The 56163-nt window shown below is 64.0% G+C and carries 49 protein-coding genes and 3 pseudogenes (2 of these 52 running past the window's edge); 18 read left to right on the top strand and 34 right to left on the bottom strand.

Annotated elements, in window-relative coordinates; all coding sequences use genetic code 11:
• The 9 genes in view from icmH to tssB are tightly spaced (at most 52 nt apart) and all read right to left on the bottom strand, a layout consistent with a single transcriptional unit that may run on beyond the window.
• Positions 1–741, bottom strand: the 5' portion of a protein-coding gene (gene icmH / locus ACLEJP_RS01490; RefSeq protein WP_440803924.1) for a type IVB secretion system protein IcmH/DotU. Its footprint begins 129 nt before the window's first position; only the first 741 of its 870 coding nucleotides appear in the window; the start codon lies at positions 739–741; the stop codon falls past the left edge of the window.
• Position 742: 1 nt separating this feature from the next.
• Positions 743–2080 carry a type VI secretion system baseplate subunit TssK gene (gene tssK / locus ACLEJP_RS01495; protein WP_440803927.1) on the bottom strand — a complete coding sequence of 446 codons (1338 nt, stop codon included), beginning with the start codon at positions 2078–2080 and terminating at the stop codon, positions 743–745.
• Between the two features lie 52 nt (positions 2081–2132).
• Positions 2133–2927 (bottom strand): type VI secretion system lipoprotein TssJ, encoded by a 795-nt coding sequence (gene tssJ, locus ACLEJP_RS01500; RefSeq protein WP_289132234.1) that lies wholly within the window; start codon positions 2925–2927, stop codon positions 2133–2135.
• The gene (locus ACLEJP_RS01505) at positions 2924–3484 is read right to left on the bottom strand and encodes an FHA domain-containing protein (RefSeq protein WP_440803930.1); all 561 of its coding nucleotides are present in this window, start codon (positions 3482–3484) and stop codon (positions 2924–2926) included. The genes tssJ and ACLEJP_RS01505 overlap by 4 nt, the downstream gene beginning before the upstream one ends.
• The gene (gene tssG, locus ACLEJP_RS01510; RefSeq protein WP_289132237.1) at positions 3481–4497 is read right to left on the bottom strand and encodes a type VI secretion system baseplate subunit TssG; all 1017 of its coding nucleotides are present in this window, start codon (positions 4495–4497) and stop codon (positions 3481–3483) included. The genes ACLEJP_RS01505 and tssG overlap by 4 nt, the downstream gene beginning before the upstream one ends.
• Entirely contained in the window at positions 4461–6227 is a 1767-nt protein-coding gene (tssF, locus tag ACLEJP_RS01515) for a type VI secretion system baseplate subunit TssF (RefSeq protein ID WP_440803932.1), read from the bottom strand. The genes tssG and tssF overlap by 37 nt, the downstream gene beginning before the upstream one ends.
• A gap of 3 nt (positions 6228–6230) precedes the next feature.
• Complete coding sequence (tssE, locus tag ACLEJP_RS01520; protein ID WP_289132241.1) at positions 6231–6641, bottom strand: type VI secretion system baseplate subunit TssE; 411 nt, start codon at positions 6639–6641, stop codon at positions 6231–6233.
• On the bottom strand, positions 6638–8128 hold the full coding sequence (gene tssC / locus ACLEJP_RS01525) for a type VI secretion system contractile sheath large subunit (protein WP_440803934.1): 1491 nt from the start codon (positions 8126–8128) through the stop codon (positions 6638–6640). Before tssC ends, tssE begins: the two co-directional genes overlap by 4 nt.
• Before the next feature lie 16 nt (positions 8129–8144).
• Complete coding sequence (tssB, locus tag ACLEJP_RS01530; protein WP_440803936.1) at positions 8145–8648, bottom strand: type VI secretion system contractile sheath small subunit; 504 nt, start codon at positions 8646–8648, stop codon at positions 8145–8147.
• Positions 8649–9029: 381 nt separating this feature from the next.
• Between tssB and vasI the strand changes: the two genes are divergently transcribed.
• From vasI to tssM, 3 genes are read left to right on the top strand one after another with little or no spacing between them, the layout of a single operon-like run.
• Entirely contained in the window at positions 9030–9632 is a 603-nt protein-coding gene (gene vasI, locus ACLEJP_RS01535; protein ID WP_440803937.1) for a type VI secretion system-associated protein VasI, read from the top strand.
• Positions 9620–11086, top strand: a complete 1467-nt coding sequence (gene tssA, locus ACLEJP_RS01540; protein ID WP_440803939.1) for a type VI secretion system protein TssA — start codon at positions 9620–9622, stop codon at positions 11084–11086. Before vasI ends, tssA begins: the two co-directional genes overlap by 13 nt.
• Positions 11083–14682, top strand: a complete 3600-nt coding sequence (gene tssM, locus ACLEJP_RS01545; protein WP_440803941.1) for a type VI secretion system membrane subunit TssM — start codon at positions 11083–11085, stop codon at positions 14680–14682. Before tssA ends, tssM begins: the two co-directional genes overlap by 4 nt.
• Here tssM and ACLEJP_RS01550 read toward each other — a convergent pair.
• A pseudogene (locus ACLEJP_RS01550) lies at positions 14677–14862 on the bottom strand (FAD-binding protein); the annotation flags it as partial. The gene tssM and the pseudogene ACLEJP_RS01550 sit on opposite strands and share 6 nt — an antisense overlap.
• 4 nt (positions 14863–14866) lie before the next feature.
• On the opposite strand from ACLEJP_RS01550, the pseudogene ACLEJP_RS01555 reads away from it, so the two are divergent.
• Positions 14867–15058, top strand: a pseudogene (locus ACLEJP_RS01555) (IclR family transcriptional regulator); the annotation flags it as partial.
• Between the two features lie 69 nt (positions 15059–15127).
• On the opposite strand, the gene ACLEJP_RS01560 reads toward ACLEJP_RS01555, so the two are convergent.
• Genes ACLEJP_RS01560 through ACLEJP_RS01590 form a run of 7 tightly spaced genes read right to left on the bottom strand, consistent with a single transcriptional unit; the run spans position 15128 to position 21645 of the window.
• Positions 15128–16171, bottom strand: a complete 1044-nt coding sequence (locus ACLEJP_RS01560) for an ABC transporter substrate-binding protein (RefSeq protein ID WP_440803943.1) — start codon at positions 16169–16171, stop codon at positions 15128–15130.
• Entirely contained in the window at positions 16168–17304 is a 1137-nt protein-coding gene (locus tag ACLEJP_RS01565; protein WP_440803945.1) for an NAD(P)/FAD-dependent oxidoreductase, read from the bottom strand. The genes ACLEJP_RS01560 and ACLEJP_RS01565 overlap by 4 nt, the downstream gene beginning before the upstream one ends.
• Positions 17301–18659, bottom strand: a complete 1359-nt coding sequence (locus ACLEJP_RS01570; RefSeq protein WP_440803947.1) for an FAD-dependent oxidoreductase — start codon at positions 18657–18659, stop codon at positions 17301–17303. The genes ACLEJP_RS01565 and ACLEJP_RS01570 overlap by 4 nt, the downstream gene beginning before the upstream one ends.
• Positions 18656–18946, bottom strand: a complete 291-nt coding sequence (locus ACLEJP_RS01575) for a (2Fe-2S)-binding protein (protein WP_440803950.1) — start codon at positions 18944–18946, stop codon at positions 18656–18658. The genes ACLEJP_RS01570 and ACLEJP_RS01575 overlap by 4 nt, the downstream gene beginning before the upstream one ends.
• Positions 18947–18960: 14 nt before the next feature.
• Entirely contained in the window at positions 18961–19755 is a 795-nt protein-coding gene (locus ACLEJP_RS01580) for an ABC transporter permease (RefSeq protein WP_289132260.1), read from the bottom strand.
• A 4-nt stretch (positions 19756–19759) separates the two neighbouring features.
• Positions 19760–20629, bottom strand: coding sequence for an ABC transporter permease (locus ACLEJP_RS01585; protein ID WP_440803952.1), 870 nt, complete (start codon positions 20627–20629; stop codon positions 19760–19762).
• Positions 20626–21645, bottom strand: a complete 1020-nt coding sequence (locus ACLEJP_RS01590; protein WP_440803954.1) for an ABC transporter ATP-binding protein — start codon at positions 21643–21645, stop codon at positions 20626–20628. Before ACLEJP_RS01590 ends, ACLEJP_RS01585 begins: the two co-directional genes overlap by 4 nt.
• A gap of 250 nt (positions 21646–21895) precedes the next feature.
• Between ACLEJP_RS01590 and ACLEJP_RS01595 the strand changes: the two are divergent.
• A pseudogene (locus tag ACLEJP_RS01595) lies at positions 21896–22724 on the top strand (IclR family transcriptional regulator).
• A 50-nt stretch (positions 22725–22774) separates the two neighbouring features.
• Here ACLEJP_RS01595 and ACLEJP_RS01600 read toward each other — a convergent pair.
• Complete coding sequence (locus ACLEJP_RS01600; RefSeq protein WP_440803956.1) at positions 22775–24628, bottom strand: ABC transporter ATP-binding protein; 1854 nt, start codon at positions 24626–24628, stop codon at positions 22775–22777.
• A 377-nt stretch (positions 24629–25005) separates the two neighbouring features.
• Here ACLEJP_RS01600 and katG point away from each other — a divergent pair, with 377 nt between their 5' ends.
• From katG to ACLEJP_RS01620, 4 genes are all read left to right on the top strand, one after another.
• Entirely contained in the window at positions 25006–27264 is a 2259-nt protein-coding gene (katG, locus tag ACLEJP_RS01605) for a catalase/peroxidase HPI (RefSeq protein WP_440803958.1), read from the top strand.
• A 112-nt stretch (positions 27265–27376) separates the two neighbouring features.
• Positions 27377–28705 carry a CDP-diacylglycerol--serine O-phosphatidyltransferase gene (pssA, locus tag ACLEJP_RS01610; protein ID WP_440803960.1) on the top strand — a complete coding sequence of 443 codons (1329 nt, stop codon included), beginning with the start codon at positions 27377–27379 and terminating at the stop codon, positions 28703–28705.
• A 118-nt stretch (positions 28706–28823) separates the two neighbouring features.
• A complete protein-coding gene (locus tag ACLEJP_RS01615; protein WP_440803962.1) occupies positions 28824–31391 on the top strand; it encodes a bifunctional diguanylate cyclase/phosphodiesterase in 2568 nt (855 codons plus the stop codon).
• An 86-nt stretch (positions 31392–31477) separates the two neighbouring features.
• Positions 31478–32641 (top strand): GGDEF domain-containing protein, encoded by a 1164-nt coding sequence (locus ACLEJP_RS01620; protein ID WP_440803964.1) that lies wholly within the window; start codon positions 31478–31480, stop codon positions 32639–32641.
• 56 nt (positions 32642–32697) lie between these two features.
• Here ACLEJP_RS01620 and ppnN read toward each other — a convergent pair whose 3' ends face one another.
• Together ppnN and ACLEJP_RS01630 are read right to left on the bottom strand one after the other, a co-directional pair.
• Complete coding sequence (gene ppnN, locus ACLEJP_RS01625; protein ID WP_225777432.1) at positions 32698–34071, bottom strand: nucleotide 5'-monophosphate nucleosidase PpnN; 1374 nt, start codon at positions 34069–34071, stop codon at positions 32698–32700.
• A gap of 132 nt (positions 34072–34203) precedes the next feature.
• Positions 34204–35265: a YeiH family protein gene (locus ACLEJP_RS01630; RefSeq protein WP_440803966.1), complete on the bottom strand. Its 1062-nt coding sequence runs from the start codon at positions 35263–35265 to the stop codon at positions 34204–34206.
• Positions 35266–35376: 111 nt separating this feature from the next.
• Between ACLEJP_RS01630 and ACLEJP_RS01635 the strand changes: the two genes are divergently transcribed.
• On the top strand, positions 35377–36288 hold the full coding sequence (locus tag ACLEJP_RS01635) for a LysR family transcriptional regulator (RefSeq protein WP_440803968.1): 912 nt from the start codon (positions 35377–35379) through the stop codon (positions 36286–36288).
• Here ACLEJP_RS01635 and pncB read toward each other — a convergent pair.
• Complete coding sequence (gene pncB, locus ACLEJP_RS01640) at positions 36276–37475, bottom strand: nicotinate phosphoribosyltransferase (protein ID WP_440803971.1); 1200 nt, start codon at positions 37473–37475, stop codon at positions 36276–36278. The genes ACLEJP_RS01635 and pncB overlap by 13 nt on opposite strands.
• A complete protein-coding gene (locus ACLEJP_RS01645; protein WP_225777436.1) occupies positions 37472–38122 on the bottom strand; it encodes an isochorismatase family protein in 651 nt (216 codons plus the stop codon). The genes pncB and ACLEJP_RS01645 overlap by 4 nt, the downstream gene beginning before the upstream one ends.
• A gap of 139 nt (positions 38123–38261) precedes the next feature.
• Here ACLEJP_RS01645 and ACLEJP_RS01650 point away from each other — a divergent pair, with 139 nt between their 5' ends.
• Positions 38262–38966, top strand: coding sequence for an NrtR DNA-binding winged helix domain-containing protein (locus ACLEJP_RS01650; protein WP_440803973.1), 705 nt, complete (start codon positions 38262–38264; stop codon positions 38964–38966).
• Positions 38967–39011: 45 nt separating this feature from the next.
• Here the strand turns inward: ACLEJP_RS01650 and ACLEJP_RS01655 are convergent, their stop codons facing one another.
• Both ACLEJP_RS01655 and ACLEJP_RS01660 read right to left on the bottom strand, forming a co-directional pair.
• The gene (locus ACLEJP_RS01655) at positions 39012–40424 is read right to left on the bottom strand and encodes a purine-cytosine permease family protein (RefSeq protein WP_440803975.1); all 1413 of its coding nucleotides are present in this window, start codon (positions 40422–40424) and stop codon (positions 39012–39014) included.
• A 325-nt stretch (positions 40425–40749) separates the two neighbouring features.
• Positions 40750–41202 carry an Lrp/AsnC family transcriptional regulator gene (locus ACLEJP_RS01660; RefSeq protein ID WP_440803978.1) on the bottom strand — a complete coding sequence of 151 codons (453 nt, stop codon included), beginning with the start codon at positions 41200–41202 and terminating at the stop codon, positions 40750–40752.
• Positions 41203–41314: 112 nt separating this feature from the next.
• Here ACLEJP_RS01660 and ACLEJP_RS01665 point away from each other — a divergent pair, with 112 nt between their 5' ends.
• Entirely contained in the window at positions 41315–41929 is a 615-nt protein-coding gene (locus ACLEJP_RS01665) for a LysE family translocator (protein WP_440803980.1), read from the top strand.
• Positions 41930–41999: 70 nt separating this feature from the next.
• Positions 42000–42632, top strand: a complete 633-nt coding sequence (locus tag ACLEJP_RS01670) for a LysE family translocator (protein ID WP_440803983.1) — start codon at positions 42000–42002, stop codon at positions 42630–42632.
• A 42-nt stretch (positions 42633–42674) separates the two neighbouring features.
• Here the strand turns inward: ACLEJP_RS01670 and ACLEJP_RS01675 are convergent, their stop codons facing one another.
• From ACLEJP_RS01675 to ACLEJP_RS01715, 9 genes are all read right to left on the bottom strand, one after another.
• Positions 42675–43238 (bottom strand): NUDIX hydrolase, encoded by a 564-nt coding sequence (locus tag ACLEJP_RS01675; protein ID WP_225777441.1) that lies wholly within the window; start codon positions 43236–43238, stop codon positions 42675–42677.
• A gap of 2 nt (positions 43239–43240) precedes the next feature.
• Entirely contained in the window at positions 43241–43993 is a 753-nt protein-coding gene (locus ACLEJP_RS01680; protein ID WP_225777442.1) for a GntR family transcriptional regulator, read from the bottom strand.
• 90 nt (positions 43994–44083) lie between these two features.
• Positions 44084–44473 (bottom strand): carboxymuconolactone decarboxylase family protein, encoded by a 390-nt coding sequence (locus ACLEJP_RS01685; protein WP_170030291.1) that lies wholly within the window; start codon positions 44471–44473, stop codon positions 44084–44086.
• Positions 44474–44613: 140 nt separating this feature from the next.
• Positions 44614–45099: a flavin reductase family protein gene (locus ACLEJP_RS01690; RefSeq protein ID WP_440803987.1), complete on the bottom strand. Its 486-nt coding sequence runs from the start codon at positions 45097–45099 to the stop codon at positions 44614–44616.
• A 13-nt stretch (positions 45100–45112) separates the two neighbouring features.
• Positions 45113–46594 (bottom strand): aldehyde dehydrogenase, encoded by a 1482-nt coding sequence (locus ACLEJP_RS01695; RefSeq protein WP_440803990.1) that lies wholly within the window; start codon positions 46592–46594, stop codon positions 45113–45115.
• On the bottom strand, positions 46591–47424 hold the full coding sequence (locus ACLEJP_RS01700) for an alpha/beta fold hydrolase (RefSeq protein WP_440803992.1): 834 nt from the start codon (positions 47422–47424) through the stop codon (positions 46591–46593). The genes ACLEJP_RS01695 and ACLEJP_RS01700 overlap by 4 nt, the downstream gene beginning before the upstream one ends.
• Before the next feature lie 63 nt (positions 47425–47487).
• Complete coding sequence (locus ACLEJP_RS01705; RefSeq protein WP_003258678.1) at positions 47488–48084, bottom strand: amino acid synthesis family protein; 597 nt, start codon at positions 48082–48084, stop codon at positions 47488–47490.
• A gap of 259 nt (positions 48085–48343) precedes the next feature.
• Positions 48344–49384 (bottom strand): LLM class flavin-dependent oxidoreductase, encoded by a 1041-nt coding sequence (locus tag ACLEJP_RS01710; protein ID WP_440803994.1) that lies wholly within the window; start codon positions 49382–49384, stop codon positions 48344–48346.
• A gap of 83 nt (positions 49385–49467) precedes the next feature.
• Positions 49468–49953, bottom strand: coding sequence for a flavin reductase family protein (locus ACLEJP_RS01715; protein ID WP_440803996.1), 486 nt, complete (start codon positions 49951–49953; stop codon positions 49468–49470).
• A gap of 317 nt (positions 49954–50270) precedes the next feature.
• Between ACLEJP_RS01715 and ACLEJP_RS01720 the strand changes: the two genes are divergently transcribed.
• Positions 50271–51677, top strand: coding sequence for a purine-cytosine permease family protein (locus tag ACLEJP_RS01720; protein ID WP_440803998.1), 1407 nt, complete (start codon positions 50271–50273; stop codon positions 51675–51677).
• A 74-nt stretch (positions 51678–51751) separates the two neighbouring features.
• Here ACLEJP_RS01720 and ACLEJP_RS01725 read toward each other — a convergent pair whose 3' ends face one another.
• Positions 51752–52663 carry an AraC family transcriptional regulator gene (locus tag ACLEJP_RS01725; RefSeq protein ID WP_440804000.1) on the bottom strand — a complete coding sequence of 304 codons (912 nt, stop codon included), beginning with the start codon at positions 52661–52663 and terminating at the stop codon, positions 51752–51754.
• Between the two features lie 102 nt (positions 52664–52765).
• Here ACLEJP_RS01725 and ACLEJP_RS01730 point away from each other — a divergent pair, with 102 nt between their 5' ends.
• The 4 genes in view from ACLEJP_RS01730 to ACLEJP_RS01745 are tightly spaced (at most 49 nt apart) and all read left to right on the top strand, a layout consistent with a single transcriptional unit that may run on beyond the window.
• On the top strand, positions 52766–53326 hold the full coding sequence (locus ACLEJP_RS01730; RefSeq protein WP_440804002.1) for a carboxymuconolactone decarboxylase family protein: 561 nt from the start codon (positions 52766–52768) through the stop codon (positions 53324–53326).
• Positions 53327–53375: 49 nt separating this feature from the next.
• Positions 53376–54440 (top strand): acyl-CoA dehydrogenase family protein, encoded by a 1065-nt coding sequence (locus ACLEJP_RS01735; RefSeq protein WP_440804004.1) that lies wholly within the window; start codon positions 53376–53378, stop codon positions 54438–54440.
• Positions 54437–55258 (top strand): ABC transporter ATP-binding protein, encoded by an 822-nt coding sequence (locus ACLEJP_RS01740; protein WP_440804006.1) that lies wholly within the window; start codon positions 54437–54439, stop codon positions 55256–55258. The genes ACLEJP_RS01735 and ACLEJP_RS01740 overlap by 4 nt, the downstream gene beginning before the upstream one ends.
• Positions 55245–56163, top strand: partial view of an ABC transporter substrate-binding protein gene (locus tag ACLEJP_RS01745; protein ID WP_440804009.1) — the 5' portion only. 287 nt of this gene lie beyond the right edge of the window; 919 of the gene's 1206 nt are visible here — the first part of the coding sequence; its start codon is at positions 55245–55247; its stop codon lies off the right edge, out of view. Before ACLEJP_RS01740 ends, ACLEJP_RS01745 begins: the two co-directional genes overlap by 14 nt.

Raw genomic sequence — 56163 nt, forward strand, 5'->3', positions numbered from 1 at the left:
TTGCCGGTTCATGCGGAAATTTCGCGGCGCGACATGGGTGTAGGGGTCGCATACCGCTTCGGGTGCAGGGCCGCGTAGTTCACGAAGCATCCCGTGAAGCTGGTGGATCAGCGCGTTCAGCGTTTCTTCGCCTTTTGGCGCGATGGCGTACTTGCCTTTCAGCCCCAGGCACAAGGCGAAATACATGAATTCCAGTACGTCCTGATAACGTGCGGGTTCCTGCATCAGACGGGACAACACCGTGAAGAATTTTTCCCCACCCCAGGTTTCGTCGTGGAAGATGCTCAGCAGGGGTTCCTGGCTCCAGCAACTGTTCTTGCCCCATGGCCTTTCCATGACCGCTTCATCGATGTACAGGCACAGGGCGTAGGAATAGGCGAGCGCCTGGGCGGGCTCATAGCCGTGCTGGCGGATCTCCTCCTGGATATTCTCGATCTGGTTGCGCACTTGCTGGTGCACCTTCTGGATATTGGGCAACTCATCCAGTGTGCGCAGGCGTATGACCAGGCCGAACAGCGGTGCCGCAGCATCCAGCATGAGGTTGTCGTAGCCGCCACGCAGTTGGAATTCCGGATCCGCCGGGTAGCCTTCCTCAACCTGTTCCGGCGGCGGCGTCTGCGCTGAGGCTTCCGGCTCGGCCGAAACAGCTGGCTCAGGCGGCAACGGCTTGCCGAGCGCTGCCTGCAGTGGCGCGCTTTCAACACGTGTGGTGCCGGTGGGGGTAGTGTTGTTGCCTTTCATCTCATTCACTCCTGATCGCCCAGAACTGCAGTTCAAGCCCAGGGAAGTCCCCTGCGATATGGATGCCGAAGCCGTTTGCCGTCTTCATGCATGCCCAGGCTGGATCACGCCGGTCCAGTTCGAAGTAGCTGAAGCCTGCATGGAAGGGCAGGTCGCGAGGCGCCACTGGCAAGGGATTCAACGGGATGCCGGGGAGCTGCAACGGCACCAGTTCCTCCAGCGATTCCAGCGACGTGATCTTGGCTTTCTGCACGAACATCTGGCGTAACACCTGCGGTTGCAGATGGGCGCCTACGGCGATGATGAAGTCGGCCTCATCGATCAACCGGCGGTCGTCCAGCGTGGCCTTCATCACGCCGTAGTCCAGCGTTTCCAATGGCAATGACACGGCACGTGGTTGCAGTACCGTACTCAGCGCCCGGCGTAGCGTGTCCTGCAGTGGCTGGAACGAGGTGCGCAGCGCGGTGTGGTGATAGGCGGGGTATTCCTGCGGCAACCGATCGGGGTCGGTGAACGTCACGAATTCACCGCAGGCCTGGCTCATGCACAGATAGAGCTGCTCGGGGTGCGTCTGGGCTTGCCTGGCCAGGTGCTGGAAGCAGGGCCACCAGCGGTTCATGGCTTGCAGCAGGTTGAAGTCGCGAATGTCGGCGATACCCGACTGGCGCCCCCCGCCGAGGCGTGTGGCAAGGTTGCGCCCACGTTCGCGCAAGGTATTGGTGATTTCCTCCAGGAAGCGTTGCAGCGCCGGTATCGCCCGCACCGTCACACAGGTGGGGTAGAACGCTTCGTCCAGCTGCAGGCTGCCGTCGGGGCGACGCTCCAGGATACGTGCCAGGGCCAGGCGGGTATAGGCGCTGCTGTCTTCGGTCTGGCGTTTGAGCTGCAGGTTGGGAACGGCCAGGTCGACCGAAACCAGGTCACCGTCAGCGCTGTGGGTGTCCTTGATTTCATGGGCCTGAGCGATGTAGCGCAGGTTGGCAGCGTGGTCGGGCCAACTCACTTCACGCCCGCCATTGGTGCGCAAGGGCAGGCACAGATACACCTCGCTGTCCCTCGCGCCATCATCTTCGATTTCCAGCGGTGGGGGCGGCGGCAGATCGGCGGGAATATCGAACACCGTGCCATCCGGCATGATGCCCCGGGCCCGGGTGATGGCGATTTTGCCAAGGGTCAGATACTCGTCGTTCAGCTGTAGTTCGCTGAAGCCATAAAAGGCTGCATTGAGGCTACCCAGGCGTTGCTGCAAGGCTGCTTCGCTGGCGCGGGCTGCCTGTTGAAAATGCTGCGGCTTGACGAACAGGCCTTCAGGCCAAAGAACAGGATTACGGGTACTCATGGGCACTCCATGTCAGCGCGAGTAAGCGAAACGGGAAGGGTTGTCGGCCTCATCAATCCTCTTCCTTGAGCAGGATCTGCGTGTCGTTTACCAACACCGACAGAATGATCTGGTGACCGCGTGGCGGAATGCGCAGCACTTGCTGCCAGGTGGCGTTTTCCTGGTTTCGGTAGTCGCCGATGACGGCGACGAAGCGGGTGTCAGGCTCAATCGGGGCGAAGGGGATGAACTTGAACTGGCCGGGCCGCAGCAGGTAGTCGTCATCGCGGATGTAGGTGCTGCGCAGGGCTTTGGCAGGGTCCTGCTCCAGCAATTCATAGACGCTGTTGCGTAGCAGTGAGTCGTCACGCAGTTGCAGGATCTTGATGGCGATGGGGGTCGCCACGGCCTCGCTGGCCACGCTCGTGGCGCGCGGCATGGTCAGGACTACCGTCGAGTCGTCGTAGCTGCCGGGTGTACTTTCCTCCAGCGGCGAGCGAACCGGAGCGGCGCCGTCTTCCTCGGCCAAAACCACGGCCGGGGTTGCAGGGAATTGCTCCTGGAGGTATTCGAACAGGGTCCCGACTTTCTCAGCCAGCACGTAAGGGTCGCTTGCGCTCAGGCTCACGGCGTAGGGGCTGGGATCCAGGGCTGTCGCCGGTTCGACGGTGGGATCAAGGCTGTTCGGGTTGCTATTGAGGGTCGGGCTGGCGTTGATGCTGAATGCAACCGCGGTCGGCTGATCCTTGGGCGGCCCGATGGGCAGCGAAGGGTCCAGGACCACCTGGCTCACCCTGCTCATGGCGGTACAGCCGGCAAGCGCGATCAGCGCGGTGCAAAGGGCGGCGGTGAACAGATGTCGGGTCATGCGCCTTCTCCTGCAATCAGGCGCTGCAGCGGGTTCTCCGACGATGGCCTGGTCACTGCAACGGCATCCAGTGCCGCCAGCGGGTCTTTCCCGGTGTCGCAGCTGAAGACCGAGCAGATTTCGCTGGCCGCCTGGGGCGCTGCAGGGCTGGGCTGCCAGGCCTGGGGCGAAGTCTCGGCGAGCAACTGGTCCAGCACGCTGTGGTCAGGGGTGAACAGCGCGTCCAGGCGTGCATCGGCGTGTGCGCACTGAACCAGCAGCCGATAGTTGCCGACACGAAGCTGGTCGCCCTCGACAAGCCGTCGCGCAGGGCGCTTGCCGAGGCTGACGCTGCTGTCGTTCAGGTAGGTGCGGTTACAGTGGTCAATCACACAGAAGCTGCCCTCCAGCCAGCGGATTTCGCAGTGAATGGGCGCCACGCTCTGCTCGCGGTCAGTGAGCAGCCAGGTAGCCGCTTCGCTGCCGATGGTGCCGCCCGTGCGCTCGAACCGGTGCCGCGCTGTCACGCTGTGCTGCAATTGGTCGAGATTGATGACGCTCAAGGTCAGGCTGCTCATGCGCGCCCCCGAAAGCGGACAACAGGGCAGACCCGGCCGTGGCGGTCATCGACAAAGCTGGTCCAGCCCAGGTAGGCCCCCTGGCTGCGATGCAGGCAGAATGGGGATAGCGCATTGCGCTTCAGGCGCAGCTCCAGGTCATAGGCCAGGCCATCGCGCAGCAACAGATCGATCAGTGCGCGCAAGCGGTCGAAGTTGACGCCGCCCGGAAGCAGATCGTGCAGCTGCTTCTGGTCGAGTTCGCCAATCACGATGGTGAACTTGCTGCTGCGGGTACGCGTGCGACTGCCCAGCATGAACGTGCGGCCCAGTTCGCCATTACGCCGACCAAGGCAGGCCAATTGCTTCAGCGTGGTGGATACGGAACGCGTTTCGAACTCGCGAATATGGACCTGCTCGAGGTCGAAACAGTGGGCAATGATGCCGGCGACGGTTCCTGGCGCACGGCTGCGGCTGGCAATGACACCCGCGAAGCTGAGCAGCCGGCTCCACGGCAGCGCGGTGTTTCCGCGCAACTGCCTGTCGTTCAGGCCGAGCAGCGCAAAAATGTACTGAGAGAAGCCATCGGTGGCTCCCGGCTGGAAGCGGATGTAGTAGCGGTATTTACGCCAGATGCGATGCAGCAGGCTGAGCAGGTAGTGGTTGAAGAAATCGAAGAATGCCGGGCGCACACCGATACCCTGTGCATGTTCGTAGGCCACCTGTTCCAGGTAATAGGTCGGCAACGGCGAGTCGGTGCCGTGCAAGCCCATGAAGGTCGTGCACACCCGATAGCGCTGTTCCTGGCCGGGCATACGTTCGGCTTTGTATACGTCCGAAACCGGGAAGGTCAGCCGCGGGTCGCTGGCAAGCCGTACCCGCAACCGGGTGGCCTCGCTTGGCCAGCGTGGTTCAAGGTCATCGCCGTGCAGTCCGTACAAGCGTTCCAGCAACTGGAAGAAGTTGTACTGGTGCGCGTCGGCGAGCAGTCTGTCGGCTAGATCAGTGGTTGTTTGCCGGTCTGCAGTGGCCATGTGTAGTGCTCGTTGTTGGTGATGTTGATCACTTCCAGTTGGTGGAAGGAATTGATGCTGGCGTACAGCGCGAAGAAGTGGGCCAGTGCGCAACTGAACAGGTAGAGGTCGCCTTCGCAGAGGAAGGCAGCCTGGTCCAGCTTCAGGCGGGTACGCAGCCCGCGAATGGGCTGCCCTTTTATCAACCAGTCCAGGGGCTCTGTATGGATCTCGCGGATGCCGTCGAGGTGCTTGCGCGTGGTCCGAGCGTGCTGGATGTCGTGCAGAGCGGCGAAGTCGTACGCGCGTATCACTGCTTTCAGGGGATCGACCGATAGCAGTGACAGGTAGTTGAGTGACATGTTGGAAATCAACGCCCACTGCAACTGGCCGTCCAGCACCGGGCGATAGGGGCGTGACGGCGCGCAGATGTTGGTGTAGGTGGCGAGGGGAGGCGTAGCCTCGGTGAGCACGTTGATGTCATCGATGCCCAAAGCCAGCGGCAGGTCGCGGTTGGTGCAGGTCAGGTCGATGGACGCGGTTTCCAGCTCGCCGATATAGGCGTTGGCATCCGCGCGGACAAAGGCGATGCGGTGAGTGACGCCTTGGTCGCGCAAGGATTCTTCGAGCGTGTAGCGGTAATACAACGCCGTGCGGCCTTGCACGTGCTCGATTTCGTGGGCGAACGACTCGAATGGCCGGAAGGTTCTGAGGTGTTCGCCGATGCTCCCATCCGCGGTGGTGCGGGTGCTGATGACCGCATCGACGCTGAAAATTTCGTGAGCGTACTGCTCCGAGCCTTTGGGCTTGAGCTCGAACTGGGCTTTGCTGCTGGACAGATCGATGGGTTCGGCGCTGTGTTCGAACAGGTTGACCGCCGGGGTGCAGAACAGCTTGAAATCGGCTTTGCCGATACGCAGCGAATCGGGTAACAGGCGGCAGAAGTGGAATTCGATGTCGACCTGCTTGCTTTGCTCCGCAGGCCAAAGCCTGTCCAGCCCGGTGAGGGTGAAAAAATGGAAGCGCTGCGCGAACATGAAGTATTCCTGCAGGATCCGGTAGCCATCAAAGACATTTTTCGGGTAGGGCAGCAGGGCTTCATCAGCGCTGAAACCGGGAAAGGCGAGGCTGCTCGCCGGCAACCGGCGGACCTGGCCATTGACGGTTACGCAGACATGCTCGAGGTACTGCGACATCCACAGGTACAACGTACGGGCGGTACGCTGGTCGCCGCTGAGGTGAAAGTCGAGGCTGGTACAGCCCAAGGTGTTCAATGGCCGTTCGACCAGCGTTCGCAGGCGGATGCGGACCACTGCGCTGTCGAGGGTCTGGGTCGCGCCAACCGCGTCGATCTCGAACGGATGAATATTCACCGGGGTGCAGGTGCGAAACTCGCAGGCGACACCGTCCACCGGCTTTGAGAACAGCCTCGAGCCTTTGGCAATCTGTTGGGCCTGGCTGAGCGCCTGCATGCGTGGCGTGAACTGGATGATCGTCACGCTGGGCAGGGGCCGTAGGTAGTTTGGCCACAGCAACTGCAGCATGGGGTGGGTCAATTCCGGCAGGTCGTCTTCCAGCTTCAGCCTCAGCCTGGCTGTGAGAAAGGCGAACGCTTCCATCAGGCGCTCGACATCCGGGTCGCTTCCCCCGGTGCCAAGCAACCGGGCCAGTTGCGGGTTGTCCTTGACGAAGTCGTTTCCCAATTCGCGCAGGTAGCGCAGTTCTTCGCTGAATCTGTCCTTCAGTGACATGGTTCATCTCACTCGGGTGAAGCGGTTGTGCCCGTTGACCAGCAGTTCCAGTTGCAACTGCTCTGCCTGGTCATTGACCTGTACCTGGCAGTCCAGCCGGAAATGCAATTCCAGTGGGGTGTGATCATCGGGCACGGCTTTAAGCGCACAGACTTGTATGCGTGGTTCAAAGCGTCGGATGGTGCGGCGGATATCAAGGCTCACTTGTTCCAGCAGGTCGCCGCTGCTCGCATCGTGTCCATTGAAATCCCGCAGGCCCAGTTCAGGGCTGCTCTGTGAGCAACCTTGCCGGGCGTTGAGCAGTGTTTCGAGATGGCGCTTGATGGCGGTGATCTTGTGAAAGGCGTTCTCCTGCCGGGAGTGCCCGCTGCTAGCGGATTGAGCAGCCGTCAAACGATCAAAAAAGCCAGTCATTGGGTGTCGAGCCGCCCGACCAGGGAGATCTCGAAGTTCGCGCCCATGTACTTGAAGTGAGGGCGCACGGCGAGCGAGACCTGGTACCAGCCCGGATCACCGGCAACGTCCGAGACTTCTACCCGGGCAGCACGCAGTGGACGGCGGCTGCGTACATCCGCTGAAGGGTTCTCCTGGTCGGCGACGTACTGTTTGATCCACTTGTTGAGTTCGGCCTCGAGATCGCGTCGCTCCTTCCAGCTGCCGATCTGCTCGCGCTGCAGCACCTTGATGTAGTGGGCCAGGCGGTTGACGATGAACAGGTAGGGCAGCTGCGTACCGAGCTTGTAGTTGGTCTGGGCTTGCAGCCCTTCGGGCGTCTTTGGGAAGTTCTTGGGTTTTTGCGCCGAGTTGGCCGAGAAGAACGCGGCATTGTCACTGTCCTTGCGCATGGTCAGGGCGATGAAGCCCTCTTCGGCGAGTTCGAATTCCTTTCGATCGGAAATCAGCACTTCGGTAGGAATTTTCGCCTGCAACTGGCCCATGGCCTCGTACAGGTGCACCGGCAGGTCCTCGACAGCACCGCCCGATTGCGGACCGATGATGTTCGGGCACCAGCGATAGCGGGCGAAACTGTCGTTGATGCAGCTGGCCAGCAGGAAGGCGGAGTTGCCCCACAGGTAGTTGTCGTGGCGCCCGGCAATGTCTTCTTCGTAGTTGAAACTTTCAATCGCCTGTTCCGTAGGGTGGTAGGCGGAGCGCAGCATGAAGCGCGGGCCGGTCAGCGCGACGTGGCGGGAGTCTTCGCTTTCGCGGAAGGCACGCCATTTGGCATGCCGCGGGCCGGCGAAGATGTCCTTGATCTCCTTGAGGTTGGGCAGATCCTCAAAACTGCCGAGGTTGAAGAACTCTGGAGACGGCGCCGTCAGGAAGGGCGCGTGTGACATGGCGCAGACAGAGGCCATGTAGCTCAGCAGCTTGATGTCGGGAGAGGAGGGCCCGAAGCTATAGTTGCCGACCATGGCCGCCACGGGCTCGCCACCAAACTGGCCATAACCTGCGGTGTAAACGTGCTTATACAGGCCGCTGCAGGTGATGTCGGCAGCATTCTCGAAATCCTCGAGCAGGTCATGCTTGCTCACATGCAAGACTTCGAGCTTTATATTTTCGCGGAAGTCCGTGCGGTCGACCAGAAGTTTGAGGCTGCGCCAGGACGACTCCAGTTGCTGGAACGCGGGCTGATGCAGAATGGCGTCCATCTGCTTGCTGAGCACCCGATCAAGTTCGGCAATCATCTGATCAACACGATGTTTATTGACCAGTTGGTCCGGCTCATTGCTTTTCAGGATTTCAGCAATAAAGGCAGAAACACCCTGGCGGGCAACCTGATAGCCTTCTTGCGCGGGTACCAACTTGGTCTCGGCCATGATCTGGTCGAGCAGGGTTGCGTTGCTCAACGTTTCGCTCGTTGTTTCAACTGCTTGGGTAGTGTCGCTTGGTTTTGGCATCGGACGCTCCGTTGTCTCAATCTTCTTGTGGCGCCGCGAGCGCCTGTTCGAGTTCTTCGGCGAGTTGTTTGCGCGCTTGCTCGTTAGTCAACAGCTGCTGCAGGTGCTTGCGGAAAGTCGGCACGTTGCCGAGCGGCCCCTTCAAGGCGACCAGTGCTTCACGCAACTGCAACAGTTTGTTGAGCTCTGGTACCTGCCGGACAATCTGGTCTGGGCTGAAGTCCTTGATGGACCTGAACTGCAGGTTGACCGCCAGCTCGCTGTCGGCTGCGGTGCTGAGCAGGGAGGGGACGGACAAGGCCAGGCTGACGTCGGCGTCGTGCAACACGTTGTTGAACGTGTGTTTGTCAATGCGCATCACCGAACGGTCTTCAAGCGCACGGCTGTCATCCAGACCGAAGTCGCCCAGGACAAGCATCTTGTGTGGCAACTCTACTTCGGCCTGTTCATCACGGGTGGCTGAAACGTACTTGATGTTGATACGTTCTTTGGGTGCAACGGATCCCGAGTTTTTAGACATCGGCACATGGCTCTCTAGTGAAGTTGTAGGATATTTCCGTATGGCGTGTTTAATTGTGTGTTCTGTTTGTAGGAAGTTTCCTGCAAAGTGTTTTTGGGTCTCGCTTACTTGCCCAGTCGTCATAAAAACCATGCATGGAAAAGCCCCCCTTGGTCGAGGCTTAAGATGTAAATAAATATTTGTTTGTATGCACGGTGTGCGATGTACTAGGCTCGTACCGGTTTCGTTTGGAGTAGTTGTGCGCGGGAGGGCGTAAGTGGGTATTCAGTTGTCAGAAAAACAATGCGCAGGGCCGTGCAAGGCTTATGTGCTCATTGCGTGGGTGAACTTGGGATGATATTCCGCCGTGCATGTTACGCAGGCGTTTCGTTGCTGTTTTGTATGCAGCCGGTGCTGGCTGAGCTTGATCGCGACTGCCCCCGGATCGTCTCCGACATCGAGCGCCTGGCTTGTTTTGACCGGGCTGCCGGTACGCCGGCACATGTGGCATCCAGGTCGTGGTCAGCGCAGGAGCAGGAAGCGCCCACGGTGATGCGGGTCATGGCAAATGAGGCATCGCGCGCAGCGGATGACCTGACCTTTCGCATCGGTGGTGGCGGTGAAGTCGGCTCAGCAACGGCGGAGCTGATGATCTCGGCGCCTGCCATCGCCTCAACCCACGAGCGCCCCTATCTCGCCATCAGCTGCATACAGAAAATATCGCGGCTGCAGCTGATTACCACACGGCCCATCGACGCAAGCTGGGTTGCCGTGAGGCTGACAAGCGAGGGTGGCGCCACGCGCAACACGCCGTGGCGCGTGATGGAAAACGGCCAGGTACTCGATGCCGGGCGTGGCCTGCCGGCGATCGAGCAGATCAGGCAGCTGATCGGGGCTCACCGGATAGTGGTGGCGAGCGATCGCAGCGAGGTCGACGGGTTGGTGTTCGATGCCCAGGGCCTGGGGCCGTTGATCGAACAGGCGCGGAGTGCTTGCCGGTGGTAATGCAGACATCAGCGGATGAGATCAGTCGGCTGCTCGCCCCGATCGATCCAGCGATCCCGGCTGGTTTGTTCGATATCGAGGATGAAACCTACCAGGCGATAGACCAGGAGATGGTCAAGCTGGGCGGGCTGCAGGCGGCCTCGATCGACTGGGCCTACATCGAAGAGGCGTCCTGCCAGTACCTGTGCCGGCAGTGCAAGCACATGCGGATCGTTGCCCACCTGAGTACTGCGTGGCTGCGCAGCGCGTGCTGGGAACGATGGGGAAACACCCTGGCGTTGCTGGCCGGCATGGTCGAATGCTATTGGGAAAGCGCTCATCCAAAGCCGGGTCCCACAGGTTTCCTCGGCAAGCGGAAGCTGGTCGGCCTTGTACTCAGCCGCTTGATCGATGCGCTACCGCGCCTTGACCGGTTCACCTACAGCCCTACCCACGCAGTGGCGGCGCAGGCGGCCCTGACGCGGCTGAAACAACAGCAGGACGGCGCCCAACTCGATGCGGCTGGGTTGGGCGAACTGGAACGCTTGTTACATCGGCAAACGGAGCTGGCCAACGGTGTTGGCGAGGCTGTTGCGCCGGCCCCGACCGCTGCAAGCGAGCAGCCCATGCCACTGGCAGACGTGATCGCCATGCCAGCGCCCCGGGTTTCCATCGGCAGCGAGCGGGAAACCCGGCGTGCCGTACTGACCATGGCCGAGCTCATCAATCAACAGGATCCGTACGATCCGACCGGTTACCAGCTTCGTCGTTTCGCCCTGTGGTCGCATATCCAGGCGGCGCCTGCCGTCAGGCAGCGGCACTGCACGGGCCTGATGGCAGTGCCGCCAGAGGTGATTGCGGGCTACGAAAATCTCGTGGCAGGTACTTCAGTGGACATCGCGCTACTGCATCGGATCGAGAAGAGCCTCACGGCAGCCCCTTACTGGTTTCGCGGCAGCTTCCTGGCAGCGAGCGTAGCATCGCAGCTGGCGTTGAACGAGGTCAGCGAGGCCATTCGCAGTACCACCGCGCGTTTCGTCCAGCGCCTGCCTTCGTTGCAGCAATTGTGCTTCAGCGATGGCACGCCGTTCCTGGACGATCAAGCCCTGGCATGGCTGAACGGCTGCCAGGGTGCGTCAGCCCAAGGCGCTGCTTCCCAGGAGTTCGGCAGCCTGCGCGAGGAACTCGTTGCCCAGCTTGACGGCATGGGGGTAGAGCCCGTGCTCCTGAGGTTGCAGGGGATGCAGGCGGATCTGAACTCGCCGCGTGAGCGCTCGCACACCACGCTCATCGCCGCTGACTTGCTGGCGGCACGCGGCGTGTCCTGGCTGGCCCGGGACCTATGCATCGGTGTTGCGCGGACGATGCAGCAAACCACTGCCGATGCGTGGGAGCCCGAGGTATTCCAGCGGCTCCAGCACTACACGGCATCCACCGCATTGGCAGTTCAGATCAAGGATCCGGAGCCCATATGAACCCACCATGGAAACAACTGAAACGCTGGGGCTTGCGCCTTTCCAGCCGTATTGGCCTGGCCATGCCGCTGCTCCTTGGGCTGGGCGCCGTGCTGATGCTGGTCGCCATCTGGTGGCTTGGCCCGCATTGGACATGGCGCGAACAACAACCGCTGGCCAACGTCGCCCATCGTATCGTTGCGAGCCTGGTGTTGGTGGTGGTGCCGTTACTGGGCTGGCTCATGGTGTTGCGCAGACGTGTCCGCCGCCTGCAAGCGGACCGCAAGCAGGCCGTGGCGGCCGCGCTGGACCCCACGCTGCCGCTGGTTCAGGCACAAGAGCACGCGTTGAACCAGCGGCTGGCCAGCTATCTGGACAATGCCGGCGGACGAAGCGCCTTGTACCGGGTGCCATGGTATCTGGTTCTGGGTGACGTACAGGCTGGCAAGAGCAGCTTCATTGATCGCAGCGACCAGCGTTTCTCCCTGACCCGTATCGGCAGGGCCCAGGCGCTGGCTTACCCGGTAGGCTGGTGGGTCAGCAATGATGCCGTGATGATCGATCCTCCGGGTGCCTTCATCAGCCAGGCTGCAGCGGCGGTTCCGGTGCCTGGCTCTGAGCAGCCTGAAGTTTCCCCGCCGCCTGAAGCCCCGGCCAGGTTGTGGGAGCACCTGCTGGGATGGCTGCTGAGCAACCGCAGTCGGAGGGCGTTGAATGGGGTGGTGCTGGTCATTGACCTGCCTGCGTTGTTGCATGGGACGTCCGACCAACGCCGGGCGTTGGCCCATATGCTGCGCGCGCGCCTGTTCGAAATCAGTAGCCGGCTGGGTGCGCGCCTGCCGTTGTATGTGGTGCTGTCCAAGTTCGACTTGCTCGATGGCTTCGATCAGCTCTATGGCAGGCTCCCGGCTTCCAGGCGGGAGGAGCTGCTGGGCTTCACGTTCAAACTGGCTGCGACCGGTTCGACCGATGCCTGGCTGGACGAATACCGCAGCCAATACCATCGGTTGATCAGGCTGCTGTTCGAGCAGGTCTTCGATCAGCTTGATGGACTTGGCGGGGCGCCGGCACGTGCGCGCCTGTTCTCCCTGCATGCGCAGCTGGTTGGGCTGCAACCGATATTGCTGTCGTTTTTGCGTGAAACGCTGGGCAGTGACCGCTTCACCACGCCCGCCCTGGTACGTGGGCTCTATTGGTCGTCGGTGGTGCAGCAGGGCGATATGCTCAACGCGTTCGTCCGTGAGGCGGCGCAGCCCTACAAGACAAAACTGCCCTTGCGTGAAGGCAAGGCGCAGGGCAAGGCGTTGGCATACTTCATCCAGCAGGCCTTCAGGCGCGTCATCTACCGCGAAGCCGGTCTCGCCGGCGACAACGCCAGGGTGGCACGCAGCAAGCGTCAGTTGTTCCGGGTGGGTTCCGCAGTAGGCCTGCTGGCGTTCTGTATCGTTGTCGCCAGCTGGCAGCGCTACTTCGATAGCAATGCTGCCAAGGCTGCCAGCGTGCTGGTCAAGAGCAAGGAGTACAGCCACCGGCAACTGGACCAGCAGCTTGACCCGACCGGGCGCAACCTGCTGGAGCCGCTGGACCAGATCCGCGATGCAGTGGCGCTGTTCGGCGACTATCGCACTGCATGGCTCGGTGTTGCCGATGCGGGCCTCTATCAGGGCCGCGCCATCGGTCCTCGGGTCGACGAGGCCTATCTGCGCTTGCTTGGCAGACACTTCCTGCCGGCATTGGCCAGTGGTGTAGTCGAAGCGATGAGCGCCGCGCCCCCTGGCAGCGAACAGCAGATGGCCGCGCTGAGGGTTTACCGAATGCTTGAGGACCGCCAGAACCGCCGCCCCGAATGGGTCGAGAAGTGGATGGCTCATCGCTGGCAGCAAGCCTTCCCGGGCCAGGGGCAACTGCAACGCGACCTCATGCGACACCTGCAATACGCCTTGGCTTATGCCGACGCCGACCTGCCCCAGTACCAGCAACGTGTTGCCGAGGTACAGCAGACCCTGCGCAAGTTGCCCCTGCCGGAGCGGGTCTATGCGGGCCTCAAGCAGCGCGCTCAGGAACAGCTGCACCAGGGCCTGGACCTGCGTTACCAGGTCGGGCCAGCCTTCGATGTGGTATATCGGCCGACTTCCGGTTCCATGCACGGTGATGCTGACGTCGTGATTGCGCCGATGCTCACCGCCAAAGGTTTCCAGGCGTACGTTGCAGCGCTCGGCCAGCGGTTTGTCGAAATCGCGATGATCGATCAGTGGGCGCTGGGCGAGCGCGGCCAACTCGATTATTCCGATGCCGAGCGGGACGCGCTTGCTGCTCGTCTGCACAGCCTGTACAGCAGCGATTACATTGATAGCTGGCGGCGGGCACTGGCCGCGTTTTCGCTGGTGGACTTCCGTGATCTGGAGCATGCAGTCGCAGTGCTCGAGCAACTGACCGGGCCTGCGGCACCGCTGCAACGCCTGTTGGCTACAGTGAAGGACAACACCACGCGCTGGGCGCCAGCAGACGTGGAGGTGCCAGGCGAGACAGCTGTTCTGCTGGCAGCTGGCCGCCCCGCTGAACAGCAGCAGACCTTGGCCATCCAGCGCGCATTCGCCGGGCTCAGCGGCATGTTGCAGGCGACAGGTGACAAGCCGAGCAGCTATGAAGAAACGCTTGCCGCGCTGACGGCGGTTCACGCTTATGCCAAGGCGGTGCAGGACAGTCCCGACCGGGGCAAGGCGGCTCTGCAGGCTGTGCGTCAGCGCTTTTCGATGACCGGGCACGACCCGATCGGCACCTTGCAGCGGCTGGCGACAGGCTTGCCGGAGCCACTCAACCATCAGCTCGGAAAGGTCGCGGAACAGACTGCGCAGGTGCTGAACATTCAAGCATTGCTTGAGCTGGAGCGCCGCTGGGATGCTGACGTCTACAGTTTCTTCCAGCAGCGATTGGCAGGGCGATACCCCTTCGTGGTGAGGGCACCTGACGCTTCCCTGGAGGATTTCGAAGCGTTCTTCGGGCCAAAGGGGCGGCTGCAGCAATTCCACGACCAGTACCTGAAGCTGTTCCTCGATGACAACCTCGAAGCCCTGCGAGCCGGACAGCAGCAGTCGCTGATCCGCAGCGATGTGCTCGAACAGTTGGCGCTGGCGAATCGCATCCGCGAGACGTTCTTCGATCAACGCGGAAACCTGAGCGTGCAGTTCAGCATCGAACCGTTGGGGCTGAGCGCCAACCAGCGTACCAGCCTGCTGGACCTGGACGGTCAGTTGATCGCCTACACCCATGGTCCGAGTCAGATTACCGGTGTCGTCTGGCCCAATACGCTAGGGCAGCAGGTGCGCAGCAACCTGACCTTGCTCAGGCAAAGCGGCACCAGCAGCAGCCTGGGTTACCACGGCCCATGGTCGCTGTTCCGCTTGCTCAGCCGCGGTTCGCTCAATGGGCGCACTGCCACCAGCGTGGACCTTAGTTTCCGGACCGGTGACGGCGTGATGCGCTATCGGCTGAACGCGGAAAAAGCCTTCAATCCCATTACCCAGCAACCATTCAAAGGCTTCAAGTTGCCGCGAGGTCTGCTGCAGCAGCCAGTGAACGTAGCGCAGGCGGAAGGGCTGGATGAGCAGGCATTATGACCAGAAGCCGACCCGTTCGTCTTGCGCCTGCAAGCCGCTCAATGCTCTACCAGCCAGGTAGCCGAAGGTCATGCCCGGCCCGAGGGTGATGCCGCCACTCGGGTAGTACCCGCCCATCACGCTGCCCATGTCATTACCCACCGCATACAGCCCGGGTACCGGCTGGGCCGCGTGGTCCAGGGGTTGCATCGTCGACCAGGAATTTGAAATCGGCATGCGCGTGCTCGGCGTGCCGCTTCTGGACCGTGCGGGCCGGCTGAAAGCGACGCTGACCATTACCACCGATGCTGCGCGGTTGCGTGTGGATGAAATGCGCCTGCGCTACCTGCCCAGACGGTATGAGGCGCAGGCGTTGTTGCGGCCGGTGCTGGATTGAAGGCCCGTTCCAGCAGGTACTGCAGCGTCCTCGGCGGTGTGCAGTACCTTGCCGGTCGGGCCTGGGTGACTATCGCTCGATCTGGCGATTCCAGCGGGCGTTCCATTCCGGGCGCTGGTTGTTGACCTGGTCCCAGTCGATGGTCACGGCGGTCTGCAGATAGGTGTGCATGGCCTCGACCTGGCCGCGGGTCTTGTCGCTGGTCGGCGTGTTGGGGTTGGAGGGGATCTGGTCACCCAGCTCCAGGGCCGGTGCCTGCGCCTCGGGGCTGAGCAGGAACGCTGCAAGCTTCTGCGCCAGCTCCGGCTGGTCGTTGTTGGCCGTGACGCATTCTGCCTGGTTGAGCACCACCGCGCCTTCCTTGGGCGCGGCGTATTCGACCGGGATGCCTTTGAGCTTCAGTGCCGTCACCTGGGTGGGGGTGAGCGGGAACAGCGCGGCTTCGTCGGTCTGGACCATTTCCGAGAGTTTGGCCGAGTTGGGGATGTACTCGAGCACGTTCGGGCCAACGTGTTTCTGCCACGCCGTGAAACCCGGGTTGACGTCGGTATCGCTGCCGCCTTGCAGACGGTTGTACATCAGGAAGCCGTGCAGGCCGAAGGTGGACGACGCCAGCGACTGGAAGACCACCTTGTCCTTGAACCGCGGATCCGCCAGGTCGTTCCACGAGGTGGGTGCTGCCCAGCCTTTCTCCTTGAACAGCCGGCTGTTGTAGGCGAGCCCGGTCACGCCCAGGCTGACCGCGGCGGCCTTGTCCTTGATCAGGGCTTTTTCCGGCAACTGGGCCAGCGTCGGGTTGGGCTTGAGCGTGCTGCACAGGCCCATGCCGATGGCGCGGTACATGATGCCGTCGTCCAGCACCATGACGTGCACCGACGGCTTGCCCGGCGTGGCCTGGACTTTGGCCAGGATGTCCGCCGAGGTGCCGGGAACGATCACCACCTTGACCCCGTTGGCCTGCTCGAACCTGGGCAGGATGCTGTCGCTGAACAGCCGCTCCATGGTGCCGCCGTTCATGCCCAGGTACAACGTGGGTTGGGCCATGGCGGGCAGGCAGGCGAACAGGCCGGGCACGGTGCTGAACAGGGCGAACAGACGTTGCTTGTGCGTCATGACAGGTGTTCCTTGTAATGGTGGTTGGGCTGGAAACGCTGGATGGAAAAGGCCGCCAGGCTGATGGCCGGCGCGCCGAGCAGGATGCACTGCGCCAATGCTTCGCCGGCCGCCGGGCCTATCTGGAAACCTGCGCCGGCAAAGCCGAAACCGTGCAACAGGCCGGGCTGGCGCAGGCTGGGGCCGAGCACCGGTTCGTCATCGGGCAGGTAGCCTTCGGTGCCGCTCCAGGTGCGGATGGCCTGGGCACCGGCCAGCGCCGGGTACAGCTCGGTGGCGTTGCGCAGGATATCGAGCAGCGCCGCCTGGCCCGGGCGTGAGGTGGTCGGGGTCAAGGCAAAGCCGCGACCGCCGCCCAGCACACAGTTGCCCCGGGCCACCTGGCGCGCATAGATTCCGCCACCTTCGACCCCGGTGCTGGCGGTCATGAACAGTGGTAACGGCTCGGTGACCAGCATGGCCGGGTGGGCCGCGCTCAGCGGCACCGGTTCGCCGAACTGCTCGGCCAGGCGTGCCGACCAGGCACCGGTGCAGTTCAGCAGCCAGGGCGCCTTGAAGCACTGGCCGGTGCTGGTGCGTACATGGAAGCGCTGGCCGTCGTGGTCCACCGCCAGCACCTCGCACTGCTCGTGCAACCGGGCGCCGCTGTCTCGGGCTGCCTGGGCGAAGGCCGGTGACACCAGGCGTGGGTTGGCATGGCCGTCCTCGGGGCAGTACGAGGCACCGACGGCGATGTCGCCCACCCAGGGGAAACGCCGACGCAGTTCCTGGCGCTCCATCAGTTGCAGGCGCAGGTCGAAGGCCTGGGTGCGCCGGGCATAGGCTTTCAGGGCACTGAAGTCGGTTTCGCTGCGCGCCAGTTTCAGGTGGCCGCTGCGGGTGTACTCGCCATTGATACCGATCCATTCGCGCAGGTGCGCCCAGATGGCGTGGGCGCGCATCGCCAAAGGCAGCTGGGCCAGCGAGCGGCCCTGGCGACGCACACCGCCGTAGTTCACCCCGCTGGAATGCGAACCGCAGAAGTCCCGTTCGAGCAACGCCACACGCTGGCCACCACGGGCCAGGTTGAGGGCCGCGCTGCTGCCGACAATGCCGGCGCCGACGACGATGGCGTCCACTTCGATCAGCGTCATGGCTTTATCTCCAGGCCAAACGGCAGTGGCTTGACCGGGGCCTGGCCGCGCAAGCGCCCGATCTGGTCGAGCGGGCGGCCGCTTTCGCAGGCGATCAGTTCGGCCGCAGCGGCACCACACACACGGCCCTGGCAGCGACCCATGCCGACCCGGCACATGGCCTTGACCCGGTTGATGTCCCAATGCCCGGCGCGCACGCTGGCGCGGATTTCCCCGGCGCTGATCTGCTCGCAGCGGCACACGGTGAGCTGGTCCGGGGCTTGCCGGGCCCACTGCTCGGGGAACGGGAAGGCCTGCTCCAGGCCCTGGCGGAAACGCTGCAGGGTGGCCAGGCGCTTTTCCAGCTGCTGCTGGCGTTGCGGGTTGCCGGGCTGGCCAAGGTCGGCCAGCAGGCTGAGGGCAGCCAGCTCACCGGATAGCTCGGCGCCGTCGGCACCGAGAATGCCGGCACCGTCGCCCGCCAGATAGACGCCGGGACGCGACGCCCGACCCTGGGCGTCGCGCACGGGTAGCCAGGCGCGATTGAGGGCGTTCCAGGCGAACTGGCAACCCAGCAGGTCGGCCAGCTGGGTTTCACTGCGCAGGGCGTGGGCGAATGCCACGGCGTCGCAAGGCAGTTGGTAGTGTTGGCCGTTGCGTGACCAACGCACGCCGCTGGCGCGTTGCTGGCCGTCGATGCCCAGCAGGGTCACGCCCTGATGCACCGGCACACCGTGGGCCGCTAGCCAGGCACGGTAATACAGGCCTTTGGCGAACGTGCCCGGCTGCAGCAACAGGCGTGGCAGGGCGCGCGCCTGCGCGCTGAATGGCGACGTATCGAGCACGGCGCTGACCGTGGCGCCGGCCTTGGCGTACTGGTAGGCCACCAGGTACAGCAGTGGCCCGCTGCCGGCCAGCACCACCTGGTCCCCGATGGCGCAGCCCTGGAACTTCAGGGCGATCTGCGCCGCGCCCAGGGTATAGACCCCGGGCAGGGTCCAGCCCGGTACCGGCAACACCCGGTCGGTGGCCCCGGTGGCGACGATCACCTGGTCGAATGCCAGGCGGTCGGCCAGTTGGCCCTGTTGCAGGGTGTCGAGCACCTGCCCTTCGGCATTCCACACCAGGGTTTCCGGGCGGTAGTCGATCTGTTCATGTAACTGCTCGAGTGTGCTGTGCAGGGCCTGGGCCTTGCCCGCCTCGAAGCCATACAAGGTTTTGCCCGGGCGCTGGAAGTTGGCCGGTTGCTGGCGGTAGATCTGCCCGCCGCCGCGGCTGGCTTCGTCCAGCAGCACCGGGCGCAGGCCATGCGCTACCAGGGTCTGGGCGGCGCGGATGCCCGCCGGGCCGGCACCGATGATCACGATTGCACTCATGCCTGACGCCCCGGGTCGCGGGTCACGCACTGGCCAGGCTCGAGAAAGGTCGAGCAGGCCCGCACCCGGCGGCCATCCTGCAGGCGCACCCAGCAATCCTGGCAGGCCCCCATCAGGCAGAAGCCGGCGCGTGGCTCGGCGCTGAAGTCACTGCCGCGCAGGTGCCCGGCATTGGTCAGGATGGCGGTCAGCAGGGTATCGCCACGCAGGCCGCTGGCCGGTTGGCCGTCGAGCAGGAACGGCAGTGGCTCGCGGTCGTGTTCGGCCACGCGCTTGAACAGCGGCATAGGGGCACTCCTTGTCATTGCTTGCCCACCAGCACGCGGTCCAGGCCGTACACCCGGTCCAGGGCGACCATGGTCAGCGCGGTGACGGCGATGACCAATGCCGAAACGGCGGCCATCATCGGGTCGATGGATTCGGTGGCGTACACATACATGCGCACTGGCAGGGTCTGGGTGGCGGGCGAGGTGACGAAGATCGACAGCGTGACTTCGTCGAAACTGTTGATGAATGCCAACAGCCAGCCGCCGGCCACGCCGGGCAGGATCATCGGCAGGGTGACCTTGCAGAACAGCGTGGCGCGACCGGCCCCCAGGCTTTGCGCGGCCTGTTCGGCACTGCGGTCGATACCGATGGCCGCGGCCAGTACCAGGCGCAGCACGTAGGGCGTGATCACTACCACATGGGCGAATACCAGCCAGGCGAAGCTGCCATTGACCCCCAGCAGGGCGAACAGCCGCAGCAGGGCCACACCCAGCACCAGGTGCGGGATGATGATCGGCGACAGCAGCAGGCCATTGAGCCAACCCTGGCCGGGGAAGCTGTAGCGGGTGAGCGCCAGGCCCGCCGGTACGGCGATAAGGGTGGCCAGCGAAGCCGCCAGCGCCGCCAGCTTCAGGCTGTTGTAGAACGCATCGAGGAAATCGGCACGTTCGAAAACGGCGCGGAACCAGCGCAGCGAAAAACCGGCTGTAGGCAGGCTCAGGGTGTTTTCCGGGGTGAAGGCCACCAGGCACACCACCACCAGCGGGGCCAGCATGAACAGCATCACCAAGGTGTGAAAGGACAGGGCCAGCGGGCCGTTGCGGGTCATGGCTTCAGACTCCAAGTGCACGTTTGTAGCGGCGTTCGACCAGCCGGTTCCAGCTGAGCATCACCAGCAGGTTGATCAGCAGCAGGGCCACGGCGAGGGTGGCCCCCATCGGCCAGTTCAGTTCGGCCAGGTACTGGTCGTAGATCATGGTCGCGACCATCTTCAGCCGGCGCCCGCCGAGCAGGCCGGGGATGGCAAACGAACTGGCGGCCAGGCCGAACACGATCAGCGTACCCGACAGCACGCCGGGCATGATCTGTGGCAGCACGATGCGACGGAACACCGTCCACTGGCTGGCGCCCAGCGACAGCGCGGCTTGCTCGGCAGCCGGGTCGAGCTTCTGCAGCGAGGTCCACACCGGGATGATCATGAACGGCAGCATCACGTGGACCAGGCCGATGATCACCGCGAACGGGGTGTACAACAGCTTCACCGGCTGCCCGCCCAAGGCGCTGAGGCCCTGGTTGACCAGGCCATCGGCACCCAGCAGCAGGCTCCAGCCAAAGGCCCGCACCACGACCGAAATCAGCAGCGGCGTCAGCACCAGGATGAGGAAGATCGAGCGCCACGGCGGGCCCATGCGGCTGAGCACCAGCGCCTCGGGAATGCCGATCAGTACGCACAACAGGGTGACCAGGGCGCTGATCCACAACGTGCGGAAGAAGATCTGGTAGTAGTAGGTGTCGGTTATCAGGCTCAGGTAGTGGCCCAGGGTGTACTGGCCGGCCTGGATGCCGCTGGTGTAGTCGAAGGCATTGAACGACAGCAGTACGGTCAGCCCCAGTGGCACCACCAGCAAGGCCAGGAACAACAGCAGGGCCGGGCTGCTCAAGCCGTAGCCCCAGGCGCTGCTGCGCAGCTTGGCCGCGCTCATGCCGCCACCTCGTCGCAGTTCAGCACGCGCAACAGGGCGTCATCCCAGTCCAGGCCGACCTGGGTCCCTTCAGCCAGCGGCGCGCTGCCATCGTTGGCACGTACCACGGCCAGGTTGCCCAGGGCGGTGTCGACGCGGTACAGCCACTGGCTGCCGAGGAAGTAGCGGCAACTGATGCAGCCGGCGAGTTTGCCGCTGCCGAGCGGGCCGAAGCTGATCTTTTCCGGGCGCAGGCTGAGGGTCAACGGGCCGTGGGCATGCGCCTGCGGTTGCCCGCCGGGGCCGGTCACGCCACGCAGGCGATTGGCCTTGCCGACAAAGTCGGAGATGAATGGCGTGCCAGGGTGCTCGTAGAGGCGGTAAGGCTCGTCCACCTGGGTGATGCGCCCGGCCTCCATCACCACCACCCGATCGCTGATCGACAAGGCCTCGGCCTGGTCGTGGGTGACCATCAAGGTGGTGATGCCGACCTCGTTCTGGATGCGGCAGATCTCGAACTGCATCTCTTCGCGCAGGTGCGCGTCCAGGTTGGACAGCGGTTCGTCCAGCAGCAGCACTGGCGGCTCGATCACCAATGCGCGGGCCAGGGCGACGCGCTGACGCTGGCCGCCAGAGAGTTCGCGTGGGTAACGCCCGGCCTGCTGCTGCAGGCGTACCAGCGCCAGGGCCTGGTCGACGCGGCGGGCGATGTCGGCACTGGCCACCTTGCGCATGCGCAGGCCGAAGGCGACGTTGTCACGCACGGTCATGTGCGGGAATAGTGCATAGCTCTGAAATACCACCCCGAGGCCGCGGCTGGCCGGCTTGGCATGGGTGATGTCGCGGCCATCGAGCACGATGCGGCCGCTGGTGACCTCGACGAAGCCGGCAATCATCTGCAAGGTGGTGGTCTTGCCGCAGCCTGAAGGGCCAAGCAGGGAGACGAACTCGCCTTTGTCGATGGCCAGTGACGAACTGGCCACTGCCTCCGTGGCGCCATAGCGCTTGCAAAGCTTGTCAATCAACAGAAAGGTCATGGCTGTGCTCCATCGCAAACGGAACCGGGGTCAACCGGCAGTTTCAGGGTGGGCAGAGCGCCAGCGGCGAAAAGCAAGGCTTTTACGGACGTTGGCGCTCGCGGCAGTGGCGGCGGCCGATGTTGTGATATCGCCCTATGGACCGGAGAGTAGGGCAATGATTAGGATGGCGACAAAGGGTAATTTCACTGAGTGACAGCTATTTTGAAATTATTCCGCTCAATGAAATTGCCTGGGGGTTTAGGGAAAAATGGATTCCGATAAGCGAAATACGCAAGGCAAGGAAGTTGGCGTCAGTGCGGTCTCCCGTCTGTTCGCCGTGTTGCGCGCGCTGGGTGACTGTGGCGGCGAGGGCGAGAGGGTCAGCCAGCTTGCGCAGCGGCTCGGCCTGGCCCAGCCGACCACGCACCGCTTGCTGCGCAGCCTGGTCGAAGAGGGTATGGTCGACCAGTGCGCAACCAGCAAGCGCTACCGCCTGAGCCTGGAATTCTTTGCCCTGGCGGCCAAGGCCGGGCAGGCCGGCAACCTGCGCGACGTAGTGCGCCCCAGCCTGTTGCGGCTGTCGGCCTCGCTGGGCGATTCGTTGTTCCTGCTGGCGCGTTCGGGGTTCGATGCGGTGTGCCTGGACCGCAGTGAGGGGCCGTACCCGATTCGGACCTTCACCGGGGATATCGGCGGCCGTGTGGCGTTAGGGGTGGGGCAGGGCAGCCTGGCGATCCTGGCCTTCCTGCCGGAGGAGGAACGTGACGAGGTGATCCGTTACAACCTGCCGCGGCTGAAGGATTTCCACCATTACGACGAAGTCATGCTGCGCGCCGAAATCGACAACGTGCGCAGCCTTGGTTATGCCGGGGCGCAATACCGGCGTACTGGATGGCATGGCCGGCCTGGCGGTGCCGATTCTCGACCGCAATGGCCATGCCGTGGCGGCCCTGAGCGTGGCGACCATCAGTGACCGCCTGGGCCCCAACCGCATGCCGACCGTGGTGGCACTGCTCAAGCGCGAGGCGGCGGCCATAGGCGAGCGGGTAAACCCGTTCGACCCGGTGCTGCGCCGGCCTTCGCATGTGTTTGGTTAGGCTGGGAGCCCGGCGGTACGGTGTCATCCACCACGCAACCTGCCTTGCACCTATTCCACCGCCTCGGCCACGCCCTGGTCCTCGCCCAGGAACCCGCCGCTCTGGTGCTGCCACAAGCGTGCATACGTGCCGTTTTTCGCCAGCAACTGCGCATGGGTACCTTGCTCGATGATGCGCCCTTCATCCATGACGATCAGCCGGTCCATGGCGGCTATGGTCGACAAGCGGTGGGCGATGGCAATGACGGTCTTGCCTTGCATCATTTCGTCCAGGCTTTCCTGGATCGCCACTTCCACTTCCGAGTCCAGCGCGCTGGTGGCTTCGTCCAGCAACAGGATCGGTGCATTCTTCAGCATCACCCGGGCAATCGCGATGCGCTGGCGCTGGCCGCCGGACAGCTTGATGCCGCGCTCGCCCACCAGCGTGTCGTAGCCACTGTTGCCCTGGCGGTCGCTGAGCTGGCTGATGAACCCGTCGGCCTGCGCATTCACCGCAGCGGCGCGGATCTGCGCCTCGCTCGCATCGGGGCGGCCATAGGCGATGTTGTCGCGAATCGAGCGGTGCAGCAGCGAGGTGTCCTGGGTGACCATGCCGATGGCACTGCGCAGGCTGTCCTGGGTGACCCGGGCGATGTTCTGCCCGTCGATGCGGATTTCGCCACTGTCCACGTCATAGAAGCGCAGCAGCAGGTTGATCAGCGTGGATTTGCCCGCGCCGGAGCGGCCGACCAGGCCGACCTTCTCTCCCGGATGGATGTGCAGGCTCAGGTCGTTGAGCACCTGGCGCTCGCCGTTGTAGTTGAAACTGACCTTGTCGAAGGTCACCGCGCCGCCGCGGGTCACCAGCTCGCCCGCGTCCGGCGCATCCTGCACCTTGGGGCCACGGGTCAGGGTGTCCATGCCGTCCTGCACGGTGCCGATGTTCTCGAACAGCGAGGTCATCTGCCACATGATCCAGTGCGACATGCCGTTGATGCGCAAGGCCATGGCGGTGATGGCCGCCACCGCGCCGGTGCCGACCTGGCCCTGGTGCCAGAGCCACAGGGCATAGCCGCCGGCGCCCAGGATCAGGCCCACCACCAGCGCCTGGTTGACGATTTCGAACTGGCTGACCAGGCGCATCTGGCGAAAGCCGGTGTGCTTGAAATCCTCCATGGCGGCACGCGCGAAGTGCGCTTCCCGTTTGGAATGCGAGAACAGCTTGACCGTGGTGATGTTGGTGTAGGCGTCCGACACGCGCCCGGTCATCGACGACCGCGCATGGGCCTGTTCCTGCCCGACCTTGCCCAGGCGCGGTACGAAATAGAGCATGGCCAGGCCGAACAGGAGCACCCAGGCCATGAACGGCAGCATCAGCTTCAGGGCGAAGCCACCCGCCAGGGCAATGATCGCAATGAAATACACGCCGATGCCGGGCAGGATCTCGATCACGGTGAACAGCACTTCCCGCACGGCCAGCGCCGTCTGCATCACCTTGGTGGTGACCCGGCCGGAGAACTCGTCGGAAAAGAACGACAGGCTCTGGCGCAGCATCAGGCGGTGGAAGTCCCAGCGCAGGCGCAACGGTAAATTGATCGCCAGCACCTGGTGCTGCACCATCGTGCGCAGTGCCACCAGCCCGATGCTGGTCAGCAGGACGATGCCGATCCCCCACAGTACGTGGCTTTCCTGTGGGCTGGCCGGGTCACCGGCCTGCCAGGCTGCAAGCAGGTCGACCACCTGGCCGAGGAAGGCGAACAGCCAGGCTTCGTAGATCGACACCGCGGCGCTGAGCAATGCCAGCGCCAGGATGTAGCCGCGCGCGCCGCGGGTGCAGGCCCACATGAAGCGCAACAGGCCCACCGGGGGCGGCGGTACTTCGTCGGGGGGGAAGGGGTCGAGCCATCGTTCAAAAATACGCAACATGCTTGTCTCCGGAAATCAGCTTTGGCCTTGCCGCTAACCATACAGAACACACCGGGTTCCGGGGGTTCGAGTTGCCAGGGCGATCCCTTGCGCTGCAAGGCCGGCGAACCTGCAGGCTGACAGAGCCAGCCTATCAGGCCCTAACAGTGACTCTATTAGATCTCTGCCCAGGCTCGGCTAGTCTTTTCTCTGGCTTCGCCAATTGCGCTGGCGGGCGGCGTGTCAGCACTTGCGTGCAAGACCGCCGTCGTTAGCCGTGGCAGTTTCGCAAGCCCTCGTACAGACCTGACAAGGGGCAGCACGCGCGCATGCGCTCGGCTGAAAGAACACCTGGCACAGACCGGAAATCTGGATAAACGACACGAAGGTACACGCAGATGTCGAACGCATCGAAATGCCCGTTCCATCAAACCGCAGGTGGCGGCACCACCAACCGTGACTGGTGGCCTGACCAGCTCAACCTGAGAATTCTCCACCAGCATTCCTCCAAGTCCGACCCGATGGACCCGGGTTTCGATTATGCCAAGGCGTTCAAAAGCCTCGACTTCCAGGCCCTGAAGCAAGACCTGACCGCCCTGATGACCGATTCCCAGGACTGGTGGCCTGCCGACTTCGGCCATTACGGGCCGCTGTTCATCCGCATGGCCTGGCACAGCGCCGGTACCTACCGCATCGGTGATGGCCGCGGTGGTGCCGGTTCTGGCCAGCAGCGCTTCGCCCCGCTCAACAGCTGGCCGGACAACGTCAGCCTGGACAAGGCCCGGCGCCTGCTGTGGCCGATCAAGCAGAAATACGGCAACAAGATTTCCTGGGCCGACCTGATCGTGCTCACCGGCAACGTCGCACTCGAGTCCATGGGCTTCAAGACCTTCGGCTTTTCCGGTGGCCGTGCCGATGTGTGGGAGCCGGACGAAGATGTGTACTGGGGTTCGGAAAAGGTCTGGCTGGGCGGTGACCTGCGTTATGGCAAGGAACAGGTCAAGGCCCAGGCGCCGGGCCAGGGTGACCTGGTCGCCGAGCCAGCGAAGCACCCGGAGGAGCAGAGCCGCGCGCTGGGTGGCGAACGCAACCTGGAAAACCCGTTGGCTGCGGTGCAGATGGGCCTGATCTACGTGAACCCGGAGGGCCCGGACGGTAACCCCGACCCGGTTGCCTCGGGCCGCGATATTCGCGAAACCTTCGGCCGCATGGCCATGAACGATGAAGAAACCGTGGCCCTGATCGCCGGCGGGCATGCCTTCGGCAAGACCCACGGCGCCGGCCCTGCCGACAACGTCGGTGCCGAGCCGGAAGCGGCCGGCCTGGAACTGCAAGGCCTGGGCTGGGCCAACCGCTTCGGTACCGGTAAAGGCGCAGACACCATCACCAGCGGCCTGGAAGTCACCTGGACCTCGACCCCCACCCGCTGGAGCAACGAGTACCTCAACAACCTGTTCAACTTCGAATGGGAACTGACCAAGAGCCCGGCAGGCGCACACCAGTGGCGGCCGAAAGACGGCAAAGGGGCAGGCACCGTGCCGGATGCCCACGACCCGGGCAAGCGCCACGCGCCGTCCATGCTCACTTCCGACCTGGCGCTGCGCTTCGACCCGATCTACGAGCCGATCGCCCGCCGCTTCAAGGACAACCCCGAGCAGCTGGCGGACGCTTTCGCCCGCGCCTGGTACAAACTGATTCACCGCGACATGGGGCCGCTGGCGCGCTACCTGGGCCCGGAAATGCCCGACGAAGAGCTGCTGTGGCAAGACCCGATTCCCAAAGTCGACCACCCGTTGGTGGACGAGCAGGACATTGCGGCGCTCAAGGCCAAGGTGCTGGCCGCGGGCCTGAGCGTTGGCGAGCTGGTGGCCACCGCCTGGGCGGCGGCGTCGACCTTCCGCGGCTCGGACAAGCGTGGCGGGGCCAACGGCGGGCGCCTGCGCCTGGCACCGCAGAAGGACTGGCCGGCGAACCAGGGCACTGACAAGGTGCTGGCGGCGCTGGAAAAGATCCAGGCTGAGTTCAACACCGGCGGCAAGCAAATCTCCCTGGCCGACCTGATCGTCCTCGCCGGCGCAGCTGCAGTGGAAAAGGCTGCCAGGGATGCCGGGCGCGACGTGAGCGTGGCCTTCCGCCCGGGACGTGCCGATGCCTCGCAAGCGCAGACCGACGTCGAGTCGTTCGCTGTGCTGGAGCCGCTGGCCGATGGCTTCCGTAACTTCACCAAGGCCCGCTACAGCGTCAAGGCCGAGAAGCTGCTGCTGGACAAGGCCCAGCTGCTGACCCTCACGGCCCCTGAACTGACCGTGCTGATCGGTGGCCTGCGCGTGCTCGGTGCCAACCATGGCGGCAACCAGCAAGGCGTATTCACCGACAAGGTTGGCACCCTGAGCAACGATTTCTTCCGCAACCTGCTCGACATGGGCGTGGAATGGAAGGCGACGTCGGCCGACAACGAGGCATTCGAAGGCCGTGACCGCAAGACCGGGCAGGTGAAATGGAGCGCCAGCCGGGTCGACCTGGTATTCGGCTCGCATGCTCAGTTGCGCGCGTTGAGCGAGGTGTATGGCAGCAGTGATGGCGGTGACAAGTTCGTCAGGGACTTTGTGGCAGCCTGGGAGAAGGTCATGGAACTGGACCGGTTCGACCTGAAGTAACGGTGGTGCAGCGCAGGGGCGCCTGGCGCCCCTTTCGCGCAGCGCTGGACCATTGCGCCGTTCCTGTGCAAGCTGATGCATGACAGTGATTGCACAGAGAAGGTAATCGTCAGTGACCCCCGAAACCCTGTTGGCAGGTTTGCCAGGCTACGCCCTGGCGCCTGAGTCGATCCAGGTATTGGCCGATGCCAAGGCCTATCACGCTCGCCTGCTCGAGCAGATCCGCACCGCGACTCGACGCATCGTCATCGTCGCGCTGTACCTGCAGCAAGACGAGGCAGGCCAGGAGGTGCTGGATGCCTTGTACCAGGCCAAGGCTGCACGGCCAGGCCTGGATATCACCATCGTGGTCGACTGGTTCCGTGCCCGGCGCGGCTTGCTGGGGGCTGGTCGCCAGCCGGGTAATGCCGCCTGGTATCAGGCCCAGCGCCAGCAACACGGGCTGGATATCGTGATCCATGGCGTGCCGGTGCAGACCCGCGAGCTGTTCGGTGTGCTGCACCTGAAGGGCAGCATCATCGACGACTGCGTGATCTACACCGGCGCCAGCCTGAACAACGTCTACCTGCACCGCTTCGACCGCTACCGCCTGGACCGCTACCACCTGTTCCACTCGCCAGCACTGGCCGACGCCATGGTCGACCTGGTCCGGCGCCTGTTGCATCACACCGCCACGCCGCGCCTGGACCTGCCGGCCCAGCCTTCCACCCGCAGCCTGCGCAGCGATATCCGGCGCTTGCGCGCGCGGCTGCGGCGCATGGCTTATGCAGCACCGGCCAGTGCGCCAGGGCAAGGCCTGCGCGTGATCCCGCTACTGGGTGTGGGCCGTGGCAACCCGCTGAACCGGGCCGTGTGTGCCTTGCTGGCAGCGGCGCGTACCCAGGTCATCATCAGCACGCCGTATTTCAACCCGCCACGGGTCTTGATGCGTGAGCTCGATCATGCGCTGGAGCGAGGCGTGCGGGTGGAGCTGATCGTCGGCGACCGTACGGCCAACGACTTCTATATCGCGCCCGGTGAACCGTTCAGTGCCAGCGGTGCCTTGCCCTATCTGTATGAGGACAACCTGCGTGCCTTTGCCCGGCGTCGCCACGCCGCGATTGCCAGCGGCCAGCTGCAGGTGCGGATCTGGAACGACCCCGGGCACACCTTCCATGCCAAGGGGGTGTGGGTCGACCAACGCTATTCGCTGTTGACCGGCAATAACCTCAACCCCCGCGGCTTCAACCTGGACCTGGAGAACGGCCTGCTCATCGATGACCCGCACGGCGAATGGCGGGAGCCTCGGGAGGCCGAGTTGGTCGCGCTGCGCCGGCATGCGCCGCAGATCGACCCGGCGCAAGCGCTGGGCAGCAAGGCCGAGCATCCGAAGGAGGTACGCACGCTCTTGCGTCGGCTACGCTTCAGCCGGTTGGAGCCGTTGATCAAACGGGTCCTTTGAGGTTTCGTTCGTGTCTGCATGACTTCCCGGGAAACTGGCGTCCGGTCGTCGACCGGATCGATCAGCAGCCAACTGCTGGCAGTCCACTCTCTGGAACACGGTAAAAGGCGCCCACTGAATGGATGCAACCTTCGGCAGTAATTCGTCGCGCAGTCAGGTGGTTCGGCAATTGACGCTGGTCTTTTCCAGCCTGCTGTTGTTGATTTTGCTGCTGGGCCTGGTTTCCTTGTACCGCATCGCCGAGTCACTGGATGCGCGCGAACGAACGCAGAGCCGGTTTCACGCCGAGTCGGCACTGGCTCAATTGCAGAAGAACGAACGCAACTACCTGGTCTCCTATGCCGTGTGGCAAGCCGCATACGATCACCTGGCTGGCCGCGTGGACCGGCACTGGGCCTACGACGAGGACAACCTGGGCGAGACGCTCTACAGCACTGACGGCTATGAAGGGGTGTTCGTCCTGGGGGACGATGGCACCCACTACGCGATGCTGGAAGGGCATCTCAGCGAACAACGCTTCGAACGCTACAGCGGCAGCCGTGCCCAGGTTCTGCAACGGGCCCGGCAGGCGACGACGCAGGCGCAACAGGCGGCCTCCGGCTACCTGGTGTTCGATGGCCAGCCGGCGCTGTTCACCGCAGCGGTCATCCGCCCATCCTCGGCCGCGCAGCCGCTGCCGGCCTCCGGCGCAGTGCTGGTCTTCGTGCGGGTGCTCAGCCCGAAGGTGCTCGGTCAACTGGGGCGCTCTGCCGGGTTGGCCGGCTTTGCCGTGGTTGCCGCAAGCCAGGTGCAGGCAGACCAGGGGCGTTTGCCGCTGGAGGACAGTGGCTACGCCCTGACCTGGCATATCGAGCAGCCGGGGAAGGAGCTGCTCAAGACGGTCCTGTTGCCCCTGGCCCTGGCGTTGCTGATCATCGCTGTGGTCATGCTGCTGTTCGCCCGCCATGCCATGCGCGCCACCGCCAGCATGGACCGTAGCCACCACGCGCTGGCGGCCTCGAAAGCCGCCCTGGAGTCCAGTGAAGCGCGCTTCAAGGCAGTGGCCGAGGCAGCATCGGACTGGATCTGGGAAACCGATGCGCAGCAGCGCCTGACCTATCTTTCACCGCGCTTTACCGAGCTGACCGGGCATCCCCTGGAGCGTTGGCTGCAACGCCCCATCAGCGACCTGTTCGATTGTGACACCGGCCAGGTCGAGACCTGGCTGCACAGCCTCGCCGGCAGCGAATCGACCGGCAACCTGCGTTGCCAGTACCGGGATCATCAGGAGCAACGCCGGGAGTGCCGGATCGCTGCCAAGGCCATCATCGAACACAAGATCTGCCGGGGTTTCCGCGGCACCTGCACGGACATCACCGACGAAGTGGCGGCCCATGCGCAGGTCCAGCACCTGTCGTTGCACGATGCGCTTACCGGCCTGCCCAACCGCAACAAGCTGTTCCGCTTTCTGGAGGATGCCAGGGGCGGGGAGCAGGCGTTGCTGATGCTCGACCTGGACAATTTCAAGCCGATCAACGACAGCCTCGGCCACCCGGCCGGGGACGCCGTGCTGATCGAAGTGGCCCGCCGGCTGGGCCAGGTGACCCGCGACACTGACCTGGTGGCACGCCTGGGCGGAGACGAGTTCGTCATCGTGCTGGCCCGGCCGGGCAAACACGATGAAGTGGACCGCTTTTGCGCGCGGGTCATCGAAACCCTCAAGCGCCCGATTACCTTCGAGCAACACAAGGTTCAGGTCGGGGTCAGCCTCGGGGTGGTGTTGTCCGCAGAATACCCCGGCTCCGCCAGTGACCTGATCCGTTATGCCGATGTCGCCTTGTACAGCGCGAAACAGGCCGGCAAGCATACCTGGCGCTACTTCTCGGCACAGTTGAACTCGGCATTGCTGGAAAAACGCGAGCTGGAGCGTGAATTGCGCGAAGGCATCGCCCGTGGCGAGCTGCGCTTGCATTTCCAGCCGCGCTTCAAGGTGGACGGGGTAACGGTGGCCTCTGCCGAGGCGCTGGTGCGCTGGCAACATCCACGGCTCGGCCTGCTGCGGCCGGACTGCTTCATTGCCCTGGCCGAGGAGTCCGACCTGATCGTGCAACTGGGCAACTGGGTACTCCAGGAGGCGTGCAGGCTGGCGCGTGGCTGGCCGCTGGAGATCCTGGTCTCGGTCAACATGTCGCCGGCCCAGTTCAGCCGCAGCGACGTGGTGCGGGACGTGGCTGACGCACTGCGGCACACCGGCCTGCCTGCCCACCGCCTGGAGCTGGAGATTACCGAGAACGTCATGCTCAATGACGTGGAAGGTGCCCTGCAGACCATGAATGCGTTGAAGGAGCTGGGGGTACGCCTGAACATCGATGACTTCGGTACCGGCTATTCCTCCCTGGGTTACCTGCGTACCTACCCGTTCGACAGCATCAAGATCGACAAACGCTTCGTCCAGTCGTTGGGCACCAGCAGCAGTGACCGCAGCGTGGTGCAGGCTATCATCAACCTGGGCAACGCGATGGGCATGACGGTCACGGCCGAAGGCGTGGAGACTGCGGAGCAGTTGGCACTGCTCAATGATGACCAGTGCCATGAAGTGCAGGGCTACCTGCTGAGCAGGCCGGTGGAAAACCAGGTATTACTGGCGCTGCTGGGCGCGGTCGACATCGAACCCCGGGAGATCTCCCAGAAGGTGGATCCATCTTGACCACGCGTAAGTGGCCTCTCTGAAAAGTCATCGCGAGCGCATACAATCGGGCCTTTTCCTCGTTAACCAGACAGGCCAATCCGTCCATGGCGCTTGATCCACCCACGATGCTGACCATTTCGATCGCCTTGGCTGCTGCCGCGGCGTTGTACCTGGCGATCGAATGGCGCAGTGTCCGCGAGCCGTCGCTGCTGTTCTGGAGCGCAGGCTTTGCCACCATCACCGTCGGTTCGACCCTGGCCTTGCTGCGCGGCATCGGTCTGCTGCTGATCGGCATCTGGTTCGCCAACGGCTTGCTGGTGGTGGCGCACGGGCTGTTCCTGGTGGGCGTATTGCGCTTCACCCAGGTGCGCCTGTCACGTCGCTGGTTGCTGGTAGTCCCGCTGTGGTTCGCCTTGCTGCTGTTACCCGTCGGGCCACAGTGGTCGAACGTGATGCTGATGGCCAACTCGTTGCTGGTAGCACTGCTGACGCTCAAGGCCAGCCTGTTGTTGCGCCCGCACGGCCGGTCGCTGAGCGTTGGCGCGGTACAGTTGCGCTATGTATTGCTGGTGCATGGGCTGTTCTACCTGGGCAAGGCGATCATCGCCATCACCCCGGGTACGCTGATTGACCTGGCCACCTTCGGCGGGCTGATCATCCAGGTTTCCCTGGTGGAGGGGACGATGGCGATCATGCTGATCGCCTTGTCCATGACCGGCACTGTGCGCTACCGGCGCGAGGAGCGGATCGCCCGGCTGGCAGCGCGCGACCCGTTGACCGCGCTGTATAACCGGCGGGCCCTGGAGGTGCGCGCAGGGCAGTTCTTCAAGGACGTGAACCCGGCGCAGCCCGGGGCCTTGCTGCTGATCGACATCGATAATTTCAAACTGGTCAACGACCTGCACGGGCATGTGGCAGGCGACCGCTTGCTGGTTGCCCTGGGCGAGATGATCCGCACGCTGCTGCCCGAGCGCTCGCTGGCAGCACGCCTGGGTGGCGATGAGTTCGTCATTCTGCTATGGGGCACGAGCAGTGAACGGGTGCTGGAACTGGGCGGGTTGCTGCGTGAGCAGTTCCAGCAGTTTGCCGGTAACACGGCACCGACGCCGCAGCCCGTCACCTTGAGCATCGGTGCCAACCTGTTCGATCAGCCGCCGGCAAGCCTGGCGGCGCTGATCGAGCAGGGCGATGTGGCGTTGTACCAGTCCAAGCGCAGTGGACGGGACAGTATCCGTTTTGTCGAAAGGCCGATGGCCGACCTCGGCTGAGGGCCTTGAGCAAGGCCTTCTGCCGAGGGCGGATCAATGGTCCGGCGTAGCCGGGATCAGGTCACCACCTGGTAGCACGGGACATACGCCGCGCCGCCAGGCAGTTTCATCCGGTGCTGGTCGACGAACGCCTGCAGCAGCCGGCCCAGTGGGTCCAGCACGGCGCTGTCGCCACGGATCTGGTACGGCCCGTGTTCCTCGATCAGGCGGATGCCCTTGTCCTTGACGTTGCCTGCGACAATGCCGGAGAAGGCCCGGCGCAGGTTGGCGGCCAGTTCATGGGCGGGCAGATCGCGCCGCAGCTCCAGGTCGGCCATGGCCTGGTGGGTCGGGTCGAACGGGCGCTGGAAGCTTTCTTCGATTTTCAACAGCCAGTTGAAATGGAACGCATCGTTGCGCTCACGGCGGAACTGTTTGACCTCCTTGAGCCCTTCGACCATGTGTCGGGCCACTTCCGCCGGGTCGTCGATGATGATCTGGTACAGGCGATGCGCCGCTTCACCAAGCGTGGCGCCGACGAAGGCGTGCAATTGTTGCAGGTACGGCTCGGCGCTGCGCGGGCCGGTGAGCACCACCGGGAACGGCAGGCCCTGGTTGTCCGGGTGCATGAGGATGCCCAGCAAGTAGAGGAATTCCTCGGCCGTACCGGCACCGCCCGGGAAGATGATGATGCCGTGGCCGACACGGACGAAGGCTTCCAGGCGCTTCTCGATGTCCGGCAGGATCACCAGTTCGTTGACGATCGGGTTGGGAGCCTCGGCAGCGATGATCCCTGGCTCGGTAAGGCCCAGGTAGCGGCTGCCGTGCATGCGCTGCTTGGCGTGGGCAATGGTTGCGCCTTTCATCGGGCCCTTCATCACGCCCGGGCCGCAGCCGGTGCACACGTCCAGTTTGCGCAGGCCCAGTTCGTGGCCGACCTTCTTGGTGTACTGGTATTCCTCGCTGCTGATCGAATGGCCGCCCCAGCACACCACCATCTTCGGCTCCACGCCCGGGCGCAGGGTGCGGGCGTTGCGCAGCAGGTGGAACACATAGTCGGTGATGCCCTGGGAGCTTTCCAGGTCGATGCGCTGGCTGGCCAGCTCGCTTTCGGTGTAGACGATGTCGCGCAGGGCGCTGAACAGCATTTCACGGGTGCTGGCGATCATCTCGCCATCGACGAAGGCGTCGGCTGGGGCATTCAGCAATTCCAGGCGCACGCCCCGGTCCTGTTGGTGGATACGTACCTCGAAGTCCTGGTAGGCCTCGAGGATGGTCTTGGCATTGTCGACATGGGCGCCGGTGTTGAGGATGGCCAGGGCGCACTGGCGGAACAGGGTGTAAAGGCTACCGGTACCAACTTCACTCAGTTGCTGCACTTCACGTTGGGACAGCGTCTCCAGGCTGCCTTTGGGGCTGACGGATGCATTGATGACATGGCGTTGGGGCATCTAAGTCTTTCCTGTGCGGGTAAAACATCCTTCTTTGACCACACCATACCGAGAAATTTGAGCGGCAACGAGGGGAATACCAAAAAAGCTTGAGACCCGGGTGGCGACTGCGCGGGTAAACCCGGAGTCAGCTCATCCCAGCAACTTCTGTACGCCGAAGGTGATTGCCAGCCCACCCCCGATCAGCCACAGGTTCAGGATCGCCCCGGTGGCCAGTGCTCGCGGCCCGGCCTGGCGGATCTGGCTGAAGCGCGTTTCCATGCCCAGTGCGGTCATGGCCATGGTCAGGGCGAAGGTATCCAGGCTGTTGATGGCTTGTGTCACGCCGCCCGGCAGCAACTGAAAGGAATTGACCAGCACCAGTGCAAGAAAGCCGAAGGCGAACCAGGGCATGGCAATGCGCCCGTTGCCTTGTGCCTGGCCCGGCTGGCGTGTGCGGCTGATCCACAGCCCCGCCAGCAACAGCACCGGCACCAGCAGCATCACCCGGGTCATCTTGACGATCGTGGCGATATGCGTGGCATCGGCGCTGACATTGCTGGCCGCGCCAACCACCTGCGCCACCTCGTGAAGGGTGCCACCGAGGAACAGGCCAGCGCCGAGGGTATCCAGCTGCAGCCAGCCGGCGTTGATCGCCAACGGGTAGAGGAACATCGACAGGGTGCCGAACAGCACCACGCTACCGACCGCCATGGCACTCTTGTGCGGGGCGCTGCGCAGGGCCGATTCGAACGCCAGTACCGCGGCGGCGCCGCAGATGGCGCTGCCTGCAGCGGTCAGCAAGGCGCTGTCGCGGTCCAGCTTGAACACCTTCATGCCGCACCACAAGCCGATCAGCAGGGTGCTGCCCACCACCAGCACGGACACGATGAGCCCCGCCCAGCCGACTTCGGCGATTTCCTGCAGGCTGACCCGCAGGCCGAAGAAGGCAACGGCAATGCGCAACAGGCCGCGCGCGGAGAAGTTGATGCCTGCCGCCCAGCTTGCGGGTACCCCGTCGCGCAGCGCGTTGGCGTACAGCGCACCGGCGACGATACCGACGATCAGCGGGCTGATACCGAGGCTGGCGATGGCAGGCAGGGCGGCCAGCTGGGTGACCGCAAGCGCGAACAGCGCGACGAACAGAATGCCATTGAGCCGCCCGCGGGTGGAGAGGGTAGGTGCAATAGCGGGGTTGGACGGTACCGTGGCCATGTGAGTCCTCCGGGAAGGTGTTTCGACATGGCTTACGTTAATCCGGTTATAAGCTTATAAAAAATCGTAATTTGGAATGGCAAGTATCCGCAAAGCTGATATTTTTAATTCATGACCCCGGAACAGCTGATAACATTCGCCACCGTTGCCGAGCATGGCAACATCAGCCATGCGGCCCAGGCCCTGCACCTGTCGCAACCGGCGGTGTCAGGCCAGCTCAAACTGCTGCAGGCGACTTTTGGCGAGCCCCTCTACCAACGCGCCGGCCGCGGCGTGCGGCTGACCGCGGCCGGTGAACAGCTGCTGGCCCATGCCGAGCGGCTGCGCGAAACCTTCCGCCAGGCCCAGGCGCTGCGCGAGGCCATGCGCGGGCTGGAGCGTGGGACCCTGCGCATCGGCGCCAGTACCACGCCGGCCAGCTACCTGTTGCCGTACCTGATTGCCGATTTCCATGCCCGCTACCCGGAGGTGCAGGTCAGCACCTCCCATGGCAACACGGCGGAAATCGTCGCTGCGCTGGACAGCGTTGATATCGCCCTGATCGAAGGCCCACCTGGGCAGGAGTTGCCATTGGGCACGGCAGTGACGGCGTGGCGGCAAGACGAGATCGTAGCCATCGTGCCGCGTGGGCATCCGCTGGCCGGCAGCGACCCGCAGACGCTGGCCGCGCTGGGGGCTTACCCGCTGGTGTTGCGCGAAAGCGGCTCGGGCGTGCGACAGATCGTCGAGCGGGCCTTTGCCCGCAGTGGCGTGGCGATGCGCGTGGCGCTGGAAATTGCCGGGGTGGAAGGGGTGAAGGAGGCGGTGCGGGCCGGGATGGGCATCGGTTTCGTGTCGGCGATGTCGATCCGCCACGAAGACGGTGCGCTACGCCGGTTGCAGGTTGCGCCGCAAGCGCTGGTGCGGCGGTTTTCCATCCTGGTGCCGCATGCAGCGACGCCGTCGCGAGCGGCGGCGCGCTTTCTGGAGTTGTGTGCAGGGCAGTCAGAGGAGCGTTGGCAACACGGGCCTCAGTTCACCTGAAAGACATGCTTCAGGTAAGCCACGAAGTTCTCATCGCGGCACTGGGTCTTGCCCGGGCTGTCGGAAATCTTGGCTACCGGCGCGCCGTTGCAGGCGGTCATCTTGATCACGATGTTCATCGGTTCCACATCTGGAATGTCGCACGTCAGCCGGGTACCGATGCCAAAGCTCACATTGATCCGCTCATGCAGCGCCCGGTACAACCCCAGCGCCTTGGCAAAGTCCAACCCGTCGGAAAAGATCAGCGTCTTGCTCTTCGGGTCGATCCCCAGTCGCTCATAGTGCGCAATGGCCTTTTCCGCCCAAACCAACGGGTCGCCCGAGTCGTGCCGCAGGCCATCGAACAGCTTGGCAAAGTACAGGTCGAAGTCGCCGAGGAACGCGTCCATGGTGATGCAATCGGTCAGGGCGATGCCGAGCAACCCGCGGTATTCCCGCACCCAGCATTCCAGCGCGGCAGCCTGGCTGTCGACCAGCCGCGGGCCGAGCTGCTGGTGGGCCATGAACCATTCGTGGGCCATGGTGCCGATCGGTTTGAGCTGGTACTCCCGGGCCAGGTGGACATTGCTGGTACCGACAAAGCGGCCCGGGAAGTCACGCTTGAGGATGTGTACCACCTCTTCCTGCACCCGGTAGGAAAAGCGCCGCCGGGTGCCGAAGTCGGCGAGTTGGAAACCGCCCAGTTCATCCGCGCTGGCTTCGGCTTTCAGCCAGTCGAGTTTCTGATACAGGCGCTCGCGCACCTGCTCGATCACCACCTCGCGGTAGCGGTAGCGGTTGCGCACCTCGCTGATGATCGCCAGCAGCGGGATTTCGTAGAGAATCACGTGCAGCCATGGCCCACGCACACGGATCGCCAGTTGCCCGGCGTCATCCAGGTACACCTGCACATAGCGCAGGTTGAAGCGGAACAGGCTGAGAAAACGGATGAAATCCGCCTTGATGAAGGGGATTTTCTCCAGGTAGGCGAGTTGGTCGTGGGTGACGCTGACCTCGGCCAGCTGTTCCACCTGGTAGCGGATCTCCGCCAGGTAGGGGGCGAGGTTCTCGTTGTTGCGGCAGCGGAACTCCCACTCCACCTCGGCGTTGGGGTAGTTGTGCAGCACAGCCTGCATCATGGTGATCTTGTAGAAGTCGGTATCCAGCAGATTCTGGATGATACGTGGGCCGAAAACGCTATCGCTCATGGGCGGTCTTCCTTGATTCGGGCAAGCTGGTGGTCGAGTGCCGCTTCGTCGCCGCAGAGGATCACGCCCTCGGCGGCCAGCGCACCACACGCCTCGATCGCGCCCGCCTGGGTGAGCGCGCGGCAGGCCGGCAGGTACAGCAGCACCTGGAAGCCGGCCTGGCGCAGTTGCCGGGCGGTGGTCCTGACACAGTAGTCCAGGGCCAGGCCGCCAACGATCACCGCGCCCACCTGGTGTACCTTGAGGTATTCGATCACCCCGGTGGAGCGGCGCTCGGCCAGGTCGTGGTAACAGGCGCCGTAGGGGTGCAGGTCGGGCTCGACGCCTTTCCAGACGAAGTAATCATAATCGATGGGCGCGGGCAGGCCGGGCAGCAGTTCGAAACCCGCGGTGCCGGGTACGCAGTGGCTGACCCAGGTCAGGTCGGCATCGGCCAGCTGTAGCGGCTGCAACATGTCGGCGTGGTCGGCGACCACCCAGGCGGCATTGGCTGGATGAGCGTCCTTGCTGCCCAGGCGCAGGTCGGCGCGCAGCGCCATGGCATTCAGATCCGCCACGATTTCGTCACCTTCGGGCACGGGTAGCTCTTGCGGGGCGTTGGCGGTGAAGCCATTTTGCGCATCGACATCGAAGCTGGCGATCTTCATGGCGGTTCTCCTTGCTGGGATAGCAATATAATTCACCTGGTGTATTAAGTGTGTCAAGCGCTTTTTGTTTTAGGGATTATGCTTGTACTACTTAGCATCTCTGGTGGAATATAGGCGAATTCCCGAGCGGAGCCATCCCGTGAGTAGCACCGAAGTCCTGGCCAGCGTCGATATCGTCGCCCTGCGCATGGCCCCTGAAGCGCAGCATCTGCAAGTGTTGTTGCACCGTCGTGAGCGAGAACCGCATGCCGGCCAGTGGGCCTTGCCCGGGGTTATCGTCAATGGCCGAACCCCTGACACCAGCCTGGAAGGCGCTGCCGAGCGGGCCCTGCGCGAAAAGGCCCGGGTATCGCCGCGTTATCTGGAGCAGGTGGGTACCGAAGGCAATGCCTTCCGTGACCCCAGGGGCTGGTCGTTGAGCACCTTCTACCTGGCGCTGCTCGACCCGCAACAGCAGGTCGAGGGCGAGCAGCTGGCGTTCTTCGATCTGGACAGCGTGCTGGAGCGCAAGGTGCTGCTACCGTTCGACCATAACCTGCTGGTCGGCCGCGCCCGCGAGCGCCTTGCCGCGAAGACGGTGTACAGCAGCCTGCCGCTGTACCTGCTGGCAGAGAAGTTCACCGTGCTGGATGCGCTGGGGGCCGTGCAGGCCTGCCTGGGCCAGGCGGTGAACAACACCTCGCTGCGCAAACGGCTGGAGCGTTTGCGCGAGCTGGGGTGGGTGAGGGATACCGGGGAGAAGCATCAGCCGCGGCTGGGGCGACCGCAGCAGTTGTATGCCTATACGCCGCAGGGTGAGCGGGCGTTCATGTTCGACCGTAGCCTGTTGCCCGAGGGCGCCTGACTGGCTTGCCGCTCACCCTTTGGTGCTGATCTACCGCAGCAGGGGTCAATGCCCCATGGCGACCTTGGCACCGGCCTGGCGACGGCGGTAGGCGCTGTCGCGGCTGGCCAGCCACCAGTAAAGCGGCGAAGTGATCGCCAGGCCCACCAGCCACGACAGGTCTGCGCCGTTGATGTGCTCGGCAATCGGCCCGACATACAGCGGCGTGTTCATGAACGGGATCTGCACCACGATGCCCACCGCATAGGCAACCAGCGCCTGCGGGTTGTAACGCCCGTAGATGCCACCGTCGACCTGGAAGATCGACTGGATGTCGTAGTCACCCTTGTGAATGGCGTAGAAGTCGATCAGGTTGATCGCCGTCCACGGTACCAGCACTACCAGCAACACCAGCACCATGTCGACGAAGTGGCCGATGAAGTCTGCCGAGGCGAACACCGCCACTACGCAGCAGGCGCTCAGCACCAGCAGTGACAGCACCGCACGGCTGTTGGCGGTGGGGATCCAGCGGTAGGCAAAGGTTTGCACCAGGGTGATGATCGACAGTACCGCACCATACAGGTTGAGGGCGTTGTGGCTGATCACGCTGAGCAGGAACAGCACCAGCATGAGCGGCCCGAGGGTCCCGGTGGCCAGTTTGACGGCGTCCATGGTGTCCATGCCGGCCGGGAGCGCCAGTACCGCCACGGCGCCGAAGATGAACGACAGGCTCGAACCCAGCGCAGAACCCAGGTAGGTGGTCCAGAACGTCGCGCTGACCTTGACGTCGGCCGGCAGGTAGCGCGAATAGTCCGACACGTACGGGGCGAAGGCGATCTGCCACAGCGCCGCCAGCGACACGGTGGCCAGCCAGCCGGCCAGGTTGAAGCCGCCGCGGGTGAGGAAGTCGTCACTTTGCACATGGCTGAAGATGTAGCCGAAGCCGACCACGATGCCGATGCCCAGCACCCAGGTGCCGATGCGGTTGAGCACATGGATGAAGCGGTAGCCGATGATGCCGATGATGCCCGAGCCCAGTGCACCGATGACGATGCCCACCGGCACGGGCACGGCAGCCACCACACCGTGCAGCGACTTGCCGGCGAGGACGATGTTGGAGGCGAAGAAGCCGATGTACATGACCCCGGCGATCACCACCACCAGCAACGCGCCGAGCGAGCCGAACTGGGCGCGGCTCTGGATCATCTGCGGGATGCCCATCTGCGGGCCCTGGGCCGAGTGCAGCGCCATCAGTACGCCGCCAAGCAAATGGCCGACCAGGATGGCGACCACACCCCACAGCAGGTTCAGCTGGAACAGCTGCACGCCCAATGCGCCGGTAACGATGGGCAGCGGCGCGATGTTGCCGCCGAACCACAGGGTGAACAGATCCCTTACCTTTCCATGGCGGTCTTGCGGGGGCACATAGCCGATCGTGTGTTTTTCTATCAAGGGTGCCGAATTGGCTGCACTGGTCATGACTGACTCCAAGGCAAGGTAGGGCATCGGGAACTGCCCGGGGGCGTGCCGACGAAGGGCGACGCGTTCTTGTTGGAGTGATGATGCGGGGCGCGGGGATAACGAGAAATTAGTAAATATGTACCCATAAACCTTAAAAAACCTAAGGCTGACAAAAGCTTAAGCAGGTGACGGCAGCAAGAAGAATGCCACTGGGCGGGAGGGCCTGGAGTAGACGGGGTGGGTGGCTGGCGGGCGGTTTGCGCTGGGCTGTGGTGGTGCGCTGTGCGCCTTTGCGGGGCAGCTGAAAAGGTGGTGAAGGGAAGCCCGCAGCAGAAGCCAACCGCTACATCGGCAACAAGCGATCCTGGATCACCTCTTTCATCACCAGGGTCGAACTCAAGCGTTTTACATTGGGAATGCTGGTCAGCTGCTCGTCGTACAGCTTCTGGAATGCCGGCAAGTCCCTGGCCACCACATGCAGGAGGTAATCCGGGTCGCCAAACAGCCGTTGCGCTTCGACGATCTGTGGGATCTCGGCCAAGGCTGCTTCAAAGTCCGCCACCGGCTGGCGGGTGACTTCGCGCAGGGTCACGAATACCAGGGCGGCAAAGTTCAGGCCCAGGGCACTGGGTGCCAAGCGGGCGTGATAGCCCAGTATCGCGCCGTTTTCTTCCAGTGCCTTCAAGCGCCGGTGGCAAGGCGACAGGCTGAGCCCGACGCGGTCGGCCAGTTCGGTCACCGATAGCCGACCATCTTTTTGCAGCTCGGCAAGTATTTTTCGATCGGTCCTGTCCATTGGGAAGAATCTTCCAGTAATTGGTGGCTGAGGGGGAATATACGAAAGAAAATGCTCCGGCGGAATACGTAATCTTTGTTCATCCCAAAGCAGTGGAAGAAGGAAGATTCAAGTGGCTCTCAGTGTTCTGACGGCGTTCTGGGCCGTGTCGATGCTGTTCGTGATGACCCCCGGTGCGGACTGGGCCTATGCCATTTCGGCGGGCATGCGCGGGCGCTGGGTAATGCCTGCGGTCGCGGGGATGTTATCCGGGCATTTCCTGGCGACTTTGCTGGTGGCGGCCGGGGTCGGCAGCCTGCTGGCGGGCCACCCGCTGGCGCTGACCTTGCTGACCCTGGCGGGGTGCGGCTACCTGCTGTGGCTGGGTGGCAACCTGCTGCTGAGCCCGGCATTGCCGTCGGCCGGGCAGGGTGGGGCGGGGGAATCGGGGTCGCGCTGGGCCTTCAAGGGGTTTTGCGTCAGTGGCCTCAACCCGAAGGTGTTCCTGCTGTTCCTGGCCTTGCTGCCGCAATTCACCGACCCGCAGTCGAGCTGGCCGGTACCGTTGCAGATACTGCTGCTGGGGCTGGTGCACTTGTGCAGTTCGCTGGTGATCTACTCGCTGGTCGGCTATGGCGCCAAGACCGTGCTGAGCACCCGGCCACAGGCGGCGAAGCTGGTCGGGCGGGTTTCCGGGGTAGCGATGATCGCGGTGGCCGTGGGCTTGATCGCCGGGCAGGTGGGGTGAGATCGAAGCAGACGACAGGCACGGCCTCGGATAAACTCGCAACACTTCATCGCACAAGCAGGACGTGCCCATGCCCGACACCGCGCAACTGCTCACCTTCGCCCTGATCTGCCTCGGCATGGTCCTGACTCCCGGGCCGAACATGATCTACCTGATTTCCCGCTCGATCTGCCAGGGCCGCAAGGCCGGGCTGATCTCGCTGGGCGGTGTGGCCCTGGGCTTCGTCATCTACATGGTCTGCGCCGCACTCGGTATCACCGCCCTGGTGATGGCGGTGCCGTTTGCCTACGACGCGCTGCGTATCGGCGGCGCGCTGTACCTGTTGTACCTGGCCTGGCAGGCGCTGCGCCCTGGCGGGCGTTCGCCATTCCAGGTTCGCGAGCTGCCGGCCGACAGCCCACGGCGGCTGTTCACCATGGGTTTTGCCACCAGCCTGCTCAATCCCAAGATCGCCGTCATGTACCTGTCGCTGATGCCGCAGTTCATCGAGCCTGGCCATGGCAGCGTGCTGTGGCAGTCGCTGGTGCTGGGTTCGACGCAGATCACCATCAGCGTCACGGTGAATGCCCTGATCGCGCTCATGGCCGGGTCGATTGCGGTGTTCCTGGCCGGGCGTCCCTTGTGGCAACAGGTACAACGCTGGCTGATGGGCACGGTGCTGGCGGGCCTGGCCGTGCGCATGCTGGCCGAGGGGCGGCGCTGAACGTGGGCCTGCGGATGGCTGGGGATGAGAGGCCGGCACAGGCTAGCGAATGAAGTGCACCTTGCCGGTGTCGTCATTGCCCATGTAGATGCCGTACACCCCAGCCTGCCGCTCAAGGATGTAGCGCTCCAGAATCTGCCGGATCGCCGGGTAATAGATGTCGTCCCAGGGCACCTCGTCCGGCTCGAAGAACTTGCAGGCCAGTGTTTCCGCCCCGTATTGCCCGGTTTCCTCGGTGGCGATGGCGCGGAAGATGATGTACACCTCGCTGATCTTCGGCACGCTGAAGATCGAGTACGGCGAGACGATCTCGGCGCGCACGCCGGTTTCTTCCCAGACTTCGCGCAAGGCTGCCTGTTCGGTGGTCTCGCCGGCCTCCATGAAGCCGGCGGGCAAGGTCCAGGTGCCCGGGCGCGGTGGGATGGCACGCTGGCATAGCAGGTACTTGCCATCGCGCTCGATGATGCAGCCGGCGATGATCTTCGGGTTGATGTAGTGGATGTAGCCGCAGCCGGTGCAGTGCAGGCGTTCGTGAGTGTCGCCTGTGGGAACGCCCCGGGCCAGTTCCGTGGTGCAGTGCGGGCAGTAGCGCGGGGCGTTGGGCATGGTCAGCGGCCTATGCGGGGTTCCTTGAGGGCCAGGGGCTCGACGATGTCGCGCACCTTGGTGTTGTCGTCCTGCTTCTGGCGCAGGTAGTCCAGGGCCACCTTGGCTGCGGCGCGGACGTGATCGACCGAGGCCTGGTGGGCCAGCAGCGGGTCGCCGCTCTTGATCGCCTCGACGATCTTTTCCATTTCCCGGTTACTGGCGCCGCGGCGGTTTTCCTGTGAAACCGAGGTAGCGCGCAGGTAGCTGATGCGCGCCTGCAACTGGCGCAGCTGCTGGGCCGCCACCTGGTTGCCGGAGCCCTCCAGCAGCACATCGTAGAAGCCTTGTACCGAATCCAGCACCTGTTGCAGCTCGCCGTCCTCGAGGGCCTCGCGGTTGACCTCCAGGGCGCGCTCCAGGGCGCGGATGTCCTTGGCCTTGGCGTTGAGGGTGAACAGTTGCACGATCAGGCCTTCGAGCACGCAGCGCAGTTCATAGATGTCGCGGGCGTCTTCGAGGGTGATGATGGCCACGCGCGGACCCTTGGCGTCGGCGAACTCCACCAGGCCTTCCGACTCCAGGTGACGCAGGGCCTCGCGTACCGAGGTGCGGCTGACGCCGAGGCGGTCGCAGAGGTCGCGCTCGACCAGGCGGTCGCCTGGCAGCAGGTGGAAGTTCATGATCGCGGCGCGCAGCTTGTCGAGCACGATTTCGCGCAGGGTAACGGGGTTGCGGTTGACCTTGAAGCTGTCGTCGAGTGGCAGGCGTTTCATCGAGTGCGCTCTGAAAGAGGCTGCCCGACCGCAACTGCAACAGCACCACGAACCTCGGGTGCTCCTTGCATGGGTTCGAACAGCCCGGTGTTAACGGGTTGACTCCGCATCGGCTTCAGCGAACGCTTCGCGGGCCAGGCGGAAGCTGTCCACCGCCGCGGGCACGCCGCAATAAATGCCGACCTGGAGCAGGATCTCGCGAATCTGTTCACGGCTCAGGCCGTTACGCAAGGCGCCGCGAATGTGCAGCTTGAGCTCGTGGGGCCGGTTGAGCGCGGAAATCATGGCCAAGTTTATCATGCTGCGCTCTTTCAGCGACAAGCCTTCACGGCCCCAGACGTGGCCCCAGCAGTACTCGGTGACCAACTCCTGCAGTGGCTGGGTGAACGCGTCGGCGTTCTGGATTGAGCGATTGACGTATTCCTCGCCCAGTACCTGGGTGCGGATCTGCAGGCCTTTCTCGTACTTTTCAGTGCTCATGGGCAGTGCTCCGGAAAAATAGGGGCATCGGTGTGGGCTTCTTCGCGGGCTTGCCGGCTCCCACAGGGAGCGCATAGATACTGAAACCTGTGCAGGACCTGTGGCAGCGGGCGAGCCCGCGAAGAAGCCAATGAGGTGTCTCAGCCCAATGGCGGCAGCGCGCCCAGCTTGCCCTTGTGGTAGACCATCGGTGTCACCGGCTCGGCCGGCAGCACCAGGTTCTTCACCGCGCCGACGATGATCGCGTGGTCGCCGCCATCGTATTCGCGCCACAGTTCGCATTCGATGATCGCCGTGGCCTTGGTCAGCAGCGGATTGCCCAGCTCGCTCAGGTGCCACTCGATGCCTTTGGCCTTGTCCTTGCCCTTGCCGGCGAACGCGTAGGCCTCGGCGGTCTGCTCGGCAGACAGCAGATGAATGGCGAACTGCTTGCTGTCACGCAGGATCGGGTAGGTGTCGGAGGCGTAGTTGGGGCAGAACAGCACCAGTGCCGGGTCGATCGACAACGCGCTGAACGCGCTGGCGGTGATGCCGACGATGGCGCCGTCGGCGTCCAGGGTGGTGACCACCGTGACGCCGGACGGGAAGGAGCCCATCACGTCTTTGTAGATGCCGGGTTCGATCATGGACGCAGTTCTCCTAGCGCATGACAAAGGGATCGGGCATGGGCGCGGTGGACAGGTTGATCCACACCGTCTTCAGCTCGGTATAGGCCAGCACCGAATCGATGCCGCTCTCACGGCCGTAGCCGCTGTTCTTGAAGCCGCCGATCGGTGCCATGGCCGAGACGGCGCGGTAGGTATTGACCCAGATGATTCCCGAACGCACGTCGCGGGCCAGGCGATGCGCACGGCCCAGGTCGCGGGTCCAGATACCGGCGGCCAGGCCGAACTGCGAGTCGTTGGCGATGGCCAGGGCTTCTTCTTCGGTCTTGAAGCGGATCACCGCAGCAACCGGGCCGAATACTTCTTCCTGCATGATGGTCATCGAGTTGCTGTCGCACTCGAACAGGGTCGGCTCGTAGAACCAGCCGTCACCTTCGACCTCGGCACGTTTGCCGCCCATGTGCAGCCTGGCACCTTCGGCCTTGGCCGCCGCCACCAGGCCTTCGACCACGGCCAGTTGTTGCGCGGTAGCCATCGGGCCCATTTCGCTGGCATCGTCCTGCGGGTTGCCGATACGAATGCGCTTGGCGCGGGCGATCAGGCGGGCGACGAACTCGTCGAAGATCTCGTCCTGCACCAGCAGGCGCGAGCCGGCCACGCAGCTTTGCCCGGAGGCGGCATAGATACCGGCCACGGCACCGTTGATGGCGCTGTCCAGGTCGGCGTCGGCGAAGATGATGTTCGGCGACTTGCCGCCCAGCTCCAGCGACAGCTTGGCGAAGTTCTCGGCACTGCTGCGCACCACGTGGCGGGCGGTGGCGGCGCCGCCGGTGAAGGCGATCTTGCGCACCAGCGGGTGGCGGGTCAGCGCCGCGCCGGTGCTCGGGCCGTAGCCGGTGACCACGTTGACCACGCCCGGCGGGAAGCCGGCTTCGAGGGCCAGGCGGGCCAGCTCGAGGATGGTCGCCGAAGCGTGCTCGGACGGCTTGAGCACGATGGTATTGCCGGCGGCCAGGGCCGGCGCCAGCTTGATCGCGGTGAGGTACAGCGGGCTGTTCCACGGGATGATCCCGGCCACCACGCCGATCGGCTCGTGCACGGTGTAGGCGAACAGGTCGGGCTTGTCCAGCGGCAGGGTGCCGCCTTCAAGCTTGTCGGCCAGGCCTGCGGTGTAGTGGAAGAACTCCGGCAGGTAGCCGACCTGGCCGCGGGTTTCGCGGATCAGCTTGCCGTTGTCACGGCTTTCCAGCTGGGCCAGGTGCTCCTTGTTCTCGGCAATCAGGTCGCCCAGGCGGCGCAGCAGCTTGCCGCGCGCGGTGGCGCTGATGCTGCGCCATTGCTGGCTGTCGAAGGCCCGCTGGGCGGCCTGCACGGCCAGCTCCACATCGGCTTCGTCGGCGTCGGGCAACTGCGCCCAGGCCTGGGCGGTGGCCGGGTTGAGGCTGTCGAAGGTCTTGCCGCTCTGGGCATCGCGCCATTGGCCGTCGATGCACATCTGGAAACGAACGAGGGTCATGCAACAATCCCCTTGGCGGATTCGGTGAGGGTGCGCGCTTGTGCGAGGAAGTCCAGCAGCATCTTGTTGACTTCGCGCGGTGCTTCCACCGGCATCATATGCCGTTGCTCGGCGAGGACCACACAGTGCGCCCCCGGAATGCTGGCAGCGAGCTGGCGGGCCATGGCCGGGGTGGAGCCCGAGTCGAGTTCGCCGGTGGCGATCAGCGTCGGCACCTGGATGCTGCCCAGGTCGGCGGCGCGGTACATGTCCTGGGTGGCGAACAGCGAATACGTGGTGTGGTAGCCCTGCGGGTCGTTGCTGGCCAGGACCTGGCGGATGGCGGCGACCTGCGCCGGGTTGGCAGCCTTGTATTCACGGCTGAACCAGCGGTCGAGCGCGGCGTCGACATTGGCGTCGGGGCCTTGCTCGGCCGCCTGGGCGGCGCGGGCGATAACCCCGGCACTCTGTTCGGGGGTGCGGTTGAACACGCTGTTGAGTATCACCAGCGCGGCCAGGCGCTGCGGGTGATGCAGGGCGAACGCGCGGGCGACCAGGCCACCCATGGAGAAGCCGATCACGGTGGCCTGGGTGATCTGCAGGTGGTCGAGCAGCTCGGCAAGCTGGGCGGCATAACCTTCCAGGCCGATGTCGGCGGCCGGCAGGGCGCTTTGGCCGTGGCCGAGCATGTCGTAGGCGATGACGCGGTAGTCGTTGGCCAGGCCAACGAACTGACCGCCCCACATTTCCTTGTTCAGGCCCACGCCATGGATCAGTACCACGGGTTGGCCCTGGCCAACGGACAGGTAGCTGGTGCCGGCGGGGGTGCGTTCAGCAACAGGCTGAATCATGGAGGGCGCTCCTTCAGGGGCGGGCGCGGCGGGCAGGTACGTCACGCCCCGTCCTGGTTGTTGTTATTGAGCGTTGGCTTTTTCGGCAGCCAGTTCTTCCAGGTCGATGTAGCGGTTGCCGATACGCGGGTGCAGGCGGCCACCGTCGGAAGCGCCCAGGACCACGACGATTTCATCGGCGCGCGGGGCGTCCTCGATCTGCATTTCCAGGGTGATGTAATGCGAACGCAGGCCTTCGTCGTCCTTCTGCATCATCGGGATCTGGATCGACGTGCCCGGGCCGCCGCGCTTGTTGGTGAAGCTCAGGTAGCTCTTGGCCTGCACCGCTTCGCGGTAGTGGTTGCCGAAGCGCAGGGTGTGGATCACCGCCGAAGCGTGTTCGATTTCGCCATCGGCGCCGACCACGGCCGCTTTGCCATAGGCTTCGATCTTGTCGGCGCCACCGATGGCGGCAGTCAGGCGCTCGACCATCAGGGCCCCCAGGTCCGAGCAGTTGGCACGGATTTCCGGCTTCAGATCCTCAACGAAACCGCGACCGGCCCAGGGGTTCTTGATCACCACGGCCAGGCCGACCATGGTCACCGGCTTGTCAGTGGCCTTGCCGCCTTCGATGCGGGTCTCTTCGGAGTAGGTGACGATCTTGCGGATTTCGAAACTCATGGATGGCTCCTGGTGAGGGTTATCAGCTCTTGTTGTCTGATGGTATACCATAATATTTGTTGTGCAAGAGGGGGCGCGAAATTTCTCTGGCGAGGGGATGAGCGGGCGAGGGGATGCCATGGGGCTTGCGGTGTCGCCGAGATCGAGCGCCGGCCTCCCCACAAGACCCTCGCCGTACACACCAAAAAAAACCCGCTCCCGCAGGCCACGCAGACCCACGCAAGCGGGCGCATCCCGCAATAATTCAGGCAAAGGGAATTCAGGCGAACGCCGGCACCACTTCCTTGATGAACAGCTCGAGCGACTTCTTCTTCTCGGCATGCGGCAGGCTGTTGTCGCACCAGAAACTGAACTCGTCGACGCCAAGCGCCTGGTAGTACCTGATGCGCGCGATGATCTCTTCCGGGGTGCCGATCATGGTGTTCTTGCGGATGTTCTCCAGCTCGAACGCCGGCACTTCGGCAAACTTCGACTCCGGGCTTGGCTCAAGGAACCCGTTGACCGGGGTGGTCTTGTTGCCGAACCAGGCATCGAAGGTGCGATAGAAGCGCGAGATGGCCTGGGCGCCGACCTTCCAGCCATCCGGCTCGGCCGGGCTGTGCACATGGGTGTGGCGCAGCACCATCAGTTGTGGGCGCGGCACGCCCGGGTTGTTGTCGAGGGCGGCCTGGAACTTGTTCTTCAGGTCCAGCACTTCCTCGTCGCCCTTCATCAACGGCGTCACCATCACGTTGCAGCCGTTGGCCACCGCAAAGTTGTGCGAGTCCGGGTCGCGGGCGGCGATCCACATCGGCGGGACGGCGTTGTAAGGCTTCGGCACGCTGGTGGAGGTGGGGAACTTGTACACTTCGCCGTCATGGGCGTAGTCGCCTTCCCACAGCTTGCGCACCGCCGGCACCATTTCGCGCAGGGCCTTGCCGCCGTCGGTGGCCGGCATGCCACCGGCCATGCGGTCGAATTCGAACTGGTAGGCGCCTCGGGCCAGGCCCACTTCCATCCGACCCTTGCTGATCACGTCGAGCAGGGCGCATTCGCCGGCGACCCGGATCGGGTTCCAGAACGGCGCGATGATGGTGCCGGCGCCCAGGCGGATCTTTTCGGTGCGTGCGGCCAGGTAGGCCAGCAATGGCATCGGGCTTGGCGAAATGGTGTATTCCATGGCGTGGTGTTCACCAATCCATACGGTGCTGAAACCGCCGTCTTCGGCCATCAGGGTCAGTTCGGTCAGGTCTTCGAACAGCTGGCGGTGGCTGACCTGTTCATCCCAACGTTCCATGTGCACGAACAACGAAAATTTCATGGGGCTTTCCTCAACGCTTGTTGTTTTCGCCCGTCGGTGGGGCGGGCTTCAGTGTGGGGCGGGCTTGCGTCTGGCTGCAGGGCTCAGGCAAAGGCAGGCAGGCTGGCCATCTTGCCGCGGCAGTACACCATCGGCCGTGGCGCCTCTGCCGGGACGATCAGGTTGTGCACCTTGCCGACCATGATGGCGTGGTCGCCACCTTCATATTCACGCCACAGTTCGCACTCGATGACCGCAGTGGCGCCGGCCAGGATCGGGTTGCCCAGTTCACTCAGGGTCCATTCGAGGCCGCTGGCCTTGTCCTTGCCTTTCTTGGCGAACGCATAGGCTTCGGCTTGCTGTTCACCGGAGAGCAGGTGGATGGCGAAGCGCTTCTGGCGGATCAGCACAGGGTAGGAGTCGGAGCTGTAGTTGGGGCAGAACAGCACCAGTGGTGGGTCCATCGACAGCGAGGAGAAGGCGCTGGCAGTCAGGCCGACGACCGAGCCGTCGTCGTCCAGGGTGGTGATGACGGTGACGCCGGACGGGAAGGAGCCCAGGACGTGCTTGTAGACAGTTGCATCGATCATCGGGTGTACCTCTGAGGGGCAGCGGTGGTCCGCGGTTTTTATGATTGATGTGTCTGATGGTATACCGTAATACCTATTTTGCAAGCGGAATTTTCACCCGCCCGGTTAGCGCGATGAACGGCCAAGGCCGCGAAAAACGTGGCTTGCGGCGGCAAATCGGGCTGTTGCCAGGGTTCGCAAAACGGATCAGTGGGCCGTTTTTCCTGCGGATCAGTGTTGTCAAAAGTTTGGAATACCATAATATGGTCCGCAGCTGAGAGGCCGCCTTGATGCGGTTTCCTTACAAAGATAAAAACGACCTTTCGAGCTGAAATCCTATGTCCCAACCGTCGTCGCAACACCCGTTTGTCGAGAACCACACGGTCGATTACGTGCCACCTGCCGAGCGCCACGGGAAGGCGCGCGACCTGTTCACCCTCTGGTTCAGTACCAACATCGCGCCACTGCCCATCGTCACCGGCGCCATGGTGGTCCAGGTGTTCCACCTGAACCTGCTGTGGGGGCTGGTCGCCATCGTGCTGGGCCATCTTGCCGGTGGCGTGGTGATCGCCCTGGCCTCTGCGCAGGGACCGCAGCTGGGCATTCCGCAGATGGTGCAGAGCCGTGGCCAGTTCGGGCGCTACGGCGCGCTGCTGATCGTGTTCTTCACCGCGCTGATCTATGTCGGTTTCTTCATTTCCAACATCGTCCTGGCGGGCAAGACCATCCATGGTATTGCCCCGGGCGTGCCGATGCCGGGCGCGATCGTGATCGGCGCGCTGAGCGCCACTGCCATCGGCGTGATCGGCTACCGTTTCATCCACGTTCTCAACCGCATCGGTACCTGGGTGATGGGCTCGGCGCTGCTGGCCGGCTTCATCATGATGTTCGCCCAGGCGCTGCCGGCCGATTTCTTCAGCCGTGGCGCATTCAACCTGTCGGGCTTCATCGCCACGGTGTCGCTGGGCACCATCTGGCAGATCAGCTTCTCGCCATACACCTCCGACTACTCGCGCTACCTGCCGCGCGAGGTGGGGATTGCCAGACCGTTCTGGGCAACTTACTTCGGCGCCACCCTGGGCACCATCCTGTGCTTCAGCTTCGGTGCCGTGGCGGTGCTGTGCGTGCCCGAAGGCACCGACGCGATGGATGCGGTCAAGCAGGCCACCGGTTGGCTGGGCCCGATCCTGATGGTGCTGTTCCTGCTCAACATCATCAGCCACAACGCCCTCAACCTGTATGGCGCGGTGCTGTCGATCGTTACCGCGATCCAGACCTTCGCCGCGGCGTGGACACCGAGCATCAAGGTGCGGGTAATGCTGGCTTCGGTGATCCTGGTGGGCTGCGGCCTGGTGGCGCTGAATGCTTCGGCAGGCTTCATCGGCCAGTTCATCGGCCTGATCCTGGCCTTGTTGCTGGTGCTGGTACCCTGGGCGTCGATCAACCTGATCGACTTCTACCTGATCAAGAAAGGCCAGTACGACATCGCCTCGATCTTCCGTGCCGACGGCGGTATCTATGGCCGCTTCAATCACCACGCAATCATTGCCTATGCCTGCGGCATCCTGGTGCAATTGCCGTTTGCCAATACGTCGCTGTACGTGGGGCCGTACTCGAACATCGTCGAAGGGGCGGACCTGTCCTGGCTGTTCGGCTTGCTGGTGACGGTACCGCTGTACTACTGCCTGGCCACTCGCGGCAGCGCAGGCGAGAAGGCAGGGCGGGTCGTGAGTGTCAACGACTGACAGCACCCTGCTGGGGCCGCGCTGCGGCCCTTCGCGGGCGTGCCCGCGAAGGGGCCGGTCGAGGAGTGTCGTGTTCAGCGACCTTCATGCTGCCGGCGATACGCCCCCGGCTGTATCCCCACCGCCTTGGCGAACGCCCGGGTAAACGCCGCAACCGACTGATACCCCACCTGTGCGCCCACCTGTTCCACGGTGTGCCCGGCCTGCAGCAACTGGCTGGCATGACGCATGCGCAACGCCAGCAGCACCTGCCCCGGGGACTGCCCGGCCAGTTCATTGAAACGCTTGAAAAATGCCGAACGTGACAGCCCGGTGCAGGCTGCCATGCTTTCCAGGGTCCAGGCCTGCCCCGGGTGCTCGATCAATTGCGCCAGCAGCTCGGCATAAGCCGGCTGGCGGGCGAGGGCGACCAGCCCGCCCAGTGGCTGCCCGGCATGTACCTGTTGGCGTAGCACATAGAGGAACAGCAGGTGCGTCAAGCGCTCCAGCAACGTTTGCGACGGGCCGGCGGCGCGCCGGCATTCCTCCAGGATCAACTCGAACAACGCCCGCGCCGCATGCCCGGCCGGTTCGTTGGCGCGCAGCAATATCCAGTCGGCCAGGCCCTCGACGATCAGCGCTGACAAACCCGGCTTGAAGTGGAAGAAGCCACACACCAGCCCTACGCCATCGACCGCTTCGGCATCCAGCGGCTGCATGGCCTGGCGTGGCTGGGCACAGGCACCGGCCAGGTCCGGTTCGCTGGCCAGGCGATAGCCAAGGTCGCGCAGCAGGAACACTGCATCGCCGGCCGCCAGGCGTATGGCATCGGGCTGGCCGTCGATGTGCAGCCAGCAATGCCCCTGTACCACCAGGTGGAAGCTGGCGCGGCCCATGCCCTGGGTGCTGGCGTGCCAGCCGCCGCAGTAGCGGCCGACGTGAAACAGGCTGGCATCGAGTTCCAGGCCCTCTAATAACCAATCGACAAGGTGGCTGGACGAAATCATCTAATGCAAAGACTCAAGAGCAAGGAAAGGCGACTGATGAATATGGAGGGTAATTCTTATAACCAACAGACTGTAGTGACCCCTATCAAAGGAGACTACTGCATGTCGTCGCGCATTACTTTACACACCCTGCAGAGCGCCCCGGAAGCGGCCCGCCCGTTCCTCGAGAACGCGCAGAAGAATTCCGGCTTCATCCCCAACCTGCTGGGTGTGCTGGCCAACGCCCCGGCGGCACTGGAAACCTACGTGACCGTTTCGGCACTCAACGGCAAGGCCGAGCTGAGCCTGGCCGAGCGCGAAGTGGTGCAGCTGATTGCCGCCACCCAGCACGGCTGTGACTTCTGCGTGGCCGGCCATACGGCGGTGGCGCTGAACAAGGCCAAGCTGCCGGCGGAGGTGGTCGATGCCCTGCGTGCCCGTGGCGAACTGCCGGACGCGCGTTACGAAACCCTGGCCGCTTTTGCCCGCGAAGTGATCGCCACCCGTGGCAACGTCAGCGAGGCGACCTATCAGGCCTTCCGCGCGGCCGGTTTCAGCGAAGGTAACGCGCTGGAAGTGATTCTGGGGGTGAGCCTCGCAACCCTGTGCAACTTTGCTAATGTGTTCGCCCAGACGCCGCTCAACGACGAGCTGAGCAAGTACCGCTGGCAGCCAACCGCGTAACTGTGCGCCTGGCGCTGGTGGCGCCTGCGATATCAAAAGGAGTAGGGACATGCTTGATGCTGCATTTCGTCAATGGCTGGATGCCAATGCCGAGGCAATCGACCAGGGGCAGTGCGACCCGCAACTGGTGCTGGCGCACATCGCCGAATCGCAGCTGCTGCGCATTGGCGTCGACCCCGCATTGGGCGGCAACGGTGGCGCGGTCACCGATGCGGTCGAGGCCATCGCCGCCATCGCCAGCCGCTCACTGGCCGCAGCCTTTGTCTGCTGGGGCCAGCGGGCGTTCATCGAATACCTGCTGCAAAGCCCCAACCAGGCCCTGCGTGAGCGCCTGCTGCCCAGCCTGCTGACCGGCGAGCTGGCGGGGGCCACCGGCTTGTCCAACGCCATGAAGTTCCTCTCCGGGATCGAGGCGCTGCAAGTGCGTGGCCGCCCCGGGGCGGCGGGCTGGACACTGGAAGGCCGGCTGCACTGGGTGACCAACCTGCGCAAGAGCGGGTTCGTGGTGGCAGCAGCCATCGAGGACGATGCTGGCGGTTCGCCCTTCGTGCTGGCCATCCCCTCTGCCAGCCAGGGGCTGGAGCGTTCCGACGACCTGGAGCTGATGGGCCTGCAATCGAGCAATACCGCAGCGCTGGCGTTCCACCAGGTAGAGCTCGGCCGTGACTGGCTGCTGCACGACAACGCCCGCGAGTTCCTGCCCAAGGTGCGCCCGGCGTTTCTTGCCTTGCAGTGCGGCATGGCCATCGGCCTGGCGCGGCGTTCGCTGCACGAGGTGCACGATCACCTCCATGGGCGGCTGTCGTTCCTCGAAGAGCATCGCCAGGTCCTCGACGAGCGCCTGGAAAACACCGTGGCCGAGCTCAAGCAGGGCTTGCTCGAAGGGCGCTTCCAGAGCCAGCCGGCGGCGCTGTTCAAGTTGCGCATCATCCTCGCTGAGTGTGCTGCCGATGCCGTGCAGCTGGAGCTGCAGGCCAGCGGCGGCAAGGCGTACCTCGATGAGTTCGGTGCCGGTTTCGCCCGCCGCTGGCGCGAGTCGGCGTTCGTGCCCATCGTTACCCCAAGCCTGGTGCAGCTGCGTGCCGAACTGCATCGCCAGGCTGCCGGCGCATGAGCCAGGCATTGCTCGAAGCCCGCGAGATCAGCCTGGGCTACCCGCGCGACGGCGGCTGGCAGCAAGTGCTGGCGCGCTTCGACCTGCAACTGGCGCCGGGGGAGGTGGTGAGCATCCTCGGCCCCAGTGGGGTGGGCAAGTCCAGCCTGCTGCGGGTGCTGGCCGGCCTGCAGCAGCCGCATGGCGGCAGCGTGGCCCTGCACGGTGAGCCGCTGCAAGGCCCCCACCCGCGCCTGGCGGTGGCCTTCCAGGACCCGAGCCTGCTGCCCTGGCTGAGCCTGGAAAAGAACGTCGCCTTTGGCCTGGATTTCGCCCGCCAGACCAAGCTTGCCGCAGCCGAGCGCCATGCCCGCATCGACCATGCGATCGCCGCGGTGGGCCTGGCCCATGCGCGCAACCAGTACCCGGCGCAGTTGTCCGGCGGCATGGCCCAGCGCACCGCACTGGCACGCTGCCTGGCGCGCCAGCCTGAGGTGCTGCTGCTTGACGAGCCGTTCGGTGCGCTCGACGAAGTGACCCGTGCCGACATGCAGCAATTGCTGCTGCAGCTGATTGCTACCCATAACACCGCAGCCGTACTGATTACCCACGATATCGACGAAGCCTTGTTGTTGTCCGACCGGGTGCTGCTGCTGGGCGATCACCCGGCGCACATCCTCGGCCAATGGCACATCGACCTGCCCCAACCGCGCGCGCAGCGGGTCGAGGAACTGGGCGCACTGCGAATCGAGATCCTCAAGACCCTTCGGCGGGCCAGCCGCACCGCTGTACCTTCCTCTACCTCGTTGCCTTCGGAGCCTGCACATGTGCATGGATGACTGCTGTTCCTCCACCTCGCGTCGTGATTTTCTCAAGCTCAGCGCCATGCTGACGGCTGCCGGGGCCGTGCCGCTGCTGTCCAGCCTGCAGGCCCGGGCTGCCGCCGAGCCCGACGCGCCGGTGCGCATCGGCTACCTGCCGATCACCGACGCCACGCCGTTGCTGGTGGCGCACAACAACGGCCTGTTCGAGGCCGAAGGCATCAAGGCCGAGCGCCCGGTGCTGCTGCGCAGCTGGGCGCAGGTGATCGAGGCGTTCATTTCTGGCCAGGTCAACGTCATTCACCTGCTGTCGCCGATGACCGTGTGGGCACGTTATGGCAGCAAGGTGCCGGCCAAGGTGGTGGCCTGGAACCATGTGGGGGGCTCGGGCCTGACCGTAGCGCCGGACATCACCGAGATGAAGCAGTTGGGCGGCAAGACCGTGGCCATCCCGTTCTGGTACTCGATCCACAACGTGGTGCTGCAGCAGATGCTCGGCGACAACGGCCTGACGCCGGTATCGAAGCCCGCCAACAGCCAACTGGCGGCCAACGAGGTCAACCTGCTGGTGCTGCCGCCCTCGGACATGCCGCCGGCCCTGGCCAGCAAGCGCATCGCCGGCTATATCGTCGCCGAACCGTTCAATGCCCTGGCCGAGAACCTCAAGGTCGGCCGTGTGCAGCGCTTCACCGGCGACGTCTGGCGCAACCACGCCTGCTGCGTGGTGTTCATGCATGAGCATGACCTGAACAACCGCCCGGAGTGGTCGCAGAAGGTGGTCAATGCCATCGTCAAGGCCCAGCAATGGACCCGCGACCACCGCGCCGAAGCCGCGGCGCTGTTGTCCAAGGCCGGCCCGAACAAGTACACGCCGCATGAACCGGCGGTGCTGACCAAGGTGCTGGCCCCGGCTGCCGAAGACC

The organism is Pseudomonas sp. SMV7, assembly GCF_052041995.1.
Taxonomy (GTDB): domain Bacteria; phylum Pseudomonadota; class Gammaproteobacteria; order Pseudomonadales; family Pseudomonadaceae; genus Aquipseudomonas.

Bases quoted from the DNA above. Each gene is read 5' to 3' on its own strand.
- tssK (WP_440803927.1), bottom strand. From the start codon at position 2,080: ATGAGTACCCGTAATCCTGTTCTTTGGCCTGAAGGCCTGTTCGTCAAG.
- tssJ (WP_289132234.1), bottom strand. From the start codon at position 2,927: ATGACCCGACATCTGTTCACCGCCGCCCTTTGCACCGCGCTGATCGCG.
- ACLEJP_RS01505 (WP_440803930.1), bottom strand. From the start codon at position 3,484: ATGAGCAGCCTGACCTTGAGCGTCATCAATCTCGACCAATTGCAGCAC.
- tssG (WP_289132237.1), bottom strand. From the start codon at position 4,497: ATGGCCACTGCAGACCGGCAAACAACCACTGATCTAGCCGACAGACTG.
- tssF (WP_440803932.1), bottom strand. From the start codon at position 6,227: ATGTCACTGAAGGACAGATTCAGCGAAGAACTGCGCTACCTGCGCGAA.
- tssE (WP_289132241.1), bottom strand. From the start codon at position 6,641: ATGACTGGCTTTTTTGATCGTTTGACGGCTGCTCAATCCGCTAGCAGC.
- tssC (WP_440803934.1), bottom strand. From the start codon at position 8,128: ATGCCAAAACCAAGCGACACTACCCAAGCAGTTGAAACAACGAGCGAA.
- tssB (WP_440803936.1), bottom strand. From the start codon at position 8,648: ATGTCTAAAAACTCGGGATCCGTTGCACCCAAAGAACGTATCAACATC.
- vasI (WP_440803937.1), top strand. From the start codon at position 9,030: ATGCAGCCGGTGCTGGCTGAGCTTGATCGCGACTGCCCCCGGATCGTC.
- tssM (WP_440803941.1), top strand. From the start codon at position 11,083: ATGAACCCACCATGGAAACAACTGAAACGCTGGGGCTTGCGCCTTTCC.
- ACLEJP_RS01560 (WP_440803943.1), bottom strand. From the start codon at position 16,171: ATGACGCACAAGCAACGTCTGTTCGCCCTGTTCAGCACCGTGCCCGGC.
- ACLEJP_RS01565 (WP_440803945.1), bottom strand. From the start codon at position 17,304: ATGACGCTGATCGAAGTGGACGCCATCGTCGTCGGCGCCGGCATTGTC.
- ACLEJP_RS01570 (WP_440803947.1), bottom strand. From the start codon at position 18,659: ATGAGTGCAATCGTGATCATCGGTGCCGGCCCGGCGGGCATCCGCGCC.
- ACLEJP_RS01575 (WP_440803950.1), bottom strand. From the start codon at position 18,946: ATGCCGCTGTTCAAGCGCGTGGCCGAACACGACCGCGAGCCACTGCCG.
- ACLEJP_RS01580 (WP_289132260.1), bottom strand. From the start codon at position 19,755: ATGACCCGCAACGGCCCGCTGGCCCTGTCCTTTCACACCTTGGTGATG.
- ACLEJP_RS01585 (WP_440803952.1), bottom strand. From the start codon at position 20,629: ATGAGCGCGGCCAAGCTGCGCAGCAGCGCCTGGGGCTACGGCTTGAGC.
- ACLEJP_RS01590 (WP_440803954.1), bottom strand. From the start codon at position 21,645: ATGACCTTTCTGTTGATTGACAAGCTTTGCAAGCGCTATGGCGCCACG.
- ACLEJP_RS01600 (WP_440803956.1), bottom strand. From the start codon at position 24,628: ATGTTGCGTATTTTTGAACGATGGCTCGACCCCTTCCCCCCCGACGAA.
- katG (WP_440803958.1), top strand. From the start codon at position 25,006: ATGTCGAACGCATCGAAATGCCCGTTCCATCAAACCGCAGGTGGCGGC.
- ACLEJP_RS01615 (WP_440803962.1), top strand. From the start codon at position 28,824: ATGGATGCAACCTTCGGCAGTAATTCGTCGCGCAGTCAGGTGGTTCGG.
- ACLEJP_RS01620 (WP_440803964.1), top strand. From the start codon at position 31,478: ATGGCGCTTGATCCACCCACGATGCTGACCATTTCGATCGCCTTGGCT.
- ppnN (WP_225777432.1), bottom strand. From the start codon at position 34,071: ATGCCCCAACGCCATGTCATCAATGCATCCGTCAGCCCCAAAGGCAGC.
- ACLEJP_RS01630 (WP_440803966.1), bottom strand. From the start codon at position 35,265: ATGGCCACGGTACCGTCCAACCCCGCTATTGCACCTACCCTCTCCACC.
- ACLEJP_RS01635 (WP_440803968.1), top strand. From the start codon at position 35,377: ATGACCCCGGAACAGCTGATAACATTCGCCACCGTTGCCGAGCATGGC.
- pncB (WP_440803971.1), bottom strand. From the start codon at position 37,475: ATGAGCGATAGCGTTTTCGGCCCACGTATCATCCAGAATCTGCTGGAT.
- ACLEJP_RS01645 (WP_225777436.1), bottom strand. From the start codon at position 38,122: ATGAAGATCGCCAGCTTCGATGTCGATGCGCAAAATGGCTTCACCGCC.
- ACLEJP_RS01655 (WP_440803975.1), bottom strand. From the start codon at position 40,424: ATGACCAGTGCAGCCAATTCGGCACCCTTGATAGAAAAACACACGATC.
- ACLEJP_RS01660 (WP_440803978.1), bottom strand. From the start codon at position 41,202: ATGGACAGGACCGATCGAAAAATACTTGCCGAGCTGCAAAAAGATGGT.
- ACLEJP_RS01670 (WP_440803983.1), top strand. From the start codon at position 42,000: ATGCCCGACACCGCGCAACTGCTCACCTTCGCCCTGATCTGCCTCGGC.
- ACLEJP_RS01675 (WP_225777441.1), bottom strand. From the start codon at position 43,238: ATGCCCAACGCCCCGCGCTACTGCCCGCACTGCACCACGGAACTGGCC.
- ACLEJP_RS01680 (WP_225777442.1), bottom strand. From the start codon at position 43,993: ATGAAACGCCTGCCACTCGACGACAGCTTCAAGGTCAACCGCAACCCC.
- ACLEJP_RS01685 (WP_170030291.1), bottom strand. From the start codon at position 44,473: ATGAGCACTGAAAAGTACGAGAAAGGCCTGCAGATCCGCACCCAGGTA.
- ACLEJP_RS01690 (WP_440803987.1), bottom strand. From the start codon at position 45,099: ATGATCGAACCCGGCATCTACAAAGACGTGATGGGCTCCTTCCCGTCC.
- ACLEJP_RS01695 (WP_440803990.1), bottom strand. From the start codon at position 46,594: ATGACCCTCGTTCGTTTCCAGATGTGCATCGACGGCCAATGGCGCGAT.
- ACLEJP_RS01700 (WP_440803992.1), bottom strand. From the start codon at position 47,424: ATGATTCAGCCTGTTGCTGAACGCACCCCCGCCGGCACCAGCTACCTG.
- ACLEJP_RS01705 (WP_003258678.1), bottom strand. From the start codon at position 48,084: ATGAGTTTCGAAATCCGCAAGATCGTCACCTACTCCGAAGAGACCCGC.
- ACLEJP_RS01710 (WP_440803994.1), bottom strand. From the start codon at position 49,384: ATGAAATTTTCGTTGTTCGTGCACATGGAACGTTGGGATGAACAGGTC.
- ACLEJP_RS01715 (WP_440803996.1), bottom strand. From the start codon at position 49,953: ATGATCGATGCAACTGTCTACAAGCACGTCCTGGGCTCCTTCCCGTCC.
- ACLEJP_RS01720 (WP_440803998.1), top strand. From the start codon at position 50,271: ATGTCCCAACCGTCGTCGCAACACCCGTTTGTCGAGAACCACACGGTC.
- ACLEJP_RS01725 (WP_440804000.1), bottom strand. From the start codon at position 52,663: ATGATTTCGTCCAGCCACCTTGTCGATTGGTTATTAGAGGGCCTGGAA.
- ACLEJP_RS01730 (WP_440804002.1), top strand. From the start codon at position 52,766: ATGTCGTCGCGCATTACTTTACACACCCTGCAGAGCGCCCCGGAAGCG.
- ACLEJP_RS01735 (WP_440804004.1), top strand. From the start codon at position 53,376: ATGCTTGATGCTGCATTTCGTCAATGGCTGGATGCCAATGCCGAGGCA.
- ACLEJP_RS01740 (WP_440804006.1), top strand. From the start codon at position 54,437: ATGAGCCAGGCATTGCTCGAAGCCCGCGAGATCAGCCTGGGCTACCCG.